Annotated in this window: 55 protein-coding genes (1 of these 55 only partly in view); 41 read left to right on the top strand and 14 right to left on the bottom strand. The window is 68.5% G+C overall.

From position 1 onward, the window contains the following. A protein-coding gene (locus BM388_RS10625) for a DUF349 domain-containing protein (RefSeq protein WP_089849944.1) crosses the window boundary here: on the bottom strand, positions 1-634 show its beginning. 2147 nt of this gene lie to the left of the window's left edge; the window shows 634 of its 2781 coding nt (coding positions 1-634); it begins with the start codon at positions 632-634; its stop codon lies beyond the left edge, outside the window. 255 nt (positions 635-889) lie between these two features. On the opposite strand from BM388_RS10625, the gene minC reads away from it, so the two are divergent. The 4 genes from minC to sbcB all read left to right on the top strand — a co-directional run bounded on the left by minC (position 890) and on the right by sbcB (position 4393). Continuing rightward, positions 890-1651 (top strand): septum site-determining protein MinC, encoded by a 762-nt coding sequence (gene minC / locus BM388_RS10620; RefSeq protein ID WP_089849943.1) that lies wholly within the window; start codon positions 890-892, stop codon positions 1649-1651. A 72-nt stretch (positions 1652-1723) separates the two neighbouring features. Next, positions 1724-2542 (top strand): septum site-determining protein MinD, encoded by an 819-nt coding sequence (gene minD, locus BM388_RS10615; protein ID WP_089849941.1) that lies wholly within the window; start codon positions 1724-1726, stop codon positions 2540-2542. Next, the gene (gene minE, locus BM388_RS10610) at positions 2539-2790 is read left to right on the top strand and encodes a cell division topological specificity factor MinE (RefSeq protein WP_071944062.1); all 252 of its coding nucleotides are present in this window, start codon (positions 2539-2541) and stop codon (positions 2788-2790) included. Before minD ends, minE begins: the two co-directional genes overlap by 4 nt. A 112-nt stretch (positions 2791-2902) precedes the next feature. After that, complete coding sequence (gene sbcB / locus BM388_RS10605) at positions 2903-4393, top strand: exodeoxyribonuclease I (RefSeq protein WP_089849940.1); 1491 nt, start codon at positions 2903-2905, stop codon at positions 4391-4393. Between the two features lie 83 nt (positions 4394-4476). On the opposite strand, the gene BM388_RS10600 is transcribed toward sbcB, so the two are convergent. Both BM388_RS10600 and BM388_RS10595 read right to left on the bottom strand, forming a co-directional pair. After that, the gene (locus BM388_RS10600) at positions 4477-7314 is read right to left on the bottom strand and encodes an insulinase family protein (RefSeq protein ID WP_245781527.1); all 2838 of its coding nucleotides are present in this window, start codon (positions 7312-7314) and stop codon (positions 4477-4479) included. Next, complete coding sequence (locus BM388_RS10595) at positions 7314-8000, bottom strand: SOS response-associated peptidase (protein ID WP_089849936.1); 687 nt, start codon at positions 7998-8000, stop codon at positions 7314-7316. Before BM388_RS10595 ends, BM388_RS10600 begins: the two co-directional genes overlap by 1 nt. 187 nt (positions 8001-8187) lie before the next feature. On the opposite strand from BM388_RS10595, the gene BM388_RS10590 reads away from it, so the two are divergent. Continuing rightward, positions 8188-8805, top strand: coding sequence for a TetR/AcrR family transcriptional regulator (locus BM388_RS10590; RefSeq protein WP_089849934.1), 618 nt, complete (start codon positions 8188-8190; stop codon positions 8803-8805). After that, the gene (locus BM388_RS10585; protein ID WP_089849932.1) at positions 8805-9515 is read left to right on the top strand and encodes a 1-acyl-sn-glycerol-3-phosphate acyltransferase; all 711 of its coding nucleotides are present in this window, start codon (positions 8805-8807) and stop codon (positions 9513-9515) included. The genes BM388_RS10590 and BM388_RS10585 overlap by 1 nt, the downstream gene beginning before the upstream one ends. Positions 9516-9552: 37 nt before the next feature. Here the strand turns inward: BM388_RS10585 and BM388_RS10580 are convergent, their stop codons facing one another. Both BM388_RS10580 and BM388_RS10575 read right to left on the bottom strand, forming a co-directional pair. After that, positions 9553-10836, bottom strand: coding sequence for an HlyC/CorC family transporter (locus BM388_RS10580; protein ID WP_089849930.1), 1284 nt, complete (start codon positions 10834-10836; stop codon positions 9553-9555). 76 nt (positions 10837-10912) lie between these two features. Beyond that, positions 10913-11713, bottom strand: a complete 801-nt coding sequence (locus BM388_RS10575; protein WP_089849928.1) for a cytochrome C assembly family protein — start codon at positions 11711-11713, stop codon at positions 10913-10915. Between the two features lie 219 nt (positions 11714-11932). Between BM388_RS10575 and ffh the strand changes: the two genes are divergently transcribed. From ffh to torD, 15 genes are all read left to right on the top strand, one after another. After that, positions 11933-13342, top strand: a complete 1410-nt coding sequence (ffh, locus tag BM388_RS10570; protein ID WP_089849926.1) for a signal recognition particle protein — start codon at positions 11933-11935, stop codon at positions 13340-13342. A 228-nt stretch (positions 13343-13570) separates the two neighbouring features. Then, positions 13571-13819 (top strand): 30S ribosomal protein S16, encoded by a 249-nt coding sequence (rpsP, locus tag BM388_RS10565; protein WP_071944078.1) that lies wholly within the window; start codon positions 13571-13573, stop codon positions 13817-13819. A gap of 40 nt (positions 13820-13859) precedes the next feature. Then, the gene (gene rimM, locus BM388_RS10560) at positions 13860-14408 is read left to right on the top strand and encodes a ribosome maturation factor RimM (RefSeq protein WP_089849923.1); all 549 of its coding nucleotides are present in this window, start codon (positions 13860-13862) and stop codon (positions 14406-14408) included. Between the two features lie 26 nt (positions 14409-14434). Beyond that, complete coding sequence (gene trmD / locus BM388_RS10555) at positions 14435-15196, top strand: tRNA (guanosine(37)-N1)-methyltransferase TrmD (protein ID WP_089849921.1); 762 nt, start codon at positions 14435-14437, stop codon at positions 15194-15196. Between the two features lie 157 nt (positions 15197-15353). Further along, positions 15354-15710, top strand: coding sequence for a 50S ribosomal protein L19 (rplS, locus tag BM388_RS10550; RefSeq protein ID WP_089849919.1), 357 nt, complete (start codon positions 15354-15356; stop codon positions 15708-15710). A gap of 118 nt (positions 15711-15828) precedes the next feature. Beyond that, positions 15829-16731, top strand: coding sequence for a site-specific tyrosine recombinase XerD (gene xerD / locus BM388_RS10545; RefSeq protein ID WP_089849917.1), 903 nt, complete (start codon positions 15829-15831; stop codon positions 16729-16731). 3 nt (positions 16732-16734) lie between these two features. After that, the gene (locus BM388_RS10540) at positions 16735-17475 is read left to right on the top strand and encodes a DsbC family protein (protein ID WP_089849915.1); all 741 of its coding nucleotides are present in this window, start codon (positions 16735-16737) and stop codon (positions 17473-17475) included. Between the two features lie 96 nt (positions 17476-17571). Next, a complete protein-coding gene (locus BM388_RS10535) occupies positions 17572-18885 on the top strand; it encodes a homoserine dehydrogenase (RefSeq protein WP_089849913.1) in 1314 nt (437 codons plus the stop codon). Positions 18886-18888: 3 nt separating this feature from the next. After that, a complete protein-coding gene (gene thrC / locus BM388_RS10530; protein ID WP_089849911.1) occupies positions 18889-20277 on the top strand; it encodes a threonine synthase in 1389 nt (462 codons plus the stop codon). A 251-nt stretch (positions 20278-20528) separates the two neighbouring features. After that, on the top strand, positions 20529-22334 hold the full coding sequence (locus tag BM388_RS10525; protein ID WP_089849909.1) for a single-stranded-DNA-specific exonuclease RecJ: 1806 nt from the start codon (positions 20529-20531) through the stop codon (positions 22332-22334). A 151-nt stretch (positions 22335-22485) separates the two neighbouring features. Next, entirely contained in the window at positions 22486-23103 is a 618-nt protein-coding gene (locus tag BM388_RS10520; RefSeq protein WP_089849907.1) for a YitT family protein, read from the top strand. Between the two features lie 507 nt (positions 23104-23610). Then, positions 23611-23793: a periplasmic nitrate reductase, NapE protein gene (locus BM388_RS10510; RefSeq protein ID WP_089849904.1), complete on the top strand. Its 183-nt coding sequence runs from the start codon at positions 23611-23613 to the stop codon at positions 23791-23793. A 30-nt stretch (positions 23794-23823) separates the two neighbouring features. Next, positions 23824-25008: a pentaheme c-type cytochrome TorC gene (gene torC / locus BM388_RS10505; protein ID WP_089849902.1), complete on the top strand. Its 1185-nt coding sequence runs from the start codon at positions 23824-23826 to the stop codon at positions 25006-25008. Positions 25009-25027: 19 nt separating this feature from the next. Beyond that, positions 25028-27535 (top strand): trimethylamine-N-oxide reductase TorA, encoded by a 2508-nt coding sequence (torA, locus tag BM388_RS10500; RefSeq protein ID WP_089849899.1) that lies wholly within the window; start codon positions 25028-25030, stop codon positions 27533-27535. Further along, positions 27532-28230, top strand: coding sequence for a molecular chaperone TorD (torD, locus tag BM388_RS10495; protein ID WP_089849897.1), 699 nt, complete (start codon positions 27532-27534; stop codon positions 28228-28230). The genes torA and torD overlap by 4 nt, the downstream gene beginning before the upstream one ends. Before the next feature lie 146 nt (positions 28231-28376). Here torD and BM388_RS10490 read toward each other — a convergent pair whose 3' ends face one another. After that, entirely contained in the window at positions 28377-31211 is a 2835-nt protein-coding gene (locus tag BM388_RS10490) for a heavy metal translocating P-type ATPase (protein ID WP_089849895.1), read from the bottom strand. Beyond that, positions 31208-31651, bottom strand: a complete 444-nt coding sequence (locus BM388_RS10485; protein WP_089849893.1) for a MerR family transcriptional regulator — start codon at positions 31649-31651, stop codon at positions 31208-31210. Before BM388_RS10485 ends, BM388_RS10490 begins: the two co-directional genes overlap by 4 nt. 281 nt (positions 31652-31932) lie before the next feature. Between BM388_RS10485 and BM388_RS10480 the strand changes: the two genes are divergently transcribed. The 9 genes from BM388_RS10480 to rimI all read left to right on the top strand — a co-directional run bounded on the left by BM388_RS10480 (position 31933) and on the right by rimI (position 40232). Beyond that, positions 31933-33300, top strand: coding sequence for an OmpP1/FadL family transporter (locus BM388_RS10480; protein ID WP_089849891.1), 1368 nt, complete (start codon positions 31933-31935; stop codon positions 33298-33300). A gap of 142 nt (positions 33301-33442) precedes the next feature. After that, the gene (locus BM388_RS17850; RefSeq protein WP_089849889.1) at positions 33443-33688 is read left to right on the top strand and encodes a hypothetical protein; all 246 of its coding nucleotides are present in this window, start codon (positions 33443-33445) and stop codon (positions 33686-33688) included. Further along, a protein-coding gene (prfB, locus tag BM388_RS10470; RefSeq protein ID WP_139233925.1) for a peptide chain release factor 2 occupies positions 33614-34709 on the top strand; the annotation gives its coding sequence in 2 pieces (ribosomal slippage) (positions 33614-33685 and positions 33687-34709; 1095 coding nt in all). The genes BM388_RS17850 and prfB overlap by 75 nt, the downstream gene beginning before the upstream one ends. A gap of 108 nt (positions 34710-34817) precedes the next feature. Beyond that, positions 34818-36356 carry a lysine--tRNA ligase gene (gene lysS, locus BM388_RS10465; protein WP_089849885.1) on the top strand — a complete coding sequence of 513 codons (1539 nt, stop codon included), beginning with the start codon at positions 34818-34820 and terminating at the stop codon, positions 36354-36356. Positions 36357-36703: 347 nt separating this feature from the next. Continuing rightward, positions 36704-37090 (top strand): hypothetical protein, encoded by a 387-nt coding sequence (locus tag BM388_RS10460; protein ID WP_089849980.1) that lies wholly within the window; start codon positions 36704-36706, stop codon positions 37088-37090. Positions 37091-37183: 93 nt separating this feature from the next. Further along, positions 37184-38578, top strand: a complete 1395-nt coding sequence (locus BM388_RS10455; protein ID WP_089849883.1) for an MFS transporter — start codon at positions 37184-37186, stop codon at positions 38576-38578. Positions 38579-38654: 76 nt separating this feature from the next. After that, positions 38655-38966: a BolA family protein gene (locus tag BM388_RS10450; RefSeq protein ID WP_089849881.1), complete on the top strand. Its 312-nt coding sequence runs from the start codon at positions 38655-38657 to the stop codon at positions 38964-38966. Continuing rightward, the gene (locus BM388_RS10445; RefSeq protein ID WP_089849879.1) at positions 38963-39781 is read left to right on the top strand and encodes a hypothetical protein; all 819 of its coding nucleotides are present in this window, start codon (positions 38963-38965) and stop codon (positions 39779-39781) included. Before BM388_RS10450 ends, BM388_RS10445 begins: the two co-directional genes overlap by 4 nt. Further along, positions 39768-40232, top strand: coding sequence for a ribosomal protein S18-alanine N-acetyltransferase (rimI, locus tag BM388_RS10440; RefSeq protein WP_245781526.1), 465 nt, complete (start codon positions 39768-39770; stop codon positions 40230-40232). Before BM388_RS10445 ends, rimI begins: the two co-directional genes overlap by 14 nt. A 7-nt stretch (positions 40233-40239) precedes the next feature. Here the strand turns inward: rimI and BM388_RS10435 are convergent, their stop codons facing one another. Beyond that, a complete protein-coding gene (locus tag BM388_RS10435) occupies positions 40240-40434 on the bottom strand; it encodes a cell division protein ZapB (RefSeq protein ID WP_089849877.1) in 195 nt (64 codons plus the stop codon). Positions 40435-40517: 83 nt separating this feature from the next. Next, on the bottom strand, positions 40518-41165 hold the full coding sequence (gene rsmD, locus BM388_RS10430; RefSeq protein WP_089849875.1) for a 16S rRNA (guanine(966)-N(2))-methyltransferase RsmD: 648 nt from the start codon (positions 41163-41165) through the stop codon (positions 40518-40520). Between the two features lie 90 nt (positions 41166-41255). Between rsmD and ftsY the strand changes: the two genes are divergently transcribed. From ftsY to rpoH, 4 genes are all read left to right on the top strand, one after another. After that, positions 41256-42569, top strand: coding sequence for a signal recognition particle-docking protein FtsY (ftsY, locus tag BM388_RS10425; RefSeq protein ID WP_089849872.1), 1314 nt, complete (start codon positions 41256-41258; stop codon positions 42567-42569). Then, positions 42566-43234, top strand: coding sequence for a cell division ATP-binding protein FtsE (ftsE, locus tag BM388_RS10420; RefSeq protein WP_089849870.1), 669 nt, complete (start codon positions 42566-42568; stop codon positions 43232-43234). The genes ftsY and ftsE overlap by 4 nt, the downstream gene beginning before the upstream one ends. Then, positions 43231-44202, top strand: a complete 972-nt coding sequence (gene ftsX, locus BM388_RS10415; RefSeq protein ID WP_089849868.1) for a permease-like cell division protein FtsX — start codon at positions 43231-43233, stop codon at positions 44200-44202. Before ftsE ends, ftsX begins: the two co-directional genes overlap by 4 nt. A gap of 119 nt (positions 44203-44321) precedes the next feature. After that, positions 44322-45188 (top strand): RNA polymerase sigma factor RpoH, encoded by an 867-nt coding sequence (rpoH, locus tag BM388_RS10410; protein ID WP_089849976.1) that lies wholly within the window; start codon positions 44322-44324, stop codon positions 45186-45188. A gap of 93 nt (positions 45189-45281) precedes the next feature. On the opposite strand, the gene slmA is transcribed toward rpoH, so the two are convergent. The 5 genes from slmA to coaBC form a co-directional block, all read right to left on the bottom strand. After that, entirely contained in the window at positions 45282-45893 is a 612-nt protein-coding gene (gene slmA, locus BM388_RS10405; RefSeq protein ID WP_089849866.1) for a nucleoid occlusion factor SlmA, read from the bottom strand. A 105-nt stretch (positions 45894-45998) separates the two neighbouring features. Next, the gene (gene argB / locus BM388_RS10400; protein ID WP_089849864.1) at positions 45999-46916 is read right to left on the bottom strand and encodes an acetylglutamate kinase; all 918 of its coding nucleotides are present in this window, start codon (positions 46914-46916) and stop codon (positions 45999-46001) included. 68 nt (positions 46917-46984) lie between these two features. Then, positions 46985-48379: a phosphomannomutase/phosphoglucomutase gene (locus BM388_RS10395; RefSeq protein WP_089849863.1), complete on the bottom strand. Its 1395-nt coding sequence runs from the start codon at positions 48377-48379 to the stop codon at positions 46985-46987. Positions 48380-48410: 31 nt separating this feature from the next. Beyond that, the gene (dut, locus tag BM388_RS10390) at positions 48411-48893 is read right to left on the bottom strand and encodes a dUTP diphosphatase (RefSeq protein ID WP_089849860.1); all 483 of its coding nucleotides are present in this window, start codon (positions 48891-48893) and stop codon (positions 48411-48413) included. Between the two features lie 22 nt (positions 48894-48915). After that, positions 48916-50280 carry a bifunctional phosphopantothenoylcysteine decarboxylase/phosphopantothenate--cysteine ligase CoaBC gene (coaBC, locus tag BM388_RS10385; protein WP_089849858.1) on the bottom strand — a complete coding sequence of 455 codons (1365 nt, stop codon included), beginning with the start codon at positions 50278-50280 and terminating at the stop codon, positions 48916-48918. 111 nt (positions 50281-50391) lie between these two features. Between coaBC and radC the strand changes: the two genes are divergently transcribed. The 7 genes from radC to ald all read left to right on the top strand — a co-directional run bounded on the left by radC (position 50392) and on the right by ald (position 55621). Next, positions 50392-51066 carry a RadC family protein gene (radC, locus tag BM388_RS10380; protein ID WP_089849856.1) on the top strand — a complete coding sequence of 225 codons (675 nt, stop codon included), beginning with the start codon at positions 50392-50394 and terminating at the stop codon, positions 51064-51066. Positions 51067-51373: 307 nt separating this feature from the next. Further along, positions 51374-51610: a 50S ribosomal protein L28 gene (gene rpmB, locus BM388_RS10375; protein WP_040184989.1), complete on the top strand. Its 237-nt coding sequence runs from the start codon at positions 51374-51376 to the stop codon at positions 51608-51610. A 24-nt stretch (positions 51611-51634) separates the two neighbouring features. Next, the gene (gene rpmG, locus BM388_RS10370) at positions 51635-51790 is read left to right on the top strand and encodes a 50S ribosomal protein L33 (protein WP_071944136.1); all 156 of its coding nucleotides are present in this window, start codon (positions 51635-51637) and stop codon (positions 51788-51790) included. A gap of 94 nt (positions 51791-51884) precedes the next feature. Next, positions 51885-52721, top strand: coding sequence for a bifunctional DNA-formamidopyrimidine glycosylase/DNA-(apurinic or apyrimidinic site) lyase (gene mutM / locus BM388_RS10365; RefSeq protein WP_089849854.1), 837 nt, complete (start codon positions 51885-51887; stop codon positions 52719-52721). A 31-nt stretch (positions 52722-52752) separates the two neighbouring features. Continuing rightward, on the top strand, positions 52753-53946 hold the full coding sequence (locus BM388_RS10360) for a class I SAM-dependent rRNA methyltransferase (protein WP_089849852.1): 1194 nt from the start codon (positions 52753-52755) through the stop codon (positions 53944-53946). Positions 53947-53952: 6 nt separating this feature from the next. Next, positions 53953-54279, top strand: a complete 327-nt coding sequence (locus BM388_RS10355; RefSeq protein ID WP_089849848.1) for a putative signal transducing protein — start codon at positions 53953-53955, stop codon at positions 54277-54279. A gap of 226 nt (positions 54280-54505) precedes the next feature. Next, complete coding sequence (ald, locus tag BM388_RS10350; RefSeq protein WP_089849845.1) at positions 54506-55621, top strand: alanine dehydrogenase; 1116 nt, start codon at positions 54506-54508, stop codon at positions 55619-55621. Positions 55622-56016 lie beyond the last annotated feature (395 nt).

Here is a 56016-nt window from a genome sequence, read left to right as displayed (position 1 = left end):
GGGCATGGCGCTCGAGTTTCTCCAGCAGCGCCTCGCGCTCGGCACGGGCCGCCGTCAGGGAGGCGGCGTCGGCGCGTCGTCGATTGAGGCGCTCGCGAGCCTGGCGGGCCACCTGGCGATCACGCCGGGCATCATGGGCCAGCCGGGCGAGGCCCGCCTCGCTCTCGACCCGCGCGGCGGCGGCATGGCGCACCGCGGCGATGCCGTTGTCGCAGGCCTGGCGGACCAGATCTTCCTCCGCGTCGAGGCGGGCCAGCGCCGCCAGGCGCAGCTGCTGGTTGTCGCCCTGCAGGGCCAGTTCGTTGAGCAGCGCTCGATCCTCGAGCCGCTCGACCAGTGCGATACGCGCCTGAAGGTCGTGATGGCCGCGGCGACCGGTGAGCAGGGCGACCAGATGCCGCCTGAGTTCGGGGGAGGCATCCGGCCGCTCGCTTAGCGTCAGCAGGCGTTCGGGATCGTCGATCGCCTCCAGGGCGGCTAGGCGCACGCCGGCATCGGGGTCCAGGGTCAGTTGCTCGAGGGTGCGGCGCTGGTCGTCTCTGGAGGGGTCGAGGCGCGATACGGCCTGACGGCGCACCTCGGGGGCCGGGTGCTTCCAGCGCGGGGCGAACAGGCGGCGAAGGAGTCCTGACATGGGGCATCCTGACGAGGAGAGCGCGCCCGGAGGGGGCGCGAGATGATCATTATTATCGGAAAAAACGGCGTGAAACTTGAGTCTCTCGTATCTAAGCACGTGACGTGGCGGCAGAAAAGGCTCGACGCCGGCGGGGTGTGGCCGCTAGGAGACACTGACAATGCGCGCCTATGTCCTTATGATCGGTTGCAGGGTTGCAGTCACTCGCTTAGCTTTGAGCTGTACCCCGATCATCACCCTACGCGGAGTTCGGCAATGAGTCTCAATGTGGACAGGGACAGTATGGCCTTCACCTTCAAGGGGGGAATGCTGCCGATGACGGTCATGGAACTGACCAGTGCCGACCCCGAGCGCATTCGCGAGCAGCTGGCGAGCAAGCTCAGCCAGTCGCCGGCCTTCTTCCAGCACACTCCGGTCGTTCTCAATGTGGAGAAGCTCGACGAGCCGCACCTGGCGCTCGAGCGCATCTGCGCGGTGTGCCGCGCCCACAAGCTGTTGCCGGTGGCTGTGCGCGGCGGCCCGGATCCGGTCAAGCAGTCGGCCTGGGCCCTGGGGTTGGGCTGGTTCCCCCCCCAGGAAGCGTCGCGTCCGCGCGCCCTGGAGAGCGTTGCCGACGCTGCGCCTGCCGGTGATGGCAAGCCCGACGCGCCTGAGGCGGTCGCCACCGAGGCTCCTCCCGGCGCCACCGCGGGGGGGCGTATCTATCGCGGCACGGTGCGCTCCGGCCAGCAGGTGACCGCCCCCGAGGGCGATCTGGTGGTAGTCGGAGCGGTCAATGCCGGGGCCGAGGTGCTCGCTGCCGGCAACGTTCACGTCTATGGTGCCCTGCGCGGGCGGGCACTGGCCGGCATCCACGGCGACGACAAGGCCGGCATCTTCTGCCGCGAACTGCATGCCGAGCTGCTTTCAGTGGCCGGTAACTACAAGCGCCTCGAGGACATCGATCCGCGCCTGCTGGGCACCACCGTTCAGGTTCAGCTGTTCGACGGCCAGCTGAGCATCAAGTCGCTGGACTGATGTCGGCCAAGCGCGTGGCGGCAAAGTTCACGCCCGCGTTATTTTTCCTCATGACAAGACAGGATGTGACATTTGGCCAAGATCATCGTTGTGACCTCCGGCAAGGGAGGGGTCGGCAAGACGACCAGCGCAGCCGCCATCGCCACCGGGCTGGCGCTGCGTGGCAAGAAGACCGCGGTCATCGACTTCGACGTGGGTCTGCGTAACCTCGATTTGATCATGGGGTGCGAGCGCCGCGTGGTTTACGACCTGGTTAATGTGATTCAGGGCGAGGCGGGGCTCAATCAGGCGCTGATTCGCGACAAGCGGGTCGATAATCTGCATATCCTGCCGGCCTCCCAGACTCGCGACAAGGAAGCCCTGACCCAGGAGGGCGTCGAGAAAGTGCTCGATACCCTGAATCAGGACTTCGACTTCATTATCTGCGACTCCCCGGCCGGCATCGAGCGCGGCGCCCAGCTCGCCATGTACTTTGCCGACGAGGCAATCGTGGTCACCAATCCCGAGGTCTCCTCGGTGCGTGACTCCGATCGTATCATCGGCCTGCTGGCATCCAAGACACGGCGCGCCGAGCGCGGCGATGATCCCATCCGGGAGCATCTGCTGATCACTCGCTATAATCCGGGCCGGGTCGACCTGGGGGATATGCTGAACCTGGATGATATCCGCGAGATCCTGGCCATCGACCTGCTGGGCCTGATCCCCGAGTCCGAGGCGGTGCTGCGGGCCTCCAACCAGGGGGTGCCGGTTACCCACGACGACAGCAGCGATGCCGGCCAGGCCTACGCCGATACGGTGGCCCGGCTGCTCGGCGAGGAGGTGCCGCTGCGCTTCCACGAGTACCAGAAGAAGGGCCTGTTGAGCCGCATGTTTGGAGGAACCCGCCGGTGAAGTTGCTCGATTTCCTCAAGCGAGAGCGCAAGAAGTCCGCGTCGGTCGCCAAGGAGCGGCTGCAGATCATCGTGGCCCACCAGCGCACCCAGCGAGGGCAGCCTGACTACATGCCGCTGCTGGAGAAGGAGCTTTTGGAGGTGATTCGTCGCTACGTGCAGATCGATGACGACGCGGTCAACATCACCCTCGACAGCGAGGACAACTGCTCGGTGCTGGAGCTCAACGTGACCCTGCCCAAGGCGTGAGCGGGCCTCGTGCTGCTCCCGATCACATCGCGGGAGCAGGGCCGGCGGCTGAGCCGGTCGAGGCGCTGTGGTAGGCTGGGCCGCTGAATCCCTGCCTTCGGAGAGCTCGCCCATGGCGCAGTCGAAAGCCGCCCCGCAGACCTTCCTGTGGCACGACTACGAGACCTTCGGTGCCGATCCGCGCCGCGATCGTCCCTCGCAGTTCGCGGCCATCCGTACCGATGCCGAGTTCAACGAGATCGGCGAGCCGCTCGAGTTCTTCTGCAAGCCCGCCGATGACTTCCTGCCCCATCCTCAGGCCTGCCTGATCACCGGGATCACGCCGCAGCAGGCCCGCCGTCGCGGCCTGCCGGAGGCCGAGTTCGCCGGTCGCATCGAGGCGGCCATGAGCGAGCCCGGGACCTGTGCGCTGGGCTACAACAGCCTGCGATTCGACGACGAGGTGAGTCGCCACCTCTTCTATCGCAACCTGCTCGATCCCTACGCCCGGGAGTGGCAGAACGGCAACTCGCGCTGGGATCTGATCGACGTCGTGCGCGCCTTTCACGCCCTGCGCCCCGAGGGTATCGAGTGGCCGACCCGCGACGACGGCGCGCCGAGCTTCAAGCTCGAGGACCTGACCGCCGCCAACGGTATCGCCCATGCGGGCGCCCACGATGCCCTGGCGGACGTGCGCGCCACCATTGCCCTGGCGAGGCTCCTGCGCGAGCGTAACGCCCGCCTCTTCGACTACCTGCTCGGCCTGCGCGGCAAGCGCGCCGTCTCCAAGCAGCTTGACCTGCCCAGCCGCAAGCCGGTGCTGCACATCTCGCGGCGCTATCCGGCCAGTCGCGGCTGCAGCGCCCTGGTGATGCCGCTGGCCGAGCATCCCTCCAATCCCAACGGGGTGATCGTCTTCGATCTGTCGATGGATCCGACTCCGCTGATGGAACTCTCGCCCGAGCAGATTCGCGAGCGGGTCTTCGTCAGCAACGACGATCTCGCGGAGGGCGCCGAGCGCATTCCGCTCAAGGTCATCCATATCAACAAGTGCCCGGTGCTCTTCCCGGCCAGCGCGCTCAAGGATGTCTCGGGGCCCCGCCAGGGCGAGTACGGCGAGATCGTCGAACGCCTGGGGCTCGACCTGGCCGCGTGCCGCGAGCACTGGAAGCGACTCGCCGCCCGCCCTGAGATCGCGGCGCGTGTCGCCGAGGTGTTCGCCGCGCCCCATCCCGAGCCGCCCCATGATCCCGACCTGATGCTCTACGCCGGCGGTTTCTTCTCGCCGACGGATCGCCAGCAGATGCAGCGGGTGCGCGAAACCGATCCCTGGGATCTGGTGGGGGCGCGCTTCGCCTTCCAGGATCCGCGCCTCGAGGAGATGCTGTTTCGCTATCGGGCCCGCAGCTATCCCGACACCCTGGAGAGCGAGGAGCAGGCGCGTTGGGAGGCCTTCCGTTGGGAGCGCATGAACGACCCCGCCGTCGCCAGCCTCACGCTGAAGGACTTTGCCCGCGAGATCGAGCGGCTCAATGGCGCATCGCTCGCCGATCGCGACCGGCAGGTGCTCGAGGAGCTGGTGATGCACGTCGAGTCGATGATGCCGCCCCAGGCCTTCGGCTGACCAAGCCCCTCCTTCGTGATGATCAACGAACAGCGCCCGGCCAGGTGGCCGGGCGCTGTCGTCTCGGGGGTTGAGGCCCCGGGTCAGTCATCGTCCTCGGGCAGCGGCGCCAGGTGCCGGCTCAGGGCCAGCACGTCGCTGGGCTCATCGCCCGGATCGAAGCTGACGCGTGCCACGGCGCTGTCGCCCAGGGCCGGCCAGGCCTGGCGCAGTTCGTCGGCCGTCACCGTCAGGGCGCGCTCGGCGAGACGCCGGTGGCGGTCGAAGCCGGTGTCGCCGTTAGCCAGCGCGCGCCACAGGCGGTTGGTGCGCCCGGAGAGGCTGGTATCGCGCTGCATCAGGGCATCGTGCACTGCCTGGCGATAGGCGGCCAGCGCGTCGTCGTCGAGCGCTTCGAGGCGCTTGGCGAAGTCGTCCAGGAAGGCGTCGATATGGCCCTGGATCGCCTCGCTCTCGGTATCGGGGGATTGGACCAACAGGCTGATGCCGGGGGCGTCCAGCATGGGCGAGTAGCCGGCATTGACCACGTAGCCCAGCTGCTCCTCGGTGCGCAGGCGCTGGTAGAAGGGGGTCTCCAGCAGCTGGCCGAGCACCGCCAGGCGAGCCTGGCTCTTAAGCGAGCGATCCGGCCCCTGCAGGTAGCGCAGCACCAGCGAATCCTCCCGGGTAGTGGTGGGAATGAGCTCGGGGAGATCCTCTGCCTGCAGCGGGGTGAGGTCGGGAATGGCCTCGCTGGGTAGGGTCGGGGCGAGCGCCTCGGCCACCTGCCGGGCCTCGCGGCCGGCGAGCTCGCGCGTCAGGTTACCCACCGCCATCGCCTCCAGGTGCAGCTCGGCGAGGAAGCGCTGGCGGAAGTCGCGCAGGTCGGCGGTCTCCAGGTCGCGGCTCGCCTGAAGCAGCGCCTCGGTAGGCCACTGCGGGCGCACCAGCGCCTCGGACAGGGTGCGGTGAGCCTGGCGGTAGAGCGCATCCTGCGGAGCGTTGCGCCACTCGCGCTGGAGGCGGTAGCGCACCCGCTCGAAGGTCGCCTCGTCGATGGTCGCGTCCTCGAGCTGGGCGATGACCCGTTCGATCAGGCGCTCCTGGCGATCCCGCCAGCCGGAGAACGACAGGGTGATGCCGCGGGCGTGGGCGTAGGCCTCGAAGCGGTGGCCGGCCAGGCGTGCCGGATAGAGGGTCTCGTTGAGGCTGTCGACGAGCCAGCCGGCGAGCAGCCGGGAGAGCGCCGCCTCGCGGGCCTCGCGGCTCGCCGCGGGGTGCTGGAGGCTGAAGCGCCACTCCACCTGGGGGGTGTCGAAGGTGGCATCCGCCATGTGCCAGAAGTCGAACCCCGTCTCGTCGATGGCCAGGCCCGGCACCTCGTCCTGGCGCTCGATCAGCTCGAGGTCGGCGGCGATGTAGGGGTTCGGCTCGGGCAGGGCGATGCCGGGCAGCGGCTCGCCTTCGTCTTGCATCGCGACCTCGCGCCAGGGGGTGTCGAACCAGGGCGAGACGGCGTCGCCCTCGACCTCCGGGCCGCTATAGAGGCGCAGCAGCCGGTTGGGGCGCAGGCCGTCGAGCCACTGCTCGATCAGCGCGCGATCGAAGCCGTCGTGGCGGTAGGGCGCGATGTTGACGTCCTCCAGCGGGTAGCGCGACAGGTTCATGGCCAGGCGGATGGCGTCGCCCTGGGGCGCGCCGTGCTGCTGGAAGCGGAACTGCTGGTCGGCCAGGCGCGCCTGCTCCTCATAGCGCCAGGCCTCGAGACCTTTATCCCGAATGCCCTCGATGGCGGAGAACAGGCTCGCCTGGACGCGCGGCAGCGCCTCGGCACCCTCGGGCGTCAGGCTGATGTCCACGGCGAACAGCGCCCGGCGACCATCGCCGCGGGTCACCCCGGCGGAGAGGCCGTCGGCCCAGCCCGCCTCGCGCAGCGCCGCGAGCAGGCTGCCTTCGCCCTCGTGGCCGAGCAGGTGAGCCAGATAGTCGGCCGGCTTGTGGCGATAGGCGGTCTCGGGGTCGGGCACCGGGAACAGGAAGCTGACTCGCTGACTGTCGCGCACCGACTCGAGCCGCACCGCGCGCGGCAGGCTCTGCTCCTCGACCAGCGGGGCCTCGATGCTTGGCCGGGCGAGGCCGCGGTCGGGCACGCCGGCGAAGCGCTCGGTGATCAGGGCCTCGAGCTCCTCGAGGGGCTGGGGCGCCACCACCGCCAGGTGCATGACGTTAGCGTCGTAGTGCGCCTCGTAGAAGTCGATCACGCGCTCGCGCAGGCTCGGCTCTCCCGCCGGCCGGTCGGCCAGAGTCTCGCGGCTGCCTATCGAGAAGCCGGTGGCGGGGTGGGCGGGGTTGAGCAGCTGATCGAGCACGTCCTGGGCACGGCGGCCGTCGTCGCGCAGGCGCGCCTGGTATTCGGAGTGCACCACGTTGCGCTCGCTCTCCAGGCGCTCGGCGTTGAACAGCGGCGATACGAAGAAACGGCTGAAACGATCCAGGGCGCCGGCCAGGGCGTCGGGCTCGATATCGAAGAAGTAGTTGGTGTCGTAGGGCGCGGTGAAGGCGTTGTGGCTACCGCCGTGACGCGTCAGGTAGCCCTGGTAGGCATCGGGCTCGGGATAGGCGTCGGTGCCGAGGAACAGCATGTGCTCGAGGTAGTGGGCCAGGCCGGCGAGATCCTCGGGATCCTGGGCGCTGCCCACGTCGACGTTCAGCGAGGCCGCGGCCTTGTCGGCCTCCGGGTCGCTGACCAGCAGCACGCTCAGTCCGTTGTCGAGGGTCAGGGCGCGGTAGTCGCGATCGTCGTGGGGGCTGACCTTGGGCGAGACGCTGGCGTTCACGGAGTCGGCGCGGGCGGTCAGGCCCGTCAGCAGGGCCGCGGCAACGGCCAGCCAGGCGAGCAGATGGCCCGGGTAGCGGCAAGAGGCAGGCAAGGCGTTGATCATCATCGCTCCTGTGGGACGGAATGGCGCAGCATGGGGCCGGTGGGATGGGCGCAGGTCGGCTCCTGGCAGGCTGGGTCGTTGACCTTCCTTGATACCATGAAAGCGCCCAGGAGTTCCGCGGAGGCGGGGCCGAGCAGGGCCTGAGCCTCGCTAGGCGGTGTCTGCGGATCGAGCCAGCGCTCGGCCTGGTCGGGCGCAATCACCGCCGGCAGGCGGTCGGTGATGGGCGCCAGCAGGGCGTTGGTCGGCACCGTGATCAGCGCCATGGAGTCGTGGTGCTGGCTGAGGCTGGTGTGAAAGCGACACCAGATCCCGGCCAGCAGCAAGGGGCCGCGATCGACGCGGGTGACCAGGAAGGGCTGCTTGAAACGCGGCTGTGGCTTCCAGGCATAGACGCCGCTGACCGGTACCAGACAGCGCCGGGCCGTGAAGGCCTCGCGAAACATGGGGCGCGTCTGCAGGGCCTCGGCCCGGGCGCAGTGGGGCGCATGGTCGAGCACCTTGAGCCAGGGGGGCGTCAGCCCCCAGAAGGCCGTCACCAGCCGCGGCCGCCCGGCATCCAGTCGGATCATCGACAGGGGGCGGCGTGGCGCCAGGTTGGGGCCGGTGATCAGGGCGGTCTCGGCGACCAGGTCGGGCAGCAGGCGCTCGAGGTCGAGCGGGGCGATGTGCAGTCGGCCGGCCATGGGGACTCCGAGTGGATGGAGCGTCAGGGTAACCAAGTCCATGGGCGGAGAAAAGCCGCGAACGCGGCGCGATCCGGCCGCCGCTTGCATCGTGAATGGCCCTGGATATCCTGTCGAAAACAGTGTTCGATGAGAGTATCCTTGTCGCCCGACGCGCGTTGCGCGCCACCACTCCGCGAGGATCCCGATGGCTCGTCCCAGACAGCATGCACCCGAGGCGCTCCATGCCCACGTCATGGACGCCTGCGATGCCTGGCTTAAGCAGCATCCGGTCCACACGCTTTCGCTGCGGGCGCTCGCGCGGGAGGTCGGCTGTGCGCCCAGCACGCTGCTCAAGCTCTACGGCAGCTTCAGTAACCTGCTGCAGCACGTCAACGTCGAGACCCTGGCCCGGCTGCGTGAGGTGATCGAGCCGCTGCTCGCCGATCAGGTGCCCGAGCAGCGCCTCAAGGCCCTGGCGCGGGTCTACTGGCAGTTCGCCCGCCAGGACCCCCATCGCTGGCAGCTGCTCTTCGACTATCCGCTGGCTCAGGAGGGCGAGCTGGATCAGCGTCAGAACGCGATGATCGAGGGGCTCTTCCTGCGGGTGGAGGCGACCCTCAAGGAGTACCAGCCGTCGCTGGATGACCTGGAGGCGTGGCGGCTGAGTCGCACCCTTTGGGGCAGCGTGCACGGCCTGGTTCAGCTGGGCCTCAACGAGCGTCTCGGCCACTGGCACGGCGAACCGCTGGAGGTGGGCGAGCTGCTCGACCAGCTGCTCTCGACCATCCTGGCCGGCCTCGGGCGCGCGCCAGACGCGCCGTGATGTCCCCGCTGCTGTGGGGGGCGACGGGGCTGGTGATGGCGGCGGGTGGCTGGCGGCTGGCCAGTGCCCCGCGACCCTTTCTGCGGGGCGCGCTCTTCCTGTTGCTTCATCTGGTCTATCGGCTGCGCTTTCGTGGTCGCGGAAGCATTCCCGCGAGCGGTCCGGCCATCGTCGTCTGTAACCACGTCAGCTTCATGGACGCGCTGGTGGTGGGCGTGGCCAGCCCCCGGCCGCTACGCTTTTTGATGGACAAGCCGATCTATGATTCGCCCTGGCTCAACTGGCTATTTCGCCGGGTGGGGGCCATTCCCGTGGACGCCGATCGGCGAGATCCGGGCAGCGTGCGACAGGCGCTGGCCGAGGTCAGTCGGGCGCTGGGGCAGGGTGAGGTGGTGATGGTGTTTCCCGAGGGGCGACTGACACCGGACGGCGAGATACAGCCCTTTCGCCGCGGCCTCGAGCTGATACTGGCTCGCGATGCGGTGCCGGTGATCCCCGCCGGGCTGGCTGGCCTCTGGGGCTCCTGGACCTCGCACCGGGGCGGCAAGGCGCTGACCCGGCCGCCGCGGCGCTGTCGCGCCCGAGTGGCGCTCTACTTCGGCGAGGCCATGCCGCCCGGCGAGGCGAGCCGGCAGCGCGTCGCCGAGCGGGTGCACGCCCTCAAGGTCGAGGCCGATGGCTGGGCCGAGCCCGACGCGGACCGCGACTAGGCCGCGCCGGTCTCATCCGGGGCCTGGATGGCGGGCCTCACGCGACCCGTGCGGCGCGACGCACCGGCTGCCAGCAGCGGGCGGCGGTGATCAGGTTGTCGCGCACCTCGAGGATCTCCATGCGCACGTTGCCGATCTGCAGGCAGACCGGTCCGTCGGGGAAGGACTCCAGGTGCTCGAGGATAACGCCGTTGAGGGTCTTGGGGCCGTCGGTCGGCAGCTGCCAGCCCAGCGCCTTGTTGACATCGCGGATGTTGGCGGTGCCGTCGATCAGATGGCTGCCGTCGTCCTGCGGGTGGATCTCCTGGTCGAGGCCCGCCACGTCGGTGGTGAACTCGCCGACGATCTCCTCGAGGATGTCCTCCAGGGTCACCAGGCCCTCCACGTCGCCGTACTCGTCCACCACGATCCCGATGCGCCGCTTCTGCTTCTGGAAGTTGAGCAGCTGGGTGTGCAGCGGCGTGGACTCGGGAATGAAGTAGGGTTCCCGCGCCTCCTGGACGATGGCCGCCTTGGTCACGTCGCCGCGGGAGAGAAAGCGCGCCGCGTTGCGCAGGTGGAGCATGCCGATGATGTTGTTGATGTCGCCCTTGTAGACCGGTACCCGGGTATGCTGGCTGGTGCGGATCTGGGCCAGGATCTCCTCCAGGTCGTCGTCCAGGTCGAGGCCCATCACCTCGTGGCGCGGCACCATGATGTCGTTCACGGTGACGTTCTCCAGGTCGAGGATCGACAGCAGCATCGACTGGTGGCGGCGGGGGATCAGCGTGCCGGCCTCGTGCACCACGGTGCGCAGTTCGTCGCGGGTCAGGTTGTCGGCGCCGCCGTCGATGCTCTTCACGCCCATCAGGCGCAGCAGGCCGTTGGAGATCGCGTTGACCAGCCACACCAGCGGGTAGAGCAGCTTGAGCAGCGGCTCCAGGGCCAGCGAGGCGGGGTAGGCGATGCGCTCGGGCTTGATTGCCGCGTAGGTCTTGGGCGTGACCTCGGCGAAGATCAGGATGGTGATGGTCAGAAGCGCGGTGGCGACGGCCGGGCCGGTCACCTCGCCGAAGAAGTGGATGGCGATGATGGTGGCGATGGAGGCCGCCAGGTTGTTGACGAAGTTGTTGCCGATCAGGATCACGCCGATCAGCCGATCCGGCCGCGACAGCAGGCGCATGACCCGCTGGGCGCGCGACTCGCCGCTGCTCGCCTGATGGCTCAGGCGGTAGCGGTTGATCGACATCATTCCGGTCTCGGAACTGGAGAAGAAGGCGGACAGGCAGACGAGCAGGAACAGCAGGCCGAACAGCAGTCCCAGCGGGAAGTCGTCACTCAATGTCGAAGGATCCTCAAAGGCGTATCAGGCTCGAGTTGTAGGGGCTCGGCCAGCGGGTGTCAAGGCGGTGCCGGGCTCAGCCGCGGTCGAGCACGATCTCCAGCACGAACTTGCTGCCGAAGTAGGCCAGCAGCAGCACCAGGCAGCCGCCCAGGGTCCAGCGCACCGCGCGCATGCCGCGCCAGCCCAGTCGATGGTGGCTGAACAGCAGGGTGGCGAAGATCACCCAGGCGGCCAGCGAGAGGATCGACTTGTGGGCCAGGTGCTGGGCGAACATGTTGTCGACGAACAGGAAGCCGCTGACGATCGACAGGGTCAGCAGGATCATGCCGGCCCAGATCATCTCGAAGAGGATCCGCTCCATGGTGGTCAGCGGGGGCAGCGACTGGACGACGCCGCGGATGTGGTGATGGCGCAGCGCCTGGTTCTGGATGCCCAGCAGCACCGCCTGGACGGCGGCGATCGCCAGCAGGGCGAAGGCCAGGGCGCTGCTCAGCGCGTGCAGGGCGATGCCCGGGGTCATGCCGGTGGCACGCTCCGGACTCGGCAGCCCCGATGCCAGCAGCAGGCTCAGGCCGGCCAGCGGCAGCAGTCCGGTGGCGATGTTGAGCACCGGCTTGAAGAGGCTGGCCAGCAGCAGCACCAGCACGGCCAGCGCGCCGACCAGCACCGCGCTGGTCGAGAGGCCGGGCAGCAGGGAGTCGCCCCGGGCCAGCAGCGTGGCGGCCAGCGGCAGGTGGCAGAGCAGTCCGAACAGGGCCAGGGCACGCACCAGCATGTCGCGCGGTGGTACCCGCCGGGCTAGGGCGAGGCCCTGCCAGGAGGCGGCCCCCAAGTAGAAGAGGAAGGCCATGACGGCAAGTGATAGCGGCTGCATCGATCGCTGTCCGTGCGCCTTCGCCAGCGCTTATGAAATGGTATTGCTACTATACCGAATCCCCACGGCGGCGCACAGCGCGGCGGCGCTCCCTCGGGGCAGCGAATGCCGGTCATGCATGGAGACTGCCGGCCAGGGCGCGTATAATTTTCGACCATTGCAGGGAGCCCCGGCCGATGCCGGAGCGGTTTCCCCGGCCATCGTGATTGGAGAGGCCCCATGTTCCAGAATCTCAGCGAGCGTCTGTCCCAGACGCTCAAGTCCATCAAGGGTCAGGCCCGCCTGACCGAGGACAACGTCAAGGACACCCTGCGCGAGGTGCGTCGAGCCCTGCTCGAGGCGGATGTCGCGCTGCCGGTGGTCAAGGCCTTCATCGACCGGGTGCGCGAGCGTGCCGTGGGTCAGGAAGTCTCCCAGAGCCTTTCCCCGGGCCAGCAGTTCGTCAAGATCGTCCAGCAGGAACTCGAGGCGATCATGGGCGAGGCCAACGAGGGCCTGACCCTCAAGGGCTCGCCGGCCGTGGTGTTGATGGCCGGCCTGCAGGGCGCGGGCAAGACCACCTCGGTGGCCAAGCTGGCGCGCTACCTGCGCGAACGCGATAAGAAGAAGGTGCTCGTCGTCTCGGCCGACGTCTATCGTCCGGCGGCCATCGACCAGCTCGAGACCCTGGCCCGTGAGGTCGAGGTCGACTTCTTCCCGTCGCGCAGCGATCAGCAGCCGGTGGCCATCGCCAAGGCGGCGATCAAGCACGCCAAGATCCAGTTCCATGACGTGGTGCTGGTCGATACCGCCGGTCGCCTGGCCATCGACGAGGCGATGATGGCCGAGATCCAGGCGCTGCATAAGGCGGTGGTGCCCGACGAGACGCTGTTCGTCGTCGATGCCATGACCGGCCAGGACGCCGCCAATACCGCCAAGGCCTTCCACGAGGCGCTGCCGCTGACCGGGGTGATCCTCACCAAGGCCGACGGCGATGCCCGCGGCGGCGCGGCGCTCTCGGTGCGCCACGTCACCGGCAAGCCGATCAAGTTCATGGGCGTGGGCGAGAAGGTCGACGCCCTCGAGCCCTTCCACCCGGACCGGGTGGCCTCGCGCATCCTCGGCATGGGCGACGTGCTCTCGCTGATCGAGGAGGCCGAGCGCACCGTCGACAAGAAGAAGGCCGACCAGCTCGCCAAGAAGGTCAAGAAGGGTCAGGGGTTCGACCTCGAGGACTTCCGCGACCAGCTCCAGCAGCTAAAGAAGATGGGCGGCATGGGCGGCCTGATGGGCAAGCTGCCGGGCATGGGGCAGATGGCCGAGATGGCCCAGGGCCCAGGACCCGAGAAGGAGATGGGCAAGCTCGAGGCGCTGATCAATTCGATGACCCCCCAGGAGCGGCGCAAGCCCGAGATCATCAACGGCTCGCGCAAGCGTCGCATCGCTGCCGGTGCCGGCCTGCAGGTGCCCGACCTCAATCGCCTGCTCAAGCAGCACAAGCAGATGCAGAAGATGATGAAGAAGGCGGGCCAGAAGGGCGGCATGCAGAAGATGATGCGCGGCATGTCCGGCATGATGGGCGGCGGCGGCCCGGGTGGCCCTGGCGGCATGGGCGGTATGGGTGGTCCCGGCGGGATGCCCCGGCGCTGAGCCGGCGCATGGCGCGGTGTCGAGCGCAAAAAGGTTTCCAAGTCGAGCGATTTTCCGTAGAATATCGCGTCTTCACAGGCAGGACCGCGATCGACGCGGTCATCGTCGTGACCGAATGACCCGAAGCCGGGCCGTCGGCCCGCTTCCCGGAGCAGATTGGCGAGGGCCAGCAGGGTATCGGCACCTCGGCCGAAACATCCGTAACTTCAACCGAAGGATAATCAACGCATGGTTACCATTCGTCTGGCACGTGGTGGCGCCAAGAAGCGTCCCTTCTACCACCTCACCGTGACCGATTCTCGCAAGTCCCGTGACGGTCGCTTCATCGAGCGCCTGGGTTTCTTCAACCCCGTCGCCCGCGGTCAGGAAGAGCGCCTGCGCGTCGACCTGGAGCGCATCACCCACTGGCAGAGCCAGGGTGCCCAGCTCTCCGACCGCGTCGCCGAGCTGGTCAAGGAAGCCCGCAAGCAGGCCTGATAGGTCTGACTTGCCTGCTGCAACGGTCCAGGGGTCGTCGATGAGCGAACATGCGCAAGCGCAGCCAGCCGACGATCACGTGGTGCTGGGCAAGCTGACCAGCCCCTACGGCGTGAAGGGCTGGCTGAAGGTGTATTCGTATACCAGTCCCATGGACGGCATCCTCGACTACGAGGCCTGGGTGCTGCGCCAGGGGAGTCGCCTGACCCGCGCGCGCCTGCTGCAGGGGCGCCGCCAGGGCAAGGGCCTGGTGGCGCAGCTCGAGGGGGTCGACAGCCGCGAGGCGGCCGAGGCCCTGGCGGGTGCCGAGATCCTTTTGCCCAAGGCCGAACTGCCCGAGCTCGACGCCGATGACTTCTATTGGTATCAGCTCGAAGGGCTCGCCGTGGTGACCCGCGACGGGCTGGCACTGGGCCGCATCGACCACCTCTTCGAGACCGGCGCCAACGACGTCATGGTGGTGAAGGGCGAGGCCGACGAGCGCATCGAGTCGCGTGAGCGACTGCTGCCCTTTCTGCCCGGTGACGTCGTGCTGGAGGTCGATCTCGAGGGTGGCGTGATGACCGTCGACTGGGATCCGGAGTTTTGAGTTCCGATTCGATCCCGTCGCCGGCCATGTGGATCGGCGTGGTGTCGCTGTTTCCCGAGATGTTCGAGGCGATCACTCGTCACGGCGTCACGGGTCGCGCGGTGGAGAAGGGGCGCATCGCGCTCGAGTTCTGGAATCCCCGGGACTACGCCACCGACCGCCATCGCACCGTGGACGACCGCCCCTACGGTGGTGGCCCGGGGATGCTGATGAAGGTCGACACCCTGCGCTCGGCCATTCACGCCTCCCGCGAGCGCGCCGAGGCCGCCACCGGCCAGCGGGCCAGGGTCATCTACCTTTCTCCCCAGGGGCGGCGGCTGGATCAGCAGGGCGTGCAGGAACTGGCCTCGGGCCCCCCGCTGGTGGTGGTGGCCGGGCGCTATGAAGGCATCGATGAGCGGGTGGTGGAAGCCGACATCGATGAGGAGTGGTCGATCGGCGACTATGTGCTCAGCGGCGGCGAGCTGCCGGCCATGGTGCTGATCGATGCCGCGGCGAGACTGGTGCCCGGGGTGCTGGGCCATCAGGATTCCGCGGTCGAGGACTCCTTCAACGACGGGCTGCTGGACTGCCCGCACTATACGCGCCCCGAGGATGTCGACGGGCGGCGAGTGCCGGAGGTCCTGCTCAGCGGCCACCATGGCGCCATCCGGCGCTGGCGGCTGAAGCAGTCACTGGGGCGGACCTGGCTCAGGCGTCCCGACCTGCTGGAAGGCAGGTCGTTGAGCGACGAGCAGCGCGTGCTGCTCGAGGAGTTCATCGAGGACTACGCGCTGGCCGCGAAGTAGGTCAGGGCGGAGGTGCAGGGCGCGTCCCCGGGACGGCGGACCTGTGTCACCAACGGCATTCCCGCGCTCTCGAGCTCGACTCGGGCGCCGGGATCACGACGCACCGGCGACGAACCGCATCCGGCGCGTCACGAGATATTTTTGAGGAGTTGTTGTCATGAGTAGCAAGAACAAGGTGATCCAGGCGCTCGAGACCGAGCAGATGAGCAAGGAAATCCCGGCCTTCGCCCCCGGCGATACCGTGATCGTCCAGGTCAAGGTCAAGGAAGGCACCCGCGAGCGTCTCCAGGCCTTCGAAGGCGTGGTCATCGGCAAGCGTAACCGCGGCCTGAACTCCGCCTTCACCGTGCGCAAGATCTCCCACGGTGTCGGTGTCGAGCGTACCTTCCAGACCTACAGCCCGCTGGTCGATTCCATCGAGGTCAAGCGTCGCGGTGACGTGCGCCAGGCCAAGCTGTACTACCTCCGCGAGCGCAGCGGCAAGTCTGCTCGCATCAAGGAAAAGCTGGCCTGAGGCGAGAGCCTCTGCCCGCGTGTGGCGTCGGGGCTCAGGCCCTGACCCCACTTCCGGAACCCCGTCACCGCTGCCGCGGGGCGGGGTTTCGTTCTGATTGGGCCCGTTCGGGAGTCGTATGGGAAGCACCACGCAGGCCGCCGCGCTGATCGATGCCTTCCTCGACGGCCTGTGGCTGGAGCAAGGCGCCAGCGACAACACGCTGAGCGCCTATCGCCACGACCTGACGCGCTGGCAGGCCCGCCTGACAGCGGTCGGCGAGCCGCTGCTGTCGCCGACGAGTACTGCCCTGCCGGCCTGGCTCGACGAGCGTCGCACGGCGGGCTACAGCCTGCGCAGCAACGCGCGGCTGCTCTCGAGCCTGCGGCGCTTCTACCGCTGGGCTCTCGGTGAGGGGCTGGTCGATCACGACCCGCTGGTCGACGTGCGCCTGCCCCGGGTGCGCCCGGCGCTGCCCGACACCCTGGAGGAGGACGAAGTGGAGCGCCTGCTCGCCGCGCCGGACCTCACCACCGACCTCGGCGTGCGCGACCGGGCCATGCTGGAGGTGCTCTACGGTGCCGGGCTGCGGGTCACCGAGCTGGTGGGGTTGACCACCGATGCGGTCAACCTGCGCCAGGGCGTGGTCAGGGTGCGCGGCAAGGGCGACAAGGATCGCCTGGTGCCGCTGGGCGAAGAAGCCGTGAGCTGGCTCGAGCGCTATCTGCGAACCGCTCGCGGCGCGCTGATGGCGGACATCACCCGGCCGGCTCTGTTCCCCGGGCGCGACGACCGCTGCCTGACCCGCCAGGCCTTCTGGTACCGCATCAAGGCCCATGCGCGGGTCGCCGGGATCGATCGTCCGCTGTCGCCGCACACCCTGCGCCATGCCTTCGCCACTCATCTGTTGAATCATGGCGCCAACCTGCGTGTCGTACAGCTGCTGCTCGGTCACAGCGATCTCTCGACCACGCAGATCTATACCCATGTGGCGCAGGTGCGACTCGAAGACCTGCATGCCAACCATCACCCTCGAGGCTGAACCATGAGATTATCGATCCTTACCCTATGCGGGGGCCTGCTGGCCGCGTCCCTGGCCCTGTTGCCCGTTGCCCAGGCCGACCCGGCCCGGCAGCTGGCCGAGACCCTGTCGGTCAACGGCCAGCCCATGCCGGTGGAACGTGTGCGCGAGACGCCGCTGGAGGGCTTCTATGAGGTGACGCTTTCGAGCGGCGAGACCTTCTACAGCAACGCCGACGGCAGCCACTTCCTGGTCGGTGACCTCTACGAGAACGCCGAGCGCGGCCTGGTCAACCTCACCGAGCAGGGCCGCAACGCCGAGCGCAGCGCGCGACTCGCCGCGGTGCCGGAGAGCGAGCGGGTGATCTATCGCGGCACCGGCGAAACGCGCGCCGAGCTGGTGGTCTTCACCGACACCACCTGCCCCTACTGCCGCCAGCTCCACGAGGAGGTGCCGCGGCTCAACGAGATGGGCATCGAGGTCCACTACCTGGCTTTCCCGCGCAGCGGGTTGGGTTCGCCGGGCGGACGCCAGCTGCAGCAAGTGTGGTGTGCCGACAACAAGGCCGAGGCGATGTCGGCGGCCAAACGCGAAGAAGCGCTGAGCGGCGCCGCGGACTGCGACAATCCGGTCGAGGAACAGTATCATCTGGGCATGCAGCTCGGCGTGCAGGGCACGCCGGCGATTGTGCTGCCCGACGGCCGCCTGGTGCCCGGCTATGTGCCGGCGGAGCGTCTGGCCGCCATGCTCGGCCTGAGTGAATGATGGCCGAGTGATGACCGACGCCGACGAGCGTCGGCACGAGGGGCCCTGCGGGCCCCCTTACACGCTGAGACACATGCCAGAACAAGGGGAAAGACATTGAAACCGGTGAGAGTGGGAATCTGTGGCCTGGGGACCGTCGGTGGCGGAACCTTCAACGTGCTGACGCGCAACGCCGACGACATCGCCCGGCGGGCGGGGCGTCCGATCGTCATCGAGCAGGTCGCCTACCGCAGCCCCAATCCCGGTTGTGATACCACCGGTATCAAGACCACCGCCGACGTCTTCGAGGTGGCCTCCAACCCCGATGTCGACGTGCTGGTCGAGCTGATCGGCGGCTACGACGTGGCCCGCGAACTGGTGCTGACCGCCATCGAGCACGGCAAGCACGTGGTCACCGCCAACAAGGCGCTGATCGCGGTGCACGGCAATGAGATCTTCAAGGCGGCCCATGAGAAGGGCGTGATCGTCGCCTTCGAGGCCGCCGTGGCCGGCGGTATCCCGGTGATCAAGTCGCTGCGCGAGGGCCTCGGCGCCAACCGCATCGAGTGGGTCGCCGGGATCATCAACGGCACCGGCAACTACATCCTCACCCACATGCGCGACGAAGGCCGTGCCTTCGAGGACGTGCTGGCCGAGGCCCAGGCGCTGGGCTATGCCGAGTCCGACCCGACCTTCGACGTCGAGGGCATCGACGCCGCGCACAAGCTGACCATCCTCGCCTCCATCGCCTATGGCGTGCCGCTGCAGTTCGAGAAGTCCTACACCGAGGGCATCTCGCGGATCACCGCCGAGGACGTGGAACAGGCCGATAACCTGGGCTACATCATCAAGCATCTGGGGCTCTCCAAGCGCACCGAGTCCGGGCTCGAGCTGCGCGTGCACCCGACCCTGATTCCCAAGGACCGGCTGCTGGCCAACGTCCACGGCGTCAAGAATGCCATCGCCGTGATGGGCGACGCCGTGGGCCCGACCCTCTACTACGGCGCCGGTGCCGGCGCCGAGCCCACCGCCTCCGCGGTGGTCGCCGACCTGCTGGACGTGGCCCGCGACATCTCCACCGACCACCACTACCGCGTGCCCTACCTGGCCTTCAGCGGCATCGACGAGGATGTCAGCCAGCTGCCGATCATGCCCATGGAGGACATCACCACCGCCTACTACCTGCGGCTCTTGGCGGTGGATCGCCCCGGCGTGCTGGCCCGGGTGGCGACCATCCTCTCCGAGCAGGGCATCTCCATCGAGGCGCTGATCCAGAAGGAGGCCACCGAAGGCGAGCTGGTGCCGATCATCCTGCTGACTCACCGTACCCGCGAGAAGCAGATGAACGAGGCCATCCGCCTGATCGAATCGCTGGCCGACGTCGCCGGACCGCTGACGCGGATCCGCGTCGAGTCGCTGGACGAGGAGTAAGACATGCGCTACATCAGCACCCGCGGGCAGGCGCCCGCGCTCTCCTTCGAGGAGGTCGTGCTCACCGGCATGGCCAGCGACGGCGGCCTCTACGTGCCCGAGACGATCCCCGAACTCGGCCATGACGACCTGGCCGCCATGGCCGGGCTCTCCTACGCCGAGATCGCCTTCCGGGTCATGCAGCCCTACGTCAACGGCGAGATCGACGACGACACCTTCCGCGGCATCGTCGAGGAGGCCTACGCCACCTTCAGCCACGACGCCGTGGTGCCGCTCAACCAGCTCGATGCCAACCACTTCCTGCTCGAGCTGTTCCATGGCCCGACGCTGGCCTTCAAGGACGTGGCGCTGCAGCTGCTCGGCCGCATCCTCGATCACTTCCTGAAGAAGCGCGGCGAGCGGGCGGTGATCATGGGCGCCACCTCCGGCGACACCGGTTCCGCCGCCATCGAGGGCTGCCGCCACTGCGACAACCTCGACATCTTCATCCTCCATCCCCACAACCGGGTCTCGGAGGTGCAGCGTCGCCAGATGACCTCGGTGCTCGCCGACAACGTCTTCAACGTCGCCATCGAGGGCAACTTCGACGACGCCCAGGCGATGGTCAAGGCGAGCTTCGCCGACCAGGGCTTCCTCGACGGCACCCGACTCGTCGCGGTGAACTCGATCAACTGGGCGCGCATCATGGCCCAGGTGGTCTACTACGTGGCCTCCGCCGTGGCCCTGGGCGCCCCGCACCGCGAGGTCAGCTTCTGCGTGCCCTCGGCGAACTTCGGCAACGTCTTCGCCGGCTACATCGCCAAGCGCATGGGGCTGCCGGTTGCGCAGTTCATCATCGCCACCAACGCCAACGACATCCTGCACCGCACGCTGGCCGCCAACGACTTCTCCAAGCAGGAGCTCAAGGCCACCCTGGCGCCGTCCATGGACATCGTGGTGTCGTCCAATTTCGAGCGGCTGCTGTTCGAGGCCTACGGCCGCGACGGCGATGCGGTGAGGGCGCTGCTCGAGCGCTTCCAGAACGAGCCGACCGCTCTGGCCGATGCGCCGCTGGCCCGGCTTCGCGAGAGCTTCGCCAGCCACAGCGTGGACGATGCCACCATCCTCGAGGTGATTCGCGAGGCGCACCATCGCACCCAGGAGATCCTCGATCCCCATACCGCCACCGGCTACCGGGCGGCCGAGCGGGCGCGCGCCAATGCCACGACGCCGGTGATCACCCTGGCCACGGCCCATCCGGCCAAGTTCGCCGAGGCGGTGGTCAAGGCCGGCTTCCCGGGCGTGCCGCTGCCGCCGCACATGGACGACCTGCTGGAGCGCGAGGAGCGCTACACCGTGCTGCCGGCAGAGCTCTCCGCGGTGCAGAAGTTCGTGGTTGAGAACCGCCGCTAAAGCGTGCAGCTGAAAGTAAAGCAGCGAGGGGCGCCGGGGATAGGCCTTGAGGGGGTCCGATGCCATGGATGGCATCGGTAGCGCCCAGGGAGGGGTTAACAGCGCCCCCGAACAGGCCCATCGCCGGATCAGCCCCGAGCGGGGATCTCCGGCATCACCAAGTCCTGAGCCCTTCTCACGATGCCCCTCGCTCAGCCTGGAGGCCTTCCCCTGCCTCTCGGGTTCACCCCTGAACTTCAGAGGAGCCTGGCGTGGACGCCGTGACCGATCCCATCGACCTGAATGAACGCCTCCAGCCGCGCATCGAGCCGCGTCCCCGCGACGAGGCGCTCTATGCCCGTGCTCGCGAAGAGGGGCTCTCCGAACTTCAGGCCCGGGTGCTGGCCGGGCGGCTTGCCGGCTACGAGGGCGAGCTTGGCCCGCTGGTCTCGCCGAGCCTTCGCCACCTGGCGCACCCCGAGAAGCTCGCGGATGCCCGCCGCGCGGCCGAGCGTATCGCCCAGGCGGTGGTCGACGGCGAGCACATCGGCATCCTCACCGACTACGACGTGGACGGCATCACCTCCCACGTGGTGATCCGCCGCACCCTGGTGGAACTCTTCGGGGTGCCCGAGGCGAAGCTGCACAGCCTAATCGGCCATCGCATCCACGACGGCTACGGCATCAGCCTCCCGCTGGTGGAGCGGACGCTTGCGCTCTCGCCGCGGCCGAGCCTGGTGATCACCGCCGACTGCGGCAGTAGTGACGAGCCGCGCATCGCGCGGCTCAAGGCCGCCGGCGTCGAGGTGGTAGTCAGCGATCACCACGCCCTGCCGCTCGAGGGGCCGCCGGCCTCGGCCTACGCCACCGTGAACCCGACCCGCGACGACTGCGACTACCCGGATCCGACCATCGCCGGCTGCATGGTGGCGTGGCTCGTCATGTCGCTGGCCCGCCAAGTGCTGGTCGAGTGGGGCGTGCTGGCGCCGGCCACCCCCAAGCTCTCGCCCTGGCTCTCTTACGTGGCGCTGGGCACCGTGGCCGACTGCGTGTCGCTGGGCGGCAGCGCCGCCAACCGCGCCGTGGTTCACCACGGCCTAACCCTGATCAACCGCATGGAGGCCGCCTGCTGGCGCACCATGGCCGAGCGCCTGGGGGCTGACAGCGTGCCCTTCGACGCCGAGACCCTGGCCTTCCAGATGGGGCCGCGCATCAATGCCCGCTCACGGCTCGACGACCCCTACGCGGCGCTGCACTTCATGCTCGCCGCCAACGAGGCGGTGGCCCATCGCCACCTCGAGACCCTCGATCAGGACAACCAGTCCCGCAAGGCGATCGAGGCGGAGATGGCCCAGCAGGCCAAGGCGCTTGCGGTGCCGGCGCTGAGCGCCGACGAGCCCGCCATCGTGATCTATCTGGAGGAGGGCCATCCCGGGGTACAGGGCATCGTCGCCTCGCGACTGGTGCAGGCCTTCGGCCGGCCGGCCCTGGTGCTGACGCCGGCGGCGGCGCCCGGGATGCTGACCGGCTCCGGGCGCTCCATCGAGGGCCTGCACCTGCGCGAGGCCCTGCAGCGCACCTTCGAGCTGGCACCCGAGGCGCTGCCGCGCTTCGGCGGCCACCGCGGCGCCGCCGGGGTGGGGATGCCGGCCGAGCGGCTGACGGAGTTCCGCGCCGCCTTCCTCACCGCCGTGGGCGAGCAGCTGGGCGATATCGAGCTGCGCCCGCGCATCCTCACCGATGGCGAGCTCGCGCCCGACCAGCTCTGCCTCGCCACCCTGGATGAACTCGAGCGGCTCGCGCCGTTCGGCCGTGAGTTCGATGCCCCGCTTTTCGAGGGCGACTTCCTGGTCGAGTCGCTGCGCCCGGTAGGTGCCGACGGCAGCCACCTGATGCTCGAGCTTTCGGCCGGCGCCACCAGCCTCAAGGCGATCTGGTTTCGCGCCCTCACCCCCGGCGAGGTGCCGGCCTTCGGCGTCGGCGCCACCCTGCACTGCGCCTTCAAGCTCAACCGCAATCGCTGGCGGGGACGCGAGAGTTTGCAGCTGATGATCGAGCACGCCGAGCGTAAACCCTGATTTCCCGCTGCGCTCGATATCCGGGTCGCCGGCGAAGCCTCGCAATCCTCATTGAGCAGCCAGTCAACTCCGGTTGCTCCTCTCCGGCGGCAGCCAGCCTCCCTTCGCTCGCGACGGAAATCAGCGCTCACGAATGTTTTAGGAGCACGTGATGGACCCTAAGGAACTGCCCACCGACCCCCATCGCCTCCACGAGGACGTCATGGCGATGCTGATCGGCACGCTCTTCGTCGCGCTCGGCGTGAGCTTCTATACCCAGGCGATGCTGCTCACCGGCAGCACCGCGGGCCTGGCCTTCCTGCTGCAGTACGCCACCGGCTGGCGCTTCGGGGCCGGCTTCTTCCTGATCAACCTGCCGTTCTACTGGCTGGCGATCCGGCGCATGGGCTGGGGCTTCACCCTGCGCACCTTCGTGGCCATCGCCCTGGTCTCGATGTTCTCGGAGCTCACCGCCGGCTGGGTGGGCTTCGAGTCGATCCAACCCCTCTACGCCGCCCTGATGGGCGGCAGCCTGATTGGCATCGGCATGCTGGTGCTCTTTCGTCACCGCACGAGCCTGGGCGGCATCAACATCCTCTCGCTCTACCTGCAGGACCGCTACGGCTGGCGGGCGGGCTATGTGCAGCTGGGCATCGACGGCGGGATCATGCTGATCGCGCTCTCGATGCTGCCCCTGGAGCGGGTCGGGCTCTCGGTGCTCGGCGCCGTGGCGCTCAACCTGATCATCGCCCTGAACCACAAGCCGGGCCGCTACATGGGCGTCAGCTAACGACCCGTCGGCGGTCCGCCCGGGGAAGGGCCTCAGTAGGTCGGCCAGACCCCGGGCGTGGCGAGTTCCAGCAGATGGTCGTCGGGATCCCGGAAGTAGATGCTTTCGCCCCCGCGCGGCCAGTGGGTGCGCCCCTCGATCGCGACGCCGTGCTCTGCGAGCCGCGCCTCCCTGTCGAGATCCTCTCTCTAACTTAGCAGTCTTCGGCGAGCGCTCTCGAGCCTCGTCGCCTCCCTTCATGCGCCGCCCCGTCCTGGGCGGCGCTCGTCGTGAATTGCCCCTCACCCTGAACGGCCGCGAGGCGTGGGCGGCGACGTGCTTCGATAGCTATATGAATCAATGCTCACATGTCTCCGGCTTGACCAGAGTCACGAGGGTCGGGCGGAGAGCGACTAAAGTGTTAAGACACCATTAACACGGTAACCCAGGCGTCGTGATTTCCGTCCGATGGCTCGTCTCGAGCCACGACGGCGCCAAGGGCACGACAAGACCTTCAAGGAGGGCGATATGGGTGAGGCCAACGATCAGGGCGAGACCCGTTCCAGCGGCAAGCGGCGCGAGTGGCTTGCCTTCCTGTTTGTGACGGCGGTGGTGGTTCCACTCCTGACCATTGCGGTAGTAGTCGGCTATGGCTTCGTGGTGTGGATGTTGCAGATCTTCGTGCTGGGCCCGCCCGGGCATGGCGGTTAACCCTCACGAATCAGTCGAGCGAGAAGAGACATGAAGATCATAGCGGCGCTGTGGAATACGCTGAAACGCCCCCCCGTGCACATCAGCCTGGGGGTCATCATCATCGTCAGTTTCCTGGCGGGCATCATCTTCTGGGGCGGCTTCAACACCGCGATGGAGGTGACCAACACGGAGAAGTTCTGCGTCAGCTGCCACGAGATGGAGAACAACGTCTATCAGGAGCTGCAGCAGACGGTGCACTGGTCGAACCGCTCCGGCGTTCGCGCGATCTGCTCCGACTGTCACGTCCCCCACAACTGGACCGACAAGATCGCGCGCAAGATGCAGGCCAGCAAGGAGGTGTGGGGCGCCATCTTCGGCACTATCGATACCCCCGAGAAGTTCGAGGCCAAGCGCCTCGAGCTGGCGCAGCACGAGTGGGCCCGCTTCAAGGCCAACGGCTCCCAGGAGTGCCGCAACTGCCATGACTACGACAGCATGGACTGGAGCGAGATGAGCGACGAGGCGCGGCGCTTCATGGAGCCTGCCGCGGAGCGCGGCCAGAGCTGCGTGGACTGCCACAAGGGCATCGCCCATCAGCTGCCCCAGCAGATGGGCAGCGTCGATCCCCTGCTCGCCGGCCTGGTCCGCGAGGCGACCTCGGTCAGCCTGGACGAGGGGGAGACCTACTACAGCGCCAAGTCCGTGGATCTTTACACCGATGCCGAGCGCACCGAGCAGGCGGGCGTGCTGCAGGTAGCGACCGAGGTCAATGTGCTCGAGACCCAGGGCGAGAGCGTGAAGCTCGAGATCGCCGCTTGGCGCAAGGAGAAGGGCTTCGGGCGCGTGCTCTACGAGGACTTCGGCCAGAACATCAGCAGCGCCGTGCTCGACAAGGACATCGCCCAGGACGGAGCAATGATCGAGACGCATCAGAGCGATGTCGTCGACGAGCTGACCGGCCTGCCCTGGGGCCAGGTGTCGGTGACGCTGTGGGCCGAGAAGGGGGCCTACCTGGGCAACCGCGAGGCGCTCTGGGAGACCGCCGGACAGACCTACCGCGACGCCTGCAGCGTCTGCCATACCGAGCCTGCGCCCGAGCATTTCGATGCCAACACCTGGCCGGCCATGTTCTCGGGGATGGTGGGGTTCACCAACATGAGTGCGCCCACGCAGGAACTGGTGCTCAAGTACCTCCAGATGCACTCCTCCGACTTCGTCGACGCTGCCCACTGAGTCCGCCCAAGGAGCTCTCATGACTATTAGCCGCAGAAGTTTCCTCAAGGGGGCGATGGCAGGATCCGCCGCCTCGCTGATCGGCCCAGGGCTGCTCGCCTCCTCGGCGGTCGCCGCCGAGGAGGCCGAGGTCGGGTTGGGCGTCTGGAAGACGTCCGGTTCCCACTGGGGCGCACTGAACGCCCTGGTCAAGGGCGGCAAGGTGGCCGAGATCAAGCCGTTCGGCGCCGACCGCCACCCCACCGAGATGCTCAACGGCATCAAGGGGCTGATCTACAACCCTTCGCGCATCCGCTATCCGATGGCCCGGCTGGAGTGGCTCAAGCATCGCCAGGACGCCGACCGCACCACCCGCGGCGACAACCGCTTCGTGCGCCTGACCTGGGACGCCGCGCTGGACCTCTTCCACGAGGAGCTGGAGCGCACCCAGACCGTCTACGGCCCCTGGGCGCTCTACGCCGGTGCGACCGGCTGGCGCCAGACCGGCCAGGTGCACAGCTGCGGCAACCACATGCAGCGGGCGGTGGCGATGCACGGCCACTTCGTCAAGAAGGTGGGGGACTACTCCACCGGCGCCGGGCAGGTCATCCTCCCCTACGTGCTCGGTTCCACCGAGGTCTACAGCCAGGGCACCTCCTGGCCGCTGATCCTTGAGAACAGCAAGACCGTGGTGCTGTGGGCCAACGATCCCTACAAGAACCTGCAGGTGGGCTGGAACTGCGAGACTCACGAGTCCTACGCCTACCTGGAGCAGCTCAAGGACAAGGTGGCCGACGGCAGCATTCGGGTGATCAGCGTGGATCCGGTGCGCACCAAGACCCAGAACTACCTGGGCTGCGAGCAGCTCTACCTCAACCCGATGACCGACGTGGCCTTCATGCTGGCCATGGCGCACACCCTCTATAACGAGGAGCTCTACAGCCAGGCGTTCATCGACGCCTACGCCCTGGGCTTCGACGACTTCATCGCCTATGTCCAGGGCGAGGGCAACGACGGCGAGGCCAAGACGCCGGAGTGGGCCGCGCCGATCTGCGGCGTTCCCGCCGAGCAGATTCGCGACTTCGCACGGCTGCTGGCGGCCGATCGCACCCAGCTGCTGTTCGGCTGGGCGATCCAGCGCCAGCAGCACGGCGAGCAGCCCTACTGGATGGGCGCGGTGCTGGCCACCATGCTGGGCCAAATCGGCCTGCCCGGCGGCGGCGTGAGCTATGGCCACCACTACAGCTCTATCGGCGTGCCCTCCTCGGGGGCCAGCGCGCCGGGCGCCTTTCCGCGCAACGTGGATGCCGGCAAGACGCCCGAGCACGACAACACCGATTTCCAGGGTGCGGCCTCGACCATTCCCGTGGCGCGCTGGATCGACTGCCTGCTCAACCCCGGGGAGAAGATCCAGTACAACGGCAGCGAGGTGGTGTTTCCCGACATTCGCATGTGCGTCTTCAGCGGCTGTAACCCCTGGCATCACCACCAGGATCACAACCGCATGAAGCAGGCCTTCCGCAAGCTCGAGACCGTGGTCACCATCGACTACGCCTGGAACGCGACCTGCCGCTTCTCCGACCTGGTGCTGCCGGCCTGCACGCAGTTCGAGCGCAACGACCTCGACGTCTACGGCTCCTACTCCAACCGCGGCGTGCTGGCCATGCACAAGCTGGTGGACCCGCTGTTCCACTCGCGCAGCGACTTCGACATCTTCACCGACCTGTGCCGGCGCTTCGGGCGCGACGAGGAGTACCGCCAGGAGCTGGACGAGATGGGCTGGGTCAAGAAGCTTTACGACGAGTGTCGCGAGGCGAACACGGCGCTGAGCGCCGCGCCCGGGGGCGATGAGCCGACTTCGCCGATGCCCGACTTCGCGACCTTCTGGAAAGAGGGCTACGTCGACTTCGGACCCGGCGAGAACTGGGTACGCCACGCGGACTTCCGCCAGGCGCCCGAGGTAAACGCGCTGGGTACGCCCTCCGGCTTCATCGAGATCTCCAGCCGCAAGATCGGGCGCTACGAGTACGACGATTGCCAGGCCCACCCGACCTGGATGGAGAAGGTCGAGCGCTCCCACGGCGGCCCCGGCTCCGATCGCTACCCGCTGTGGCTGCAGTCGGTGCACCCCGACAAGCGGCTGCACTCCCAGATGTGCGAATCCGAAGAGCTGCGCGCCACCTACGCGGTGCAGGGACGTGAGCCGATCTTCATCGGCCCCGAGGACGCCGAGGCGCGCGGGATCCTGGATGGCGATCTGGTACGCGTTTATAACGATCGCGGCCAGCTGCTGGCGGGTGCGGTGGTCTCCGACGACTTCCCGAGCGGCGTGGTGCGCATCCAGGAGGGCGCCTGGTACGGCCCGGTGGGTCCGGAGATCGGCGCGCTGGATACGTACGGCGACCCCAACACCCTGACCATGGATGTGGGCACCTCGAAGCTTGCCCAGGCGCCGAGCGCCAACACCTGCGTGGTCGAGATCGAGCGTTTCGAGGGCGAGGCGCCGGCGGTGACCGCCTTCGGCGGACCGGCCACGGTGGACGTATGAACCAGCGGACGACGCCCGCACCCTCGGAGCAAACGGTGGAGCCGGCCGACTGGTCGGCCATCTGGGGATCGGAGAGCCTGCTTTGCGGTTGGTTCGCCACGCTACTCAGCGCCGAGCTGGATGAGGCGACGCTTGCCCGCTATCGCCGGGGCGAGGCGCAGCCGCTCTTGAACCTGCTGCGCGATGAGCATGGCCTTGTAGACGAGGTGGCGCGGGTCGACCGCGCCCTGTCGCAGCTGGTGATGTTCACCACGCCGCAGCTGGAGCTCGCCGCCGATTTCGCCGAGCTGTTCCTGGCCGATGCGCGCAGCGGCGCGCCGCCCTACGCCTCGCTGTATGCCGACGAAGCTGGGCGCTTCCACGGGGCCGCGGCCGAGCGCATGGAGGCGCGCCTCGCCGAGGCAGGCTATGCGGTTCGCCGCGAGGTGGGCGAACCTGCCGACCACCTGGCGATCATGCTCGACTATCTGGCCCGCCGCCTCCTGAGCCTATCCGAGGCGAAAGGCGAAGGGGAGGAGGTAGGGAGTAGCGAGGCGCTGCGCCTCGATACCCGCGGCTTCCTCGCCGAGGAGCTCTGCCTTTGGCTTCCCCGCCTCGTCGAGCGCAGCGCTGCGCCGACCACCGCCAGCGACTTCTACCCGGCCGTGCTGGCGCTGACGGCCGCCTACCTCGAGACCCTGCGTGAGGCGCTCTAGCCTCGACCATGACGTGTTACGACGGCGACCGGAGCACAGAGCTCCGGTCGCCGTTTTTTTTGCGTTTGGCCACACCTAGCCGGCCGCCCAGAACCACCAGGCGATCAGGGCGATCAGGGCCAGGCCGGCGAGATTGACGATCCAGCTCATCGTGCGTCCTCCTGCTTCGAGCCGCTGTCCTGTGTATCGCCACGGACCTCGGCGGCGGGGCGGAACAGGCGCAGCCGGTTGGCGTTGCTCACCACGGTGATCGAGGAGAGCGACATGGCGGCGCCGGCGATCATCGGCGAGAGCAGGGTGCCGGTGACGGGGTAGATCACCCCGGCGGCGATGGGGATGCCCAGCACGTTGTAGCCGAAGGCGCCCACCAGGTTCTGCTTGATGTTGGCAAGCGTCGCCCGGCTGATCTCGATGGCGGCGGCCACGCCGTGCAGCGAGCCGCGCACTAGGGTGATGCCGGCGCTCTCGATGGCCACGTCGGTGCCCTGGCCGATGGCGAAGCCCACGTCGGCGCGGGCCAGCGCCGGGGCGTCGTTGATGCCGTCGCCGACCATGCCGACCACCTCGCCCTGGGCCTGGCGGCGGCTGATCTCGTCGAGCTTGTCCTCGGGCAGCAGGCCGGCGCGGAAGTCGTCGATGCCCACCTCCCGGGCGATGGCGGCGGCGGTGTGCTCGTTGTCACCGGTCAGCATCACCACCGTCAGGCCGTCGGCCTGCAGGCGCTTCACCGCCTCGCGGGTGTCGTGGCGCAGGGGATCGCTGATGCCGAAGATCGCGGCGAGCCGGCCGTCCACGGCGAGATAGACCACGGTGCGCGCCTTCTCCTCGAGACTGCCGGCGATCTCGCGACCGGCGTCCAGCGTGACGCCGGCCTCCTCCAGCAGCCGGGCGTTTCCCAGCAGCAGCGGCCGGCCATCACCGGTCGTTGCCGTGATGCCGCCGCCGGTGACGGTGTCGAAGTCGGTGATCTCGCCGGGCTCGGCGCCTTGCTCCTCGGCGTGAGCCATCAGCGCCTCGGCCAGGGGGTGCTCGGAGCCGCGCTCCAGGGCCGCGACCAGGCCCAGTACCGCCTGTTCGTCGCCCTCGAAGCCCGCGTCGGTCAACACATGGGCCTCGGTGACCCGGGGCTTGCCCTCGGTGAGGGTGCCGGTCTTGTCCACCACCAGGGTGGAGAGCCTGCTGGCGGTCTGCAGGGCGTCGCCATGGCGCACCAGCACGCCGTGCTCGGCGGCCTTGCCGACCCCGATCATGGTGGAGATCGGCGTGGCTAGCCCCAGCGCGCAGGGGCAGGCGATGATCAGCACCGTGGTGGCGGTGACCAGCATGTGGATCACCCGCGGCTCGGCACCAACGTTGAACCAGGCGAGCGCGGTGATCACGGCGATGATCATCACCGAGGGCACGAAGACACTCGATACCCTGTCGGCCAGCTGGCCAATGGGCGGGCGGGAGGCCTGGGCGCTGGCCACCTGTTCGGTGATCTGGCCGAGGCGCGTGTTCGCCCCGACCCGGGTGGCCCGGTAGACCAGGCCGCCCTTGCCGTTGACGGTGCCGGCGCTCACCTCGTCGCCTTCGCCCTTGGCCACGGGCACCGGCTCGCCGGTAAGCATCGACTCGTCGATGTGGCTCTGCCCCTCGGTCACCTCGCCGTCCACCGGCAGGCGCTCGCCGGGGCGCACGCGGATATGGTCGCCCTGGCGCACCTCGTCGATGTCGACCTCGCGCTCCTTGCCGTCGCGGATCACCCGGGCGGTGCGGCTCTGCAGGTCGAGCAGACGCTTCAAGGCCTCGCTGGTGCGCCCGCGAGCACGCAGCTCCAGGGCGTTGCCCAGCAACACCAGGCCGATGACCATCGCCGAGGCTTCGAAGTAGATGCCCCGGGCCACCTCCGGCAGCCAAGGGCCGACGGCCACCACCGCCATGGAGTAGAGCCAGGCGGTGCCGGTGCCCATGGCGATCAGGGTGTCCATATTGGCCTGATGGTGGCGGAAGTTCTTCCAGGCGTTGACGAAGAAGTGGCGTCCCGGATAGGCCATCACGGCCAGCGTCAGCAGGCCGATCGCCAGCCAGTAGAGGCGTCCGCCGCCTACCGGCTGGGGGTGATAGACGAACATGCTGGCCATCAACGGCACGGCGAGCGCCAGCGACAGCAGGCTGCCCCTGAGGCGCTGGCGATAGGTCTGCTCGTCCTTGCGGGCACGAGCCGCTTCCGCCTCGCGCATGTCGACGATGGGCTCGGCGCCGTAGCCCACGTCCTCAACGGCGCGGATCAGGGCCTCCGGGTCGGCGCTGCCGCGCACCTCGGCGGTATGGGTGCCGAAGTTCACCTCCGCGCTGACCACCCCGGGCGTCTGCTCGATGGCCTGCTGGACGCTCTTCACGCAGCTGGCGCAGGTCATGTCGCTGATGGAAAGGCGCCGGGTGGTCGGCCTCTTCTCACTATCCGTCTCACCACCAGGTTCATCACTCGGTGCGTCGCCGGATGCCCGGGGCTCCGCCGACTCGGCGTCTTCGGGTGTCTCGGCCTCGTCGGGGTCATCCGTTTCGTCGGAAGCCTCGTCTTCACCGGGCGGGTAGCCGGCGTCAATCAGGGTCTCGTCCAGCTCGATCGCCGAGAGCGCCGTGGTGATCTCGAGGCGCCGTTCGGCCGGTGTGCCGGTGACGTCGGCCTCGGCGTCGCGTGCCTGGATCGCCTTGCGCATCCGACCGACACAGCCCTGGCAGCTCATGCCCGGAACGTGGCGCTCGTGATGCTGACGCTCGGCCGGCGCCTCGTTGGCCGCCGGATAGCCGGCGTCTGCCAGTGCCTGATCCAGGGCGTCGCCGGTCAGCCGGGTGGCGACCTCGAGGCGTTTTTCGGCGGGGGTGCCGGTAACCTCGGCGTCGGCGTCCTGGGCCTGGATGGCGCGACGCATCGTGGCCACGCAGCCCTGGCAGTTCATGCCGGGCACCCGGCGCTCGAGGGTGTGTCTGGCGTTCATCGGGTCTCCTTGCCGGCGTCGACGTCGGCATTGAGCGGTTCGGGAAAGCTCTCGATCAGGCGGCAGAGGCTGTGTCCGTCCGGCGTGCCGTCGGGCATCTCCTCCCAGGCCGCGAGGGCCTGCTCCATGCGCGTGGCGAGCGCCTCCAGCTCGGCGATGCGTCCGCGGATCTGGGGCAGCCGACTGGCCAGCAGGTCGCGCACCATGGGGCAGGGCGAGTCGCCATGATCGGCATGCTCGAGGATGTCGCGGATCTCAGCCACGCCGAAGCCCAGGGTGCGGGCGCGCTGAATGAAGCGCAGCCGCGCCAGGTCCTGCTGGCCGAATAGCTGGTAGCCGTTATCGGGATGGCGCTCGGGGGTCAGCAGCCCCTCACGGGTGTAGTGACGAACGGTCTCGGCGGTGACGCCGGCCTGGCGGGCGAGTTCGCTGACCTTCATCGAGGGTTCTCCAGTGGATGTCATGACGCGAGTGTAAAACCTTTGGGTAACCCAAAGGTCAAGGGGCAATGGCATCCTACGGACCCTGGCGAGCGTCAAGCGGATAAGTGGATGAAAGATAAAGAAATGAAACGTTCGTTCGACTAAAGTATTAGCAGATTTTGTTTTAAAACGGTCGTTTGGGCTTGATCACCGACGGCAGATGCGCGAACACTGACGGCACGTGACCGCCCCGCGGCAAAACGACAACAACGATCCATCAGAAAGGGATGCCTCGCCATATGTCCAACAACGTCAATCGGCTCACCCTCGCCATCGCCCTTGCCTCCACGGCGCTGATCGCCGGCCAGGCGGCCGCCTCCGGCTTCCAGGTGCGTGAGCAGAGCGCCAAGACCCTCGCCAACGCCCTATCCAACGCCACCGCCGGTGCCGAGGACGTCAGCTTCATGGCCTACAATCCGGCCGCCATCGGCAACATCGACGGCAACCAGGTGGCCGGCGGGGTGGCCTATATCGATGCCACCTTCGAGCTTCAGGGTGCAGAAGCCTCTAGTCGTTCCATTCCCGGTCTCGGCAATGTCGATTACGATCGAGGCGGTTCTCGTCAGGGCGGCGAAACGGCCACGGTGCCGAGCTTCGCCGCCAAGATGCAGCTCAACGAGCGGTTCGACCTGGGCCTGGCCATCTACGCGCCCTACGGGCTCTCCACCAAGTACGACGAGGACTGGATCGGCCGCTACCACGCCGTGGAGACCGAGTTGAAGACCATCGACTTCCAGCCGACGCTTAACTACCGGGCCACCGAGCGCCTCAACCTGGCCGTTGGCCTGCGGGCGCAGTATGCCGACGCGACGCTCTCCAACAATATCGACCTCGGTGCGCTGGGAGCTCGGCAGGGTTCCCTTCAGCCGAGCGCCATCGGTAATGCTGACGGATTCGCCGAGGTCACCGGCGATGACTGGGGCTATGGCTATACCCTGGGCGCGCTCTTCCAGGTCACCGACAAGACCCGGCTGGGCGCGAGCTATCGCTCCGAGATCGACCTGACCCTGGAGGGTGAGGTCGATTACAGTTCGGATAATGCCGCCGGCCAACGAGTCCTGGCTGGCGCTCAGGCAGGTGGCGACTTGCGGGATGGCGGCGGTACCGCCGAGATCACCACGCCCGCCAACCTGAATCTGGGCGTCTATCACCAGCTGACCGATCGGCTGGCGCTGATGGCCAACGCCGAGTGGACAGAGTGGAGCAGCTTCGACGAGCTGACCGTAGAGTTCGAGGATGGCAGCAAGCCTAGTTCGACCACCGAGAACTGGAACGATACCTGGGCCTTCTCGGTGGGCGCCGACTACGCCTTGAACCAGCAGTGGCTGCTGCGTGCCGGCCTGGGCGTCGACGAGAGCCCGGTGCCGAGTGCCGAGTTCCGCACCCCGCGGGTGCCGGATGCCGACCGCCAGTGGGCGACCTTCGGCGCCACCTGGATGCCCACGCCCGAACTCGGCATCACCGCCGGCTATATGCACGTCTTCGCCGACGATGGAGATATTGACCAGGACGGCAGCAAGGAAGAGAACGCAACCAAAGGGAGCCTGAACGGCACCTACGAGGTGGAGGCCGACGTCTTCGCCCTCTCGCTGGACTACCGCTTCTAGGCGCGGCCCCTCCTGCACGATCTTTCTGCATGACCCCGCGACCCCGGCCACTGGCCGGGGTTTTCGATGGCGACGGGCGTGCCAAGGCTGGGCCTCCTCGAGGAAGGCCGCCCGCATCAGTTCCCAATGAGCGGTCATTGCCATGGCGATCACCACGCACTGGGAGGCCGAGCGGGGAGTGATCCCTGATGTCGCCTGCCTCGCGGAGAGGGGGAGGATGGTCGCTGCGGTCGCGTTTCGCTACAATGGCAGCCTTTTCCGCGCCGCCGAGGCGGCCGTCTTTCCACTGCAGATTCAGGCGAGCGAGCCCATGCTGGAAACCAATGCCATCCATAACCTCATCAAGGACCTGTCCGAGCGGACAGACGTCCTGAGGGGGTATCTTTGACTATGCTGAAAAGAAAGATCGGCTAGAGGAAGTCACCCGCGAGCTCGAGGATCCCAACGTCTGGAGCGATCCCGACTACGCCCAGAAGCTGGGCAAGGAGCGGGCTACGCTGGAGACGATCGTCGCCACCATCGATGAGCTCGACCAGGGCCTGGGCGACAGCCGGGACCTGCTGGAGCTGGCCGAGATGGAGGGGGACGAGGGCACCGTCGCCGAGGTCCAGAAGGAGCTCGACGGCATGCAGGCGAGCCTCGCCAAGCTCGAGTTCCGGCGCATGTTCTCCGGCGAGATGGACGAGAACAACGCCTATCTCGATATCCAGGCGGGCTCCGGCGGCACCGAGGCTCAGGACTGGGCCAACATCCTGCTGCGCATGTACCTGCGCTGGGCAGAACACCACGGCTTCAAGGCGGAGATCATCGAGGTCTCGGCCGGCGACGTGGCGGGCATCAAGTCGGCCTCGGTGCATATCCAGGGCGATTATGCCTTCGGCTGGCTGCGCACCGAGACCGGCGTGCACCGCCTGGTGCGCAAGAGTCCCTTCGATTCCGGCGGTCGCCGCCACACCTCGTTCGCCTCGGTGTTCCTCTCCCCGGAGGTCGACGACAGCTTCGAGGTCGAGATCAATCCCTCGGACCTGCGTACCGACACCTACCGCTCCAGCGGGGCCGGCGGTCAGCACGTCAACACCACCGACTCCGCCGTGCGTATCACCCACGAGCCCACCGGCATCGTGGTGGCCTGCCAGAGCCAGCGCAGCCAGCACGCCAACCGCGACTTCGCCATGAAGCAGCTCAAGGCGAAGCTGTGGGAACACGAGATGCAGAAGCGCAACGCGGCCAAGCAGGAGGCCGAGGACTCCAAGGCCGACATCGGCTGGGGCAGCCAGATCCGCTCCTACGTGCTGGACGACCAGCGCATCAAGGATCTGCGCACCGGCGTGCAGTCGAGCAGCTGCGACAAGGTGCTGGACGGCGATCTGGATCAGTTCATCGAAGCCAGCCTGAAACAGGGGCTCTGAGCCCTTGCCCTGCCGCGCCCCGGTCGATGCTCGTCCGGGGCGCGGCGCGACGCCCACTCTTTTCACCGTAGCGGCCTCCCGTGAGGCCGCGACGCCACAGGTAGCGACATGGCCCACCCGGACTCCCCGCAGAACGATGAGAACCGCCTGATCGCCGAGCGCCGTGCCAAGCTGGCCGCGCGCCGCGCACTGGCCGCCGACACCGGCGAGAGCGCCTTCCCCAACGATTTTCGCCGCGACAGCCTGGCCGCCGAGCTCGACGCCGAGCTCGGCGAAAAGGACAAGGCCGAGCTGGAGACGCTGGGGCGCCAGGCCGCCGTGGCCGGGCGCATCATGCGCAAACGCGGGCCCTTCCTGGTCATCCAGGACCCCTCCGGCACGATCCAGCTCTACGTCGACAAGAAGGGACTGCCCGCCGAGGTGCTCGAGGACATCAAGGGCTGGGACATCGGCGACATCGTGGCCGCCCGCGGTCCGGTGCATAAGTCGGGCAAGGGTGATCTCTACGTGATGATGGTCGAGGCCAGGCTGCTCACCAAGAGCCTGCGTCCGCTGCCCGACAAGTTTCACGGCCTGACCGACCTGGAGGCGCGCTATCGCCAGCGCTACGTCGACCTGATCGTGAACCCCGATTCGCGCCGGGTCTTCGAGGCCCGCGCCGGGGTGATCAGCGCCATGCGCCGCTTCTTCGAGGATCGCGGCTTCATGGAGGTCGAGACGCCGATGCTGCAGCCGATTCCCGGTGGCGCCACGGCCCGGCCCTTCGTCACCCACCACAATGCGCTGGACATCGACATGTATCTGCGCATCGCGCCGGAGCTCTACCTCAAGCGCCTGGTGGTGGGCGGCTTCGAGCGGGTCTTCGAGATCAACCGCAACTTCCGTAACGAGGGGCTCTCCACGCGGCATAACCCCGAGTTCACGATGATCGAGTTCTACCAGGCCCATGCCAATCATCATGACCTGATGGACCTCACCGAGGAGATGCTGCGCAGCGTGGCCCAGAAGGTGCTGGGCACCACCACGGTGGTCAACACCGTGCGCAACGCCGAGGGCGAGGTGCTGGAGACCTTCGAGTACGACTTCGGCCAGCCGCTGCGCCGCATCAGCGTGTTCGATGCCATCCTCGAGTTCAATCCGGACATCCGCGCCGAGGCCCTGGCCGACGAGTCGGCGGCCCGCCAGATCGCCGAGCGCCTGGATATCGACGTCAAGGATGGCTGGGGCCTGGGCAAGGTCCAGATCGAGATCTTCGAGAAGACCGTCGAGCATCGCCTCCAGCAGCCGACCTTCATCACCGAGTATCCCACCGAGGTGAGCCCGCTGGCGCGCCGCAAGGACAGCGACCCCTTCGTCACCGAGCGTTTCGAGTTCTTCGTCGGCGGCCGCGAGATCGCCAACGGCTTCTCGGAGCTCAACGACGCCGAGGACCAGGCCGAGCGCTTCGCCGCCCAGGCCGCGGAGAAGGAGGCCGGCGACCTGGAAGCGATGTACTACGACGCCGACTACGTGCGCGCCCTGGAAATCGGCCTGCCGCCGACCGCCGGCGAGGGCATCGGCATCGATCGGCTGGTGATGCTGTTCACCGACAGCGCCTCGATCCGCGACGTCCTGCTGTTCCCGGCTATGCGCCCCGAGGTGGAGTGATCGAAGCGACAGGTAGCAGGTAGCGGTAGCGCTCGCGGCTGGACCGGCGGCAGGCCCCGGGGTGCCGGACCAGCGAGTAGGCGCTGTAAACCCTTCCCTGGGCGCTACCGACGCCCTGCGGCGCTCTCGCATCCTGTTCCACTTGCAGGACCGGTGCTGGCCATCCATGGCCAGCCCGTTCGGAGCAGTGCTCCTCACCCCTGGCGTAGGACTTCCTCTTTGGCCTGCCCCCGGCGCCCCTCGCTCTGGTCGGCAGCTGCAGTCTTGGCCTGAAAGGTGTGGAAGCATTGGTAAACGCCGTGGGCAGCGCCCATAATGACCGTCGTTTCGACGTCGAGGAGACCGTGATGAAACTGCTCAACCGCTCCGCCCTGAGCGTCAGGCCGACCCGGCACTTCGTGGACTGGATCAATGCGCTCGAACCCACCATGGACGGGGACGACCTGACCCTGGCCGACGTCGAACGCGAAAGCACCGTCTATCTGATCCCGGAGATGGACACCCCGGAGGCCCTGGAGGGCTTCGTGCGCGAGCGCTATCTCGAGATCCTCGAGACCGAGCTGCGCGCCTGGGAAGAGGACGAGCGACAGTGGCCCGAGGCCCTGGACTGGGCGCTCTTCCAACGCTTCCTGCAGGTCGAGCACAGCTACCTGGCCATCGATCTGGAGAACGAGGCGGCGCTGGAGATCTCCGAGGTGGACGACGCCCTGCTGCTGGAGACCGACCAGGACTGAGGCGTCTGCTTGGCCGTCATCTCGACGACGGCGACCGCGAGAAACCGGCTTCGGCCGGTTTCTGTCTTTTAATCTCCTAGCAACGGAAACAGGATGAGTCGACTCTTTGCGACCCGTCCCGGCGACGATGGCCTGCCGGGCCCGGAACGGCGCCTGGCGGTGCTGGCACTGATCCTCGGGACCCTGATGGCGGTGGTAGACACCACCATGGTCAACATCGCCCTGCCCACCATCGCCGCCGACCTCGATGCCTCGCCCTCTCGGGTGGTGTGGGTCACCAACCTCTTCCAGGTGGTCTGCGCCGCCTTCCTGCTGGTCTTCGCCGCGCTCAGCGAGCGGGTCGGGCGCTATCGTCTCTATACTGCCGGGGTGGGGCTCTTCACCCTGGCCGCGCTGGGCAGCGCCCTGTCCCGTGACCTCACGACCCTGCTGCTGTTTCGTGCCCTGCAGGGGCTCGGTGCGGCGGCAACGCTCTCCATCGGGCCGTCGCTCTACCGCTCGATCTTCCCCTCGCGGCTGCTCGGCAGCGCGCTGGGGCTCTCCGCCCTGGTGGTGGCCGGCGGCTATGCGGCGGGGCCGACGATCGGCGGGCTGGTGCTCTCGGTGGCCCACTGGCCGTGGCTCTTCGCGCTGCACGTGCCGCTGGGGCTCTGCGCCGCCAGCCTGGCCTGGCGGGCGCTACCGCGCGAGCCGGGGCGTCGGGAGGACTTCGACTGGCGCGGGGCCCTCTTCGCGGTGGCCATGATGGCCGGGCTCTTCGTGGGCCTCGACGGCGCCGGTCACGGGGTGCCCGGCTGGCAGGTGCTCGCCTGGCTGGGCGGCAGTGCGCTGAGTGCCGGGCTCTTCCTGCGTCGCCAGCGGCGCGCGCGCCATCCGCTGCTGCCGCTGTCGCTGTTCGCCGAGCGGCGCTTCTCGCTGGCGGTCTGCGCCTCGGGGCTGGCCTTCGTGGGGCAGGGGCTGGCCTTCGTGGCACTTTCCTTCCTCTATCAGCAGGAGATGGGCTTCACGCCGCTGCAGACCGCCTGGATGTTCACCCCCTGGCCGCTGGCGATCATGGTGGTGGGGCCGCTGGCCGGCCGGCTGGCGGACCGGGTCAATCCCAGCCTGCTCTCCAGTGCCGGTCTCGTGCTGCTGCTGCTGGGCCTGGCGGCGCTGGCCGGGCTGGACGCCGAGGCGGGCCTCGCTGACAGCCTGTGGCGCACGGCGCTCTGCGGCGCCGGCTTCGGCCTCTTCCAGCCCCCCAACAACCGCGAGATGATGGCGAGCGTCCCCCGCGAGCGCAGCGCCCGGGCCTCCGGGGTGATGAGCACCACCCGCACGGTGGGGCAGTCCCTCGGCGTCGCCCTGGTCGGCGCCTTCCTGGCCGCTGGCGCCCCGGTGCAGGCGACGCTCTGGGCCGGCGCGGGAGCCTGCATACTGTCGCTTCTGGCGAGCCTCTCGCGGGTCGGCCTGGCCGGCCGGGCGCAGCGCGCGGCGCGCCGAGCCTGATCGCGGCGGGCGTCGTCGGACCCGCACGGAAGGCGTACAATGGCATCCTCACTCACCCAGTATCGAGACGTCGACAATGAGCATCCAGGACACCATCGAAGCCAAGCTCAAGGCCCTCGAGCCCGACTTCCTGGCGGTGGAGAACGAGAGCCACCGGCACAACGTGCCGGCGAATTCGGAGACGCACTTCAAGGTCACCCTGGTCGCTCGCCGCTTCGAGGGGCTGATGCCGGTCAAGCGCCACCAGCAGCTCTACGCGCTGCTCGCCGATGAGCTGGCAGGCCCGGTGCACGCCCTGGCCCTGCACCTCTTCACCCCCGAGGAGTGGGAGGCCAGTGGCCGGTCGCGCCCCGACTCTCCCGACTGCCGGGGCGGCAGCACCTCGTGACCCCGGAACCGCAGCGCCTGCAGTACCTGGAGGCCATGGGCCTGACGGCCTGGGTCTCTCGCTACCGCCTGCCCAATGCCCTGCCCACGCCGGAGTGCGAGTGGGCGCCGCCCGCGCCCGAGGCCGCGGCGCCGCCGCCGGGCGAGCGCCTGCATGCCCTGCTCGACGAGGCCGCCCAGGCCCAGGTCGCCACGCCCCGGGAGGCGCCCGCCGAGCCGGAGCCGTCCCAGCGCCCGCCGGCCGGCCCCGGTAAGGCGCGCGCCCTGCTCGGTGACATGGTGCCCACCACGGAGGCGGAACCCGCTCCCGAAGCGGTGGCGGCGCGTCCCGTGCAGCGCGCCGGCGAGGCGCTGCGCTTCACCCTGCAGGTGGCCTGCCTGGATGGCCGCTGGTTGATCCTGCTGCCCCAGGAAGCGGCGCCGGGCGCCATCGAGGTGCGCCTGCTGCGCCATGTGCTGCAGGCCGCCGGGGTGGTGCCCGAGCAGATGCCGGCCTTCGAGGTCTTCCGCTGGCCGCAGGTGGAAGGGCTGCCGGTGGAGGCGCCGGTCGAGGAGGCTCGGGAAGGGCTCCAGGCCTTCCTGGCCGGCCGCCGGCGGCGCGGCTGGGTGCCGGAACGGCTGCTGGTGTTCGGCAACGACGCCGTCCTCGATGAGCTGCTCGCCCTGGTGGAGGCACACTGCCCGCTGCTGGCGCTGCCGGCCTGGCAGGGGCCTGCCCTGGAGTCGCTTGCCGGCAGCGCCGAGGCCAAGCGCGCGCTCTGGCCGCGGATGGCCGGCTGGCGGCAGGCCTGGGAGGCGGGGCATGCGCCCGACTGAGGCGATGCTGCGTCCGCTGGGGATGGAGGATCTGGCGGCGTTGACCACCCTGGAACAGGCCGGTCAGCACGATTCATGGACGCCGGCTCAGCTCGAGGCCGCGCTGGCCGATCCCGAGGCACGGGTCGTCGGCGTCGAGCAGGACGAACGGCTGGTGGGGCATGCGGTGGTGGTGCGCCTGCCCTTCGATGCGGAGCTGCAGGCCATCATGGTGGCCGGCGATCGGCGCCGCCAGGGGCTGGCGGGCCGGCTGCTCGAGGCGGTGATCGAGGCGGCGAAGGGCTGGGACGCGGAGCGCCTGCTGCTGGAAGTGCGGGCCAGCAATGACGCGGCTATCGGGCTCTACCGACGCGCCGGCTTTAACGAGGACGGCCGGCGCCGCGGCTACTATCCGCCGCTCGCCGGCCGTGACCGGGAAGACGCGCTGCTGATGTCGCGCCCGCTGGCCTGATCCCGTCTCAGCTGGTCGCGGTGGTCTCGACCTCGTCGAACTTGCCCAGCAGGCTGGAGAGGCGACGCTCCCACTCCTCACGCTCCTGCTTCAGGCGAGCGTTTTCCTCGCGCAGCTCCTCGGCTTCCATCCTCATCAACTCCAGGGCCTCGACGGCGCTGGTGACCTTCTGTTCGAGCTGGTTGAAGAGTTCGATGCTCATCCTGTTCTCCTGGCAACATCCTGCTGATCGGGCCGCGCCCGGTGGGGATTCTTCTGATGGCAGCGTAACGCCGCGGCCGGGGCTCAGCAACCGTCGCCGTCGGGCGACTGATCATCGGCCTGACGGCGCCGGAAGAGCCGCCCGGTGCTGTCACCGGCCCGCACCTCGCGATGCAGCTGCCAGCTGGTTGGCACGGCCGGCGCCAGCGAGGACTCGGTCTCGAGGTAGATCCAGGCCTCCTCGGCGAGCCAGCCGTCGGCCTCCAGGGCCGCGCAGCAGCCGGCGGCGAGGTCTTGATGGAAGGGCGGGTCGAGGAAAACCAGCGAGAAGGGGGCGGCGGTGTCGGCCAGGAAGGCCTGGGCCTGGGTGGTCAGCAGGGTGGCGCGCTCGCTGGCCCCCAAGGTGGCGAGGTTGTCGGCCAGCTGGCGCGCCACCCTGGCGTCGGCCTCGACGAACGTCGCCTCCCGGGCGCCTCGCGACAGGGCCTCGAGGCCGAGCGCCCCGGTGCCGGCGAAGAGGTCGAGCACCCGGGCTCCGGGAACGGCGGCGGTCAGCCAGTTGAAGAGCGTCTCGCGCACCCGGTCGGGGGTCGGGCGCAGCCCGGGGTGGTCGAGCACCGGGAGCTGGCGGCGGCGGTAGTCGCCGCCGATCAGGCGCAGCCGTCCGGCCTTGGCTGGGGCGCCCGGGCCCGGGCGGCGGGACTTGCGGGAAGAGGAGAGGCGACGTGTCATGGGGCGGATTGTAACCGCCGGCTTGTCCACAGTCATGGTGCGCAATGGTAGGATGAGGCGATTCGTTCATCCGTGAGGCGTGATCCCCCCATGTTCGGTTTTCTCAAGCGCAAGAAGAAGCAGGAACAGCAGCAGACGACACCGGAACAGGAGGCCGAACGCCGGTCGGAAGAGGAGCAGGACGCGATAGCGGACGGGTCGCTGCCCGAGCAGGACGAGTCCTCCGCAGCCACGGGCGCGCCCGTGGCTGCGGAGTCCGACGAGGCGCGGACCGCCGAGACCGTTCCCGCCGCCGAGGAGGAGGTCGTGGTCGATGAGGCGGTGGCGGCCGGGCCCGCGTCTGAGGAGCCCGCCGAAGAGGCGACACAGCAGGCCACCCCCGAGCCTGTTGCCGAGCCCGAGCCCGAGCCCGAGCCCGAGCCGGCGCCTGCCGCCCTGCAGGAGAAGCCGGTCAGCGAGAAGAAGGGCTGGTTTTCCCGCATCCGCGCCGGCCTCGGCAAGACCCGCGCCAACCTCACCGATGGCCTGGCCGACCTCTTCATGGGGCGCAAGCAGATCGATGACGATCTGATGGAGGAGCTCGAGACCCAGCTGCTGATGGCGGACGTGGGCATCGAGGCCACCACCGAGATCATCGACCGGCTCGCCGACCGGGTCTCGCGCAAGGAGCTCAAGGACCCCCAGGCGCTCTACCGGGCCCTGCAGGAGGAGCTGGCGGCGAGCCTCGAGCCGGTCACCGAGCCTCTGGCTCTGCCACCCAAGGGTGAGGGGCCCTTCGTCATCCTGGTGATCGGCGTTAACGGCGTGGGCAAGACCACCACCATCGGCAAGCTGACCCAGCGCTTCCAGCGCGAGGGGCGCAGCGTGATGCTGGCCGCCGGCGATACCTTCCGCGCCGCCGCCGTGGAGCAGCTCAAGGTATGGGGCGAGCGCAACGACGTGCCGGTGATCGCCCAGCACACCGGCGCCGACAGCGCCTCGGTGATCTTCGATGCGCTCTCGGCGGCCAAGGCGCGGGGGGTCGACGTGCTGATCGCCGACACCGCCGGACGCCTGCACAACAAGGCACACCTGATGGAGGAGCTCAAGAAGGTCCATCGCGTGATGGGCAAGATCGACGGCGGCGCGCCCCACGAAGTGATGCTGGTGCTCGACGCCGGCACCGGACAGAACGCCCTGGCTCAGGCCTCGACCTTCCACGAGGCGGTGCCGATCACCGGCGTGACCCTGACCAAGCTCGACGGCACGGCCAAGGGCGGCATCATCTTCGCCCTGGCGCGACAGCTCGGTACCCCGATCCGCTTCATCGGCGTCGGCGAGGGACTGGATGACCTGCGGCCCTTCGTGGCGCGCGAGTTCGTCGATGCCCTGTTCGACCGAGACCAGGACACGCCCGCGTCATGATCGCCTTCGAGCACGTCGGCAAGCGCTACGGAGGGCGCTATGATGCGCTCGCCAATATCGACTTCCGCGTGCGCCGCGGCGAGATGGTCTTCTTGACCGGCCACTCCGGGGCGGGCAAGAGCTCGCTGCTGCGGCTGATCATGCGCCTGGAGCGGCCCAGCCGCGGCCGGGTGCGGGTGGCGGGCCACGACATCGATCGCCTGCACCATAGCCAGATTCCCTTCTATCGCCGCCAGATCGGCGTGGTCTTCCAGGACCACCAGCTGCTCTTCGACCGCTCGATCTACCACAACGTGGCGCTGCCCCTGGAGATCCAGGGCATCGAGCGCCGCGAGGCCGCGCGCCGAGTGCGGGCGGCGCTCGACAAGGTGGGGCTGCTGCACCGCGAGGCGGCCCTGCCCATCGAACTCTCCGGCGGCGAGCAGCAGCGGGTGGGCATCGCCCGGGCGGTGGTCAACAAGCCGGCGCTGCTGCTGGCCGACGAGCCCACCGGCAACCTCGACCCGCAGCTCTCCGCCGACATCATGGGGCTGTTCGAGGACTTCAACCGCATCGGCACCACGGTGATGGTCGCCAGCCACGACCTGGCGCTGATCGCCCGGCTGCGCCACCGCACCCTGCGGCTGAGCGGGGGCCGCCTGGTGGCCGACGAGGAGATCGCATGAGTCGACCCGCGCCCTCGCCCCGCGGGGCCCGCACGCAGCGGCCGGGAAGCGCCCTGCGCTGGCGTGCCTGGGCACGCCACCACCGCTCCATGGCCGCCGACAGCGCGCGCCGGCTGCTGCGCCGCCCCTTGGGCAGCCTGCTGACCATGCTGGCCATCGCCATCGCCCTGGTGCTGCCGGCCGGCCTGTGGCTGACCCTGGACAGCGCCCGCCTGCTCGATGCTCAGCTGGAGCAGAGCGCCACCCTCACCACCTACCTGGACGAGGAGGTCGGCGAGGCCGAGGCCGGGCGCATTGAGCAGGCCCTGGCCGCCCAGGAGGGCGTGGCGGCCACCCGGCTGATCACCGCCGCCGAAGGCATGGCCGAGTTCCAGCAGGCGCTGGGGCTCGAGGACGCCCTGGCGCGGCTCGAGACGAATCCGCTGCCGGCAAGCGTCGTGGTGCGCCCCGCCGATGCCTCCCCCGCGGCCGTGCGTCGGCTCGCCGATGGCCTGGCGGCCGTGCCCGGCGTCGATGAGGTGCGCCTGGACCTCGCCTGGCTGGAGCGCCTGCGCCACCTCGCCGCGCTGGGCCAGCGCGTCACCCTGGCGCTGGGCGTGCTGTTCGCGCTCGGCGTACTGCTGGTGGTGGGCAACACCATTCGGCTGGCCGTGGAGAGCCGCCGCCAGGAGATCGAGGTGGTCACCCTGATCGGCGCCACCCACGCCTTCGTGCGACGCCCCTTCCTCTACAGCGGCGCCTGGTTCGGCTTCGGCGGTGGCCTGTTGGCCTGGGGGCTGTTGAGCCTCGGCAGCGACTGGCTCGCGGCCCCGGTTTCCGCGCTGGCGGCCAGCTACGGCGCCAGTTTCGCCCTGCCGCGGCTGGGGGGCGAAGGGTCTACAATACTGTTGGGCTGTAGTACACTGCTTGGCTGGCTGGGCGCCTGGTTGGCCGTGAATCGGCACCTGGCGGAGATTCGGCCTCGTTAAGGCAAGCAGTCGGATGATATCTCGCTATATGCGAGCACATCCGGAACTTTCAACGGCCTTTATCGTCTTAGTCAGCGATCACGAACAGCATTATGGGCTTCGAAGGAGACAACCTGCACATGAGCACCAGTCTTCTGCCGGTGGGGCAGCTCTCACCGGGTCACGACCTGAACGGCTACATCCAGGCGGTCAACGGCATCCCCATGCTGACCGTCGAAGAGGAGCGCGACCTCGCCTTCCGGCTTCACGACGAGGGTGATCTGGAGGCGGCTCGCCGTCTGGTGCTGTCGCATCTGCGCTTCGTCGTCTATATCGCCCGCAGTTACTCCGGCTATGGCCTGCCTCAGGCGGACCTGATCCAGGAGGGCAACGTCGGCCTGATGAAGGCCGTCAAGCGCTTCGACCCCCACCAGGGCGTGCGGCTGGTCTCCTTCGCCGTGCACTGGATCAAGGCCGAGATTCACGAGTTCGTGCTGCGCAACTGGCGGATCGTCAAGATCGCCACCACCAAGGCCCAGCGCAAGCTGTTCTTCAACCTGCGCGGCGCCAAGAAGCGCCTGGCCTGGCTGAACACCGACGAGGTCGAGGCGATCGCCAAGGACCTCGACGTCAAGCCGGAGGTGGTGCGCGAGATGGAAGGGCGCCTGTCGGCCCACGACGCCGGCTTCGACGCCTCGCCCGGCGAGGACGACGAGTCCGCCTACCAGGCGCCGGTGCACTTTCTCGACGACGCCAGTGCCGATCCGGCTACCCAGCTCGAGGACAGCGACTGGGAGCAGGACGCCACCCAGCGCCTGCAGACGGCCCTCGCGGCCCTCGATGAGCGCTCGCGGGACATCCTGCAGCAGCGCTGGCTCGGCGATGGCAAGGCCACCCTGCACGAGCTGGCCGACGTCTACGGCGTCTCCGCCGAGCGCATCCGCCAGCTCGAGAAGAACGCCATGAAGAAGATCCGCCTGCAGATCGGCGACGCCCTGGCGGCCTGATTCCCGCCCGGCTCTCGCCTTCGAGCCCAGCGACGAAGCCCCGGCCATTGGCCGGGGCTTCGTGCGTTTACCGCGAGGGTTTCCGGTGGTGGGTCAGGCCGTCTGGGTCGCGGGGTGCAGCAGCTGTGCCGAGAGCAGCGGCCACTGGTCGTCCCAGTGTTCGGTGGGGCGGTGACGGAAGTCGCTGCGCACGTAGCGCGAGATCTGCCCCTCGAGCTGGGCCAGCATCAGGTTGGCGGCGGCGGAGACCGGCAGGGCGGGGCGGCGCCCCTCGCGCAGTTCGGCCTCGCGCAGCACCTGCTTGAGCTGGGTCTCCAGGCGCTCGAAGAGCTGATGGATGCGAAGGCGCAGCCGGGCCGTCTCGCCGGTCAGGGCGTCGCCGCCGAGCAGGCGCGAGAGGCCGGGGTTCTTCTCGGCGAAGGCCAGCACCAGGGTGAGGATCTGGCCGCAGCGTGGCACCGCCTCGGGTACCTCGTCGAGGATTCGGCCGATGCGCTCGAAGAGGCTCTCTTCGATGAACTCGATCAGGCCCTCGAACATCCGCGCCTTGCTCGGGAAGTGGCGATAGAGCGCCGCCTCCGAGACGCCGACCTGGCGGGCCAGCGCGGCCACGGTGATGCGCTTGCCGCTGTCTTCCTCCAGCATCAGCGCCAGGCCCTGCAGGATCTGCTCGCGGCGGCTGGGGGTGTAGGTTGCCTGCGTCATGTCGTTATATTCTTATCGGTCGGGTGGATCGGGCTGGCCCTCTGCGTGGCTCAGCTCGTAGGGCCGGCTTCTGGGGCCGGCTCACAGGGATCGGGTCGCCGGCGTTCAGCTGTCGCTCGGTTCCTGTGGTTCGTCGGTGATCAGGGTGCCGACACCTGCGTTGGTGAAGATCTCCAGCAGGGTGGCGTGAGGCACTCGGCCGTCGATGATGTGGGCACTCTTGGCGCCGCCCTTCACCGCCTCCAGCGCGCAGCGGATCTTCGGCAGCATGCCGCCGTGGATGGTGCCGTCGGCGATCAGCTCATCGACCTGGCCGGTGGTCAGGCCGGTGAGCACCTCGCCCTCGGCGTTCATCAAGCCGGCCACGTTGGTCAGCAGCATCAGCTTCTCGGCGTCCAGGGCCTCGGCCACCTTGCCGGCGACGAGGTCGGCGTTGATGTTGTAGCTCTTGCCTTTCTCATCCACCCCGATAGGCGCTATCACCGGGATGAAGTCACGGGCGGCGAGCATCTCGATCAGGTCGGTGGAGATGTGCTCCACCTCGCCGACGTGGCCGATGTCGATGATCTCCGGCGCGGTCATCTCCGGGCTCTGGTGCTCGACCTGGAGCTGGCGGGCGCGGATCTGGGCGCCGTCCTTGCCGGTCAGGCCGATCGCCTTGCCGCCGCACTGGTTGATCAGGTTGACGATGCCCTTGTTGACCAGCCCGCCCAGCACCATCTCCACCACGTCCATGGTCTCGGCGTCGGTGACCCGCATACCGTTGACGAAGCGCGACTCGATGTTGAGCTTGGCCAGCAGGTCGCCGATCTGCGGGCCGCCGCCATGCACCACCACCGGATTGATGCCGACCTCCTTCATCAGCACCATGTCGCGGGCGAAGGAGTCGATCAGGGTGTCTTCGGTCATGGCGTTGCCGCCGTACTTCACCACTACGGTCTTGCCGGAGAAACGCTGGATGTAGGGCAGCGCCTCGGAGAGCACCTCCACCACCTGGCGCGGGTCGCGGGTCTGTTCGGTCATCGGTCGGTTTCCCTGTCCTGTTTCGTGTGACGAGAATTCGTGTGGCGAGCGTTCATTTTGAGAGCCCCTCAGCAGGGCAGCTCGAGCTCGGGCGATACCTGGGCCAGCGCCTCGGCGAAGCGGGTGCGAATGCGCGTGAGCGCCGCCTCGTCCTTGCCCTCGAAGCGCAGCACCAGCACCGGCGTGGTGTTGGAGGCGCGACACAGGCCCCAGCCGTCGGGGTAGTCGACGCGGATGCCGTCCAGGGTGGTCTTGATGCCGTCGTCGCCGAAGTCGCCCTCCCGCGCCAGCCGGTCCACCAGGGCGAACTTGGTCTCGTCGGTCACGGCGATGTTGATCTCTGGGGTGCCCAGGTCCTGGGGGTAGCGGGCGAAGAAGGCGTCGGCGTCCTGGGTCTCGGGCTGCTTCGCGAGGATCTCGAGCAGTCGTGCCGCGGCGTAGAGGCCGTCGTCGAAGCCGTACCAGCGCTCCTGGAAGAAGATGTGACCGCTCATCTCGCCGGCAAGCGCCGCGCCGGTCTCCTTCATGCGCGCCTTGATCAGCGAGTGACCGGTGCGCCACATCTCGGGGGTGCCGCCCGCTTCCTCGATCACCCGGGTCAGGTTGCCGGTGCACTTGACGTCGAAGATCACGCGGGCGCCCGGGTTGCGCGACAGCATGTCCTCGGCGAAGGCCATCAGCAGGTGGTCGGGGTAGATCAGCGCTCCGCTCGGCGTGATCACGCCCAAGCGGTCACCGTCGCCGTCGAAAGCCAGGCCGATATCGGCGCCGGTCTCCTGCACGGTGCGGATCAGATCCGTCAGGTTCTCGGGTTTGCCCGGGTCCGGATGGTGGTTGGGGAAGGTGCCGTCGATCTCGGCGAACAGCGGGATCGTCTCGGCGCCCAGGCGCTCGACCAGCGCCGGGCCGAGCTCGCCGGCCACGCCGTTGCCGCAGTCGACCACGGCCTTGAGTGGGCGGGAAAGCGTGACGTCGCCGAGGATGCGCTCGAGGTAGGCGTCGCGCACGTCTTCCTGGCGCGTCTGGCCCTGGCCCTCGGCGAGATCATGGGTCGCGATGCGGGTGTGCAGCGCGGTGATCGCCTCGCCGGAGAGCGTCTCGCCGCCCAGCACGATCTTGAAGCCGTTGTAGTCCGGCGGGTTGTGGCTGCCGGTGACCATCACGCCGGAGGCGGTGCCCTCGAGCACGTGGGTGGCGAAGTAGAGCACCGGGGTGGGGACCATGCCGACGTCGACGACGTCGCACCCGGTCGACGTCAGGCCGCGGGTCAGGGCCTCGAGCAGCCGCGGCCCCGAGAGGCGCCCGTCGCGGGCGACGACCACGGTGGAATCGCCGCGGGCGATGGCCTCGCTGCCGATGGCGCGGCCGATCTGCTCGACTCCGGTCTCGGTCAGGGTGTCGTCGACGATGCCGCGGATGTCGTAGGCGCGGAAGATCGAGGCGGGTACGGTCTCTGGGGTCATGGGGTCCATCCGTTGTGGGGGTGCGAGGGGCTCAGTGCCGGCCCGAGCTGCCGAAGCCGCCGGTGCCACGTTGGCCGTCGCCGCGAAGGCTTCCGTCGAAGTCGTCGACGATCTCGAGTTCGGCCTGCACCACGGGCACGAGCACGTACTGGGCCAGCCGCTCGAAGGGCTCGATGATGAAGGGCGCGTCGCCACGGTTCCAGGTGGAGATCATCAGCTCGCCCTGGTAGTCGGAATCGATCAGGCCGACCAGGTTGCCCAGCACTATGCCGTGCTTATGGCCCAGGCCCGAGCGGGGCAGGATCATCCCGGCGAGGCCCGGATCGGCGATGTGGATGGCGAGCCCGGTGCGAATCAGCTCGCACTGGCCGGGCGCCAGGGTCAGCGGGGCGTCGAGCAGGGCGTGCAGGTCCATGCCGGCGGAGCCGTCGGTGGCATAGCGGGGCATCACGTCGCGCAGGCGCTCGTCGAGTAGCTTGACGGCGAGACGCGGGCGTTCTGGGGCGAGAGACATCGGGGCTCCTCGGGATGCGGTGTCAGGGGGTATGTCGGGCCGTCAGGCAGGCCAGGGCGCGGCGCATCACCGCCAGGGCGAGGCGGGCCTTGGGTTGGGGCGAGAGCGCCTCGCGGCCCTCGGCCTGGCCGTCGCGCCACAGCAGCAGGGCGGCGTTGTGATCGGTGCCGAAGCCGATCTCGGGGTCGGAAACGTCGTTGGCGACGATCATGTCCAGCCCCTTGCGGGTCAGCTTGTCCCGGGCATAGGCCTCGAGGTCGCGGGTCTCGGCGGCGAAACCCACCACGAAGGGGCGATCCGCCAGGGCTGCCACCGCGGCGATGATATCCGGGTTCTTGACCAGGCGCAGGGTGAGGCCGTCCTCGCCGTCGACCTTCTTGATCTTGTGCTCGGCGGCCGTCGCGGCGCGGTAGTCGGCCACGGCGGCGCAGCCGATGAAGAGATCGCTGTCGGGCGCCAGCCGCTGGGCGGCCTCATGCATTTCCCGGGCGCTCTCCACATCGATGCGCTCCACGCCCTCGGGGGTGGGCAGGGTCACCGGGCCGCTGATCAGCCGCACCCGGGCGCCGAGCGAAGCCGCGGCGGCGGCCAGGGCGAAGCCCATCTTGCCGGAGCTGTGGTTGGAGAGGTAGCGCACCGGGTCCAGCGCCTCCCGGGTGGGGCCGGCGGTGATGGTCACGGTCAGGCCGTCGGCCTCGCGCGCCTCGGCGGGCGCGGCGTTGGGCGTCACGGAGAAGGGCAAGGCCTCGGGCGCCATGGCTGTCGCGGCGTCGGGCGCCTTAGCTGGCGCGGCTTTGGGCGCCATAGACAGCAGCGCCTCGACGATCGCTTCGGGCTCCCACATGCGCCCCGGCCCCACGTCGCCGCAGGCTTGGTCGCCGCTGTCCGGCCCCAGCAGGCGCCAGCCGTCCTGGGCGAGCCGGTCGGCGTTGCGCAGGGTGGCGGGATGGCGCCACATGGCCTGGTTCATCGCCGGGGCCATCACCATCTCGGCGTCGCTCGCCAGGCACAGCGTGGTCAGCAGGTCGTTCGCGAGGCCCTGGGCGAGGCGCGCCATCAGGTCGGCGGTCGCTGGGGCGATCAGGATGGTGTCGGCCCAGCGAGCCAGCTCGATGTGGCCCATGCCGGCCTCGGCCTCAGGGTCGAGCAGCGAGGTGCGCACCGGCTCGCCGGTCAGTGCCTGCAGCGTCAGCGGCGTGATGAAGGCCTGGGCGCCCTCGGTCATGACCACGCGTACCTCGCAGCCCGCCTGCTTGAGCAGGCGGGCGAGCTGGGCGCTCTTGTAGGCGGCGATGCCGGCACTGATGCCGAGCAGTGTGCGGTGGCCCGCATTTGGGCGGCCCGCATTCGGGCGGCCGCTGCGCCGTGGACCGGGCAGTGTAGACATGGTGATATCCGAGCGGGAATCGGGCCTCATACCTTACCATCGGCGCCCGACCTTGCGTAGCCGCTGGCCCGACTACACTGATACACACGAACGTCGGGCAGGGAGGCCGAGATGTCGATTCGCGACTGGCCGGAAGGGGAGCGTCCTAGAGAGAAGCTGCTGGCACTCGGCGTGGAGGCGCTCTCCGATGCTGAGCTTCTGGCAATATTTTTGCGTGTGGGGGTGGCGGGACGCTCGGCGGTGGATCTGGCGCGCGACCTGCTGACGTCCTTCGGCGGCCTGCGGCCGCTGCTCGAGGCCGACCAGGCGCGCTTCTGCGCAGAGCGCGGCATCGGCACGGCCACCTTCGTGCAGCTCCAGGCCACCCTGGAGCTGTCGCGGCGCCACCTCGCGAGCCAGCTCGAGCGCGGGCACGCCCTGACGTCGCCCACGCTGGTGCGCGCCTACCTCGCCGCGAAGCTTCGCCATCTCGGCCATGAGGAGTTCGCCGCGCTCTTCCTCGACAGCCAGCATCGGGTGATCCGCTACGAGTCGCTGTTTCGCGGCACCCTGGACAGCGCCTCGGTCTATCCCCGCGAGGTGGCTCGTCGTGCCCTGGCGCTGGGCGCCGGGGCGGTGATCTTCGCGCACAACCATCCCTCCGGTGTGGCCGAGCCTTCCGATGCCGACCGGCGCATCACCGAGCGGCTGCGCGAGGCGCTCTCGCTGTTCGAGATTCGCGTGCTGGACCATTTCGTGGTCGGGGATGGGGAGGTGGTCTCCTTCGCCGAGCGAGGCTGGCTGTGATGGGGATAAGCCAGGATCGTGATAGGAAAAATGCGCGCGGGCCGCTATAATGCCGCACCGGTTGCGCTGGGCCCTTTGGTACGGGTCCCGCCTGTCATCGCCGTATGCCGCGCCACCCTGGGTGTCGCGAGGCCATGCCACGCCCTCATCGGATCATCGCCGCGTCGCTTGCCGACTGTGGCGGTCTCTGGTATAAAGTGCAGCCTTTGAATTCCCTTGGGTCAAATGACAACGGGGTCGTCCCGGTTTGCCCGACAGGTTTTGAACACTCAGGTCTATACACCTGGCCAAGCGGTTGGAGGCTCTCATGTCCAAAGTATGTCAGGTTACCGGCAAGCGCCCGGTGACTGGTAACAACGTTTCACACTCCCAGCGCAAGACTCGCCGTCGTTTCGTGCCGAATCTGCATTCCCACCGTTTCTGGGTGGAGTCCGAGAAGCGCTTCGTCAAGCTGCGCGTCTCCTCCAAGGGCATGCGCATCATCGACAAGAAGGGCATCGAGGCGGTGCTCGGCGACATTCGCAAGCGCGGCGAAGCCGTCTAAGCGTTCCACCAGGGGAGACACGTCATGCGTGACAAGATCAGAATGATTTCCAGTGCCGGTACCGGCCACTTCTACACCACCGACAAGAACAAGCGGAACACTCCGGACAAACTCGAGAAGAAGATGTTTGATCCGACGATCCGCAAGCACGTGATGTACAAGGAAGGCAAGATCAAGTAAGACTTGGTCGCTTCCGCCGCAGGTACGAGCCTGTCAGCCTGAACCCGGCCCGATGGTCGGGTTCTTGCGTATCCTCGCTTCTCCGGACGAGACCATGCCTGAGCTGCCCGAAGTCGAGACCACCCGCCGCGGCATCGCGCCCCACGTGGAGGGCCGGCAGATCACCGAGGTGATCGTCCGCCAGGCCCGCCTGCGCGTACCGGTGCCGGTGGATATGGTCGAGCGCCTGGTCGGGGCGCGGATCGGCGCTCTCTCGCGCCGCGCCAAGTACCTGCTGGTGCCGCTGGTGGATTCGGAGTCTGGCGACTCGGTGGGCACCCTGCTCTGGCACCTGGGCATGTCCGGCAGCCTGCGGCTCGCCCGCCTCGGCGAGCTGCCGAAGAAGCATGACCACATCGATCTGGTGCTCGACGATGGCGGCATCCTGCGCTATCACGATCCGCGCCGCTTCGGCTTCGTCGACTGGCTCGCCGAGGACTCGACAGCGGACCCGCGGCTCGCCCGGCTGGGGCCGGAGCCGCTCTCCGACGCCTTCGACGGTGGCCGGCTCTTCGACCTGTCCCGCCGTCGGCGCCTCGCGGTGAAGCCCTTCCTGATGGACAACGCCGTGGTGGTGGGGGTGGGCAACATCTACGCCGCCGAGGCGCTGTTCCTGGCCGGCATCGACCCGCGCCGGGCCGCCGGGCGTATCTCCCGGAAGCGCTTCGACCGCCTCGCCGCGGCAGTTCGCGAGGTGCTGGCGGCCGCCATCACCCAGGGCGGTACCACCCTGCGCGACTTCGTCGGCGGCACCGGCGAGCCCGGCTACTTCAAGCAGCGCCTCAACGTCTACGGTCGCGACGGCGAGCCCTGCCGACGCTGCGGCGCCGAGCTGCGCCTGGTGACCCTGGGGCAGCGTGCCAGCGTGTTCTGCGGCCAGTGCCAGACCTGATCGATCCCCTCTTTCCCTTGCGAGACCCCTCATGACCCAGCACACCCTGCGCCTGAAGAAGAATGCCGACCGTCGCCTCAAGGCCGGCCACCTGTGGCTCTACTCCAACGAGATCGACATCCAGGCCACGCCACTCAAGGACATCGTTCCCGGCACGCAGGTGGTGGTCGAGGCGGCCAACGGCAAGGGCATGGGCGTGGCCTACGTCAATCCGCACTCGCTGATTTGCGCGCGGATGGTCTCCCGCGATCCCAAGCAGGAGCTCGACCGCTCGCTGCTGGTGCACCGCCTGAACCAGGCGCTGGCCCTGCGCCAGCGGCTCTTCGACAAGCCTTTCTACCGCCTGGTGCACGGCGAGGGGGACCTGTTGCCGGGACTGATCATCGACCGCTTCGGCGACGTCGTCGTGGTCCAGCTCAACACCGCCGGCATGCAGGCCGTAGCCGACGAGCTGCTGGATGCCCTGGACAAGGTGCTCTCGCCGGCGGCCGTGGTGTTCCGTAACGACACCAGCGGGCGTCGCCAGGAGGGCCTCGGGGCGAACATTGAGGTGGTGAAGGGCGAGCTGCCCGACCAGGTGCTGCTGGAGGAGAACGGCGTGCGCTTCGTCGTGCCGGTGCTCGATGGCCAGAAGACCGGCTGGTTCTATGATCACCGGGTCAACCGCACCTGGCTCAATGGCCTGGTCGGCGGCAAGCGAGTGCTCGACCTGTTCAGCTACATCGGCGGCTGGGGCGTGCAGGCCGCGGCCAGCGGTGCCAGCGAAGTGCTCTGCGTGGATGCCTCCGGCGCGGCCCTCGAGCGGGTCGCCGAGAACGCCACCCTCAACGGCCTGCATGAGCAGGTGTCGGTGGGCGAAGGCGATGCCTTCGAGGTGCTCGCCGCCCTCAAGGCCGAGGGAGAGGAGTTCGACGTGGTGATCCTCGACCCGCCGGCCTTCATCCGCAAGCGCAAGGACATCCCCAACGGCGAGCGTGCCTACGGCAAGCTCAACCGCGAGGCGATGCGCCTGCTCGGCCGCGACGGCCTGCTGCTCTCGGCCTCGTGCTCCATGCACCTGGCGCCGGAGCGCCTGGTGGACGTGGTGCGCGGCGCGGTGCGCCATCAGGACCGCCAGGGCCAGATTCTCTTCCAGGGCCATCAGGGGCCGGATCATCCGGTGCATCCGGCGATCCCCGAGACCGCCTACCTGAAGGCCCTGGGCGTGCGCGTCTTCCGGGACTAGCTCGCGATGGTGCCCGGCTACGTTCGCGCCTTCGCCCATTCCAATGCGCTGCTGGTCAGTCACGTGCATAACGTGCTGACCGCGGCCGGCATCCCGGTGGCGCTGCGCAACCTGACCCTGGGCGGCGGCGCCGGCGAATTGCCGCTGGGCGAGTGCGAGCCGGAGGTCTGGGTGGCGGCCCACAACCGCGAGCGGGCCGAGGCGTTGATCCGCCAGACCCTCCATGGGGGAAGCGAGCGCCCGGCCTGGACCTGTACCGGTTGCGGCGAGCGCCTCGAGGGCGCCTTCGATACCTGCTGGCACTGCGGTGCCACCCGGGAGGGATGGGACTAGCGCGTCACGCGGGCAGGGAAGATGCCCGTCTCTCCGCGTGATCGTCACTGCCGCTCGGCCCTGGCCACAGGGTTTTCTGTAGACGCCTTCTCTCCTAGAAGATTTTCCGGTGAAAAAGCCGGTGTCTACTCATCCTTTTTGTTCTTTTGCGTGGACTCTTCGTGTATCGACTGCCTGTGCTGTAATGGGGGAACACCGATTCCGTCACCCAACGCAGGAGCGTGCCATGCAGATCGCCGTGCCCAAGGAAATCAAGAACCACGAGTACCGCGTCGCCCTCACCCCCTCGGGGGCCCGGGAGCTTGTCGGCCGTGGCCATGCGGTCACCGTGCAGGCCGGGGCCGGCGAGGGCGCCGGCTTCCATGACGCCGCCTATGAGGCCGCCGGGGCTCGCCTCGAGGCCGATGTGGCGAAGGTTTGGGGCGAGGCCGAGCTGATCCTCAAGGTCAAGGAGCCCCAGGCCGAGGAGGTCGCCCGGCTCGCCAAGGGCCAGACGCTCTTCACCTACCTGCATCTGGCCGCCGAGGAGACGCTGACCCGCGGCCTCATGGAGAGCGGCGCCACCTGTATCGCCTACGAGACCGTCACCGATCGTCAGGGCGGGCTGCCGCTGCTGGCGCCGATGAGCACCGTAGCCGGCCGCATGGCCGTGCAGGCGGGCGCCCACAGCCTGGAGAAGGCTCAGGGCGGGGCCGGCGTGCTGCTGCCCGGCGTGCCCGGCGTAGCCCCGGCCAAGGTGGCCGTGATCGGCGGCGGCGTGGTGGGCGAGAACGCCGCCCGCATGGCGCTGGGCCTGGGCGCCGAGGTCACGGTGCTCGACACCTCCATCCCGCGCCTCGAGACCCTGGACGACCGCTACCAGGGGCGCATGAAGACCGTCTTCTCCACCGCCGACGCCATCGACGAGGCGGTGCGCGAGTGCGACCTGATCGTCGGTGCCGTGCTGATTCCCGGCGCCGCCGCGCCCAAGCTGATCACCCGCGAGATGCTTGCCGAGATGAAGCCGGGCAGCGTGCTGGTGGACGTGGCCATCGACCAGGGCGGCTGCTTCGAGACCAGCCGGCCCACCACCCACGCCGAGCCGACCTATATCGTCGATGGCGTCGTGCACTACTGCGTGGCCAACATGCCCGGCGCCGTGGCGCGCACCTCCACCCAGGCGCTGACCAACGCCACCCTGCCGTTCGTGCGGGCGCTGGCCGACAAGGGCTGGCGGCAGGCCCTGGCCGACGACCCGCACTTTACCGCCGGCCTCAACGTCCATGACGGCCAGGTCACCTACCAGGCGGTAGCCGAGGCTTTTGGACTGGAGTACATCGCGCCAGATAAGCTGTTGGGCTGATGCCTCTGCGTGCACCACCGAGGCAAGCGGCGCCGGGGATAGGCCGTAAAGGAGGTCCTGGTATGGATTGACCTGTCAAGGGCTCGGTTGTCTCTTCAGTGCATGCGGTTGTCCTCAATGCCTACGGGTCAGGAAGCGAGGGGCTATCAGCGACGGTGGATCTCTCTGGTATTCGTGGGTTGGGTACCGACCTGTCATCACTTCGTCGCGGAGCTACCCTGCTCTACGCTCGAGGGTCACCCTGCCCCGGAGGGCGGGAGCCTCATAGGACCGCCAGGGGTTCTCCTACCGGCCCGACGCTCCCTGACCCGCAGGCACTGGGACACTGCCGTCATGTCGTGGCCCGGCTGCCGTGTGGCTTGCCCATTGCCTCGCAGGCGAGGGCCCACAGGAAG

The organism is Halomonas saccharevitans (genome assembly GCF_900116405.1).
Taxonomy (GTDB): Bacteria; Pseudomonadota; Gammaproteobacteria; order Pseudomonadales; family Halomonadaceae; genus Halomonas; species Halomonas saccharevitans.
This window is presented reverse-complemented; position numbering and strand designations above follow the sequence as displayed.

Coding starts and splice junctions, on each gene's coding strand:
- minC (WP_089849943.1), top strand. CDS start 890: ATGAGTCTCAATGTGGACAGGGACAGTATGGCCTTCACCTTCAAGGGG.
- sbcB (WP_089849940.1), top strand. CDS start 2,903: ATGGCGCAGTCGAAAGCCGCCCCGCAGACCTTCCTGTGGCACGACTAC.
- BM388_RS10600 (WP_245781527.1), bottom strand. CDS start 7,314: ATGATCAACGCCTTGCCTGCCTCTTGCCGCTACCCGGGCCATCTGCTC.
- BM388_RS10595 (WP_089849936.1), bottom strand. CDS start 8,000: ATGGCCGGCCGACTGCACATCGCCCCGCTCGACCTCGAGCGCCTGCTG.
- BM388_RS10590 (WP_089849934.1), top strand. CDS start 8,188: ATGGCTCGTCCCAGACAGCATGCACCCGAGGCGCTCCATGCCCACGTC.
- BM388_RS10585 (WP_089849932.1), top strand. CDS start 8,805: ATGTCCCCGCTGCTGTGGGGGGCGACGGGGCTGGTGATGGCGGCGGGT.
- BM388_RS10575 (WP_089849928.1), bottom strand. CDS start 11,713: ATGCAGCCGCTATCACTTGCCGTCATGGCCTTCCTCTTCTACTTGGGG.
- ffh (WP_089849926.1), top strand. CDS start 11,933: ATGTTCCAGAATCTCAGCGAGCGTCTGTCCCAGACGCTCAAGTCCATC.
- rpsP (WP_071944078.1), top strand. CDS start 13,571: ATGGTTACCATTCGTCTGGCACGTGGTGGCGCCAAGAAGCGTCCCTTC.
- rimM (WP_089849923.1), top strand. CDS start 13,860: ATGAGCGAACATGCGCAAGCGCAGCCAGCCGACGATCACGTGGTGCTG.
- trmD (WP_089849921.1), top strand. CDS start 14,435: ATGTGGATCGGCGTGGTGTCGCTGTTTCCCGAGATGTTCGAGGCGATC.
- rplS (WP_089849919.1), top strand. CDS start 15,354: ATGAGTAGCAAGAACAAGGTGATCCAGGCGCTCGAGACCGAGCAGATG.
- xerD (WP_089849917.1), top strand. CDS start 15,829: ATGGGAAGCACCACGCAGGCCGCCGCGCTGATCGATGCCTTCCTCGAC.
- BM388_RS10540 (WP_089849915.1), top strand. CDS start 16,735: ATGAGATTATCGATCCTTACCCTATGCGGGGGCCTGCTGGCCGCGTCC.
- thrC (WP_089849911.1), top strand. CDS start 18,889: ATGCGCTACATCAGCACCCGCGGGCAGGCGCCCGCGCTCTCCTTCGAG.
- BM388_RS10520 (WP_089849907.1), top strand. CDS start 22,486: ATGGACCCTAAGGAACTGCCCACCGACCCCCATCGCCTCCACGAGGAC.
- BM388_RS10510 (WP_089849904.1), top strand. CDS start 23,611: ATGGGTGAGGCCAACGATCAGGGCGAGACCCGTTCCAGCGGCAAGCGG.
- torC (WP_089849902.1), top strand. CDS start 23,824: ATGAAGATCATAGCGGCGCTGTGGAATACGCTGAAACGCCCCCCCGTG.
- torA (WP_089849899.1), top strand. CDS start 25,028: ATGACTATTAGCCGCAGAAGTTTCCTCAAGGGGGCGATGGCAGGATCC.
- torD (WP_089849897.1), top strand. CDS start 27,532: ATGAACCAGCGGACGACGCCCGCACCCTCGGAGCAAACGGTGGAGCCG.
- BM388_RS10490 (WP_089849895.1), bottom strand. CDS start 31,211: ATGAACGCCAGACACACCCTCGAGCGCCGGGTGCCCGGCATGAACTGC.
- BM388_RS10485 (WP_089849893.1), bottom strand. CDS start 31,651: ATGAAGGTCAGCGAACTCGCCCGCCAGGCCGGCGTCACCGCCGAGACC.
- BM388_RS10480 (WP_089849891.1), top strand. CDS start 31,933: ATGTCCAACAACGTCAATCGGCTCACCCTCGCCATCGCCCTTGCCTCC.
- BM388_RS17850 (WP_089849889.1), top strand. CDS start 33,443: ATGGCGATCACCACGCACTGGGAGGCCGAGCGGGGAGTGATCCCTGAT.
- lysS (WP_089849885.1), top strand. CDS start 34,818: ATGGCCCACCCGGACTCCCCGCAGAACGATGAGAACCGCCTGATCGCC.
- BM388_RS10460 (WP_089849980.1), top strand. CDS start 36,704: ATGAAACTGCTCAACCGCTCCGCCCTGAGCGTCAGGCCGACCCGGCAC.
- BM388_RS10455 (WP_089849883.1), top strand. CDS start 37,184: ATGAGTCGACTCTTTGCGACCCGTCCCGGCGACGATGGCCTGCCGGGC.
- BM388_RS10450 (WP_089849881.1), top strand. CDS start 38,655: ATGAGCATCCAGGACACCATCGAAGCCAAGCTCAAGGCCCTCGAGCCC.
- rimI (WP_245781526.1), top strand. CDS start 39,768: ATGCGCCCGACTGAGGCGATGCTGCGTCCGCTGGGGATGGAGGATCTG.
- BM388_RS10435 (WP_089849877.1), bottom strand. CDS start 40,434: ATGAGCATCGAACTCTTCAACCAGCTCGAACAGAAGGTCACCAGCGCC.
- rsmD (WP_089849875.1), bottom strand. CDS start 41,165: ATGACACGTCGCCTCTCCTCTTCCCGCAAGTCCCGCCGCCCGGGCCCG.
- ftsY (WP_089849872.1), top strand. CDS start 41,256: ATGTTCGGTTTTCTCAAGCGCAAGAAGAAGCAGGAACAGCAGCAGACG.
- ftsE (WP_089849870.1), top strand. CDS start 42,566: ATGATCGCCTTCGAGCACGTCGGCAAGCGCTACGGAGGGCGCTATGAT.
- ftsX (WP_089849868.1), top strand. CDS start 43,231: ATGAGTCGACCCGCGCCCTCGCCCCGCGGGGCCCGCACGCAGCGGCCG.
- rpoH (WP_089849976.1), top strand. CDS start 44,322: ATGAGCACCAGTCTTCTGCCGGTGGGGCAGCTCTCACCGGGTCACGAC.
- slmA (WP_089849866.1), bottom strand. CDS start 45,893: ATGACGCAGGCAACCTACACCCCCAGCCGCCGCGAGCAGATCCTGCAG.
- argB (WP_089849864.1), bottom strand. CDS start 46,916: ATGACCGAACAGACCCGCGACCCGCGCCAGGTGGTGGAGGTGCTCTCC.
- BM388_RS10395 (WP_089849863.1), bottom strand. CDS start 48,379: ATGACCCCAGAGACCGTACCCGCCTCGATCTTCCGCGCCTACGACATC.
- dut (WP_089849860.1), bottom strand. CDS start 48,893: ATGTCTCTCGCCCCAGAACGCCCGCGTCTCGCCGTCAAGCTACTCGAC.
- coaBC (WP_089849858.1), bottom strand. CDS start 50,280: ATGTCTACACTGCCCGGTCCACGGCGCAGCGGCCGCCCGAATGCGGGC.
- radC (WP_089849856.1), top strand. CDS start 50,392: ATGTCGATTCGCGACTGGCCGGAAGGGGAGCGTCCTAGAGAGAAGCTG.
- rpmB (WP_040184989.1), top strand. CDS start 51,374: ATGTCCAAAGTATGTCAGGTTACCGGCAAGCGCCCGGTGACTGGTAAC.
- rpmG (WP_071944136.1), top strand. CDS start 51,635: ATGCGTGACAAGATCAGAATGATTTCCAGTGCCGGTACCGGCCACTTC.
- mutM (WP_089849854.1), top strand. CDS start 51,885: ATGCCTGAGCTGCCCGAAGTCGAGACCACCCGCCGCGGCATCGCGCCC.
- BM388_RS10360 (WP_089849852.1), top strand. CDS start 52,753: ATGACCCAGCACACCCTGCGCCTGAAGAAGAATGCCGACCGTCGCCTC.
- BM388_RS10355 (WP_089849848.1), top strand. CDS start 53,953: ATGGTGCCCGGCTACGTTCGCGCCTTCGCCCATTCCAATGCGCTGCTG.
- ald (WP_089849845.1), top strand. CDS start 54,506: ATGCAGATCGCCGTGCCCAAGGAAATCAAGAACCACGAGTACCGCGTC.